The organism is Desulfoprunum benzoelyticum (genome assembly GCF_014201505.1).
GTDB classification, from domain to species: domain Bacteria; phylum Desulfobacterota; class Desulfobulbia; order Desulfobulbales; family Desulfocapsaceae; genus Desulfoprunum; species Desulfoprunum benzoelyticum.
In genome coordinates this window covers 1-55831 of the sequence record NZ_JACHEO010000019.1, presented here as the reverse complement: position 1 = coordinate 55831, position 55831 = coordinate 1, and the positions used below count along the sequence as shown (strand labels likewise).

The 55831-nt window shown below is 63.5% G+C and carries 53 protein-coding genes, 1 pseudogene and 1 riboswitch (1 of these 55 cut by a window edge); of the genes and pseudogenes, 26 read left to right on the top strand and 28 right to left on the bottom strand.

Annotation, left to right across the window (positions count from 1 at the left end):
• A protein-coding gene (locus HNQ81_RS14055) for a Dabb family protein (RefSeq protein ID WP_183351939.1) crosses the window boundary here: on the top strand, nucleotides 1–284 show its 3' portion. The gene continues 19 nt to the left of window position 1, outside the view; only the last 284 of its 303 coding nucleotides appear in the window; its start codon lies beyond the left edge, outside the window; it ends in the stop codon at nucleotides 282–284.
• A gap of 33 nt (nucleotides 285–317) precedes the next feature.
• Here the strand turns inward: HNQ81_RS14055 and HNQ81_RS14050 are convergent, their stop codons facing one another.
• Together HNQ81_RS14050 and HNQ81_RS14045 are read right to left on the bottom strand one after the other, a co-directional pair.
• On the bottom strand, nucleotides 318–2681 hold the full coding sequence (locus HNQ81_RS14050) for a fatty acid cis/trans isomerase (protein ID WP_183351938.1): 2364 nt from the start codon (nucleotides 2679–2681) through the stop codon (nucleotides 318–320).
• Between the two features lie 153 nt (nucleotides 2682–2834).
• Nucleotides 2835–3443: a hypothetical protein gene (locus tag HNQ81_RS14045; RefSeq protein WP_183351937.1), complete on the bottom strand. Its 609-nt coding sequence runs from the start codon at nucleotides 3441–3443 to the stop codon at nucleotides 2835–2837.
• A 186-nt stretch (nucleotides 3444–3629) separates the two neighbouring features.
• On the opposite strand from HNQ81_RS14045, the gene HNQ81_RS14040 reads away from it, so the two are divergent.
• Nucleotides 3630–4076 carry an Hsp20/alpha crystallin family protein gene (locus tag HNQ81_RS14040; RefSeq protein WP_183351936.1) on the top strand — a complete coding sequence of 149 codons (447 nt, stop codon included), beginning with the start codon at nucleotides 3630–3632 and terminating at the stop codon, nucleotides 4074–4076.
• A 58-nt stretch (nucleotides 4077–4134) separates the two neighbouring features.
• On the opposite strand, the gene HNQ81_RS14035 is transcribed toward HNQ81_RS14040, so the two are convergent.
• From HNQ81_RS14035 to HNQ81_RS14020, 4 genes are all read right to left on the bottom strand, one after another.
• Nucleotides 4135–5346, bottom strand: coding sequence for an AI-2E family transporter (locus tag HNQ81_RS14035; RefSeq protein WP_183351935.1), 1212 nt, complete (start codon nucleotides 5344–5346; stop codon nucleotides 4135–4137).
• Between the two features lie 189 nt (nucleotides 5347–5535).
• The gene (locus HNQ81_RS14030; RefSeq protein WP_183351934.1) at nucleotides 5536–6333 is read right to left on the bottom strand and encodes a 4Fe-4S dicluster domain-containing protein; all 798 of its coding nucleotides are present in this window, start codon (nucleotides 6331–6333) and stop codon (nucleotides 5536–5538) included.
• A 142-nt stretch (nucleotides 6334–6475) separates the two neighbouring features.
• The gene (locus HNQ81_RS14025) at nucleotides 6476–6739 is read right to left on the bottom strand and encodes a hypothetical protein (RefSeq protein WP_183351933.1); all 264 of its coding nucleotides are present in this window, start codon (nucleotides 6737–6739) and stop codon (nucleotides 6476–6478) included.
• 210 nt (nucleotides 6740–6949) lie between these two features.
• Nucleotides 6950–7372: a periplasmic heavy metal sensor gene (locus HNQ81_RS14020; protein WP_183351932.1), complete on the bottom strand. Its 423-nt coding sequence runs from the start codon at nucleotides 7370–7372 to the stop codon at nucleotides 6950–6952.
• 448 nt (nucleotides 7373–7820) lie between these two features.
• On the opposite strand from HNQ81_RS14020, the gene HNQ81_RS14015 reads away from it, so the two are divergent.
• Complete coding sequence (locus tag HNQ81_RS14015) at nucleotides 7821–8681, top strand: GGDEF domain-containing protein (RefSeq protein WP_183351931.1); 861 nt, start codon at nucleotides 7821–7823, stop codon at nucleotides 8679–8681.
• On the opposite strand, the gene HNQ81_RS14010 is transcribed toward HNQ81_RS14015, so the two are convergent.
• Entirely contained in the window at nucleotides 8669–9076 is a 408-nt protein-coding gene (locus HNQ81_RS14010) for a RapZ C-terminal domain-containing protein (RefSeq protein ID WP_183351930.1), read from the bottom strand. The two genes, HNQ81_RS14015 and HNQ81_RS14010, sit on opposite strands and share 13 nt — an antisense overlap.
• A gap of 156 nt (nucleotides 9077–9232) precedes the next feature.
• Here HNQ81_RS14010 and HNQ81_RS14005 point away from each other — a divergent pair, with 156 nt between their 5' ends.
• Nucleotides 9233–10627 carry an MATE family efflux transporter gene (locus tag HNQ81_RS14005; protein WP_183351929.1) on the top strand — a complete coding sequence of 465 codons (1395 nt, stop codon included), beginning with the start codon at nucleotides 9233–9235 and terminating at the stop codon, nucleotides 10625–10627.
• Between the two features lie 22 nt (nucleotides 10628–10649).
• Here HNQ81_RS14005 and HNQ81_RS14000 read toward each other — a convergent pair whose 3' ends face one another.
• Together HNQ81_RS14000 and HNQ81_RS13995 are read right to left on the bottom strand one after the other, a co-directional pair.
• Nucleotides 10650–11801, bottom strand: a complete 1152-nt coding sequence (locus tag HNQ81_RS14000) for an MFS transporter (RefSeq protein WP_240191740.1) — start codon at nucleotides 11799–11801, stop codon at nucleotides 10650–10652.
• 181 nt (nucleotides 11802–11982) lie between these two features.
• Nucleotides 11983–12372 carry a response regulator gene (locus HNQ81_RS13995; RefSeq protein ID WP_183351927.1) on the bottom strand — a complete coding sequence of 130 codons (390 nt, stop codon included), beginning with the start codon at nucleotides 12370–12372 and terminating at the stop codon, nucleotides 11983–11985.
• 180 nt (nucleotides 12373–12552) lie between these two features.
• Here HNQ81_RS13995 and HNQ81_RS13990 point away from each other — a divergent pair, with 180 nt between their 5' ends.
• On the top strand, nucleotides 12553–13359 hold the full coding sequence (locus HNQ81_RS13990; protein WP_183351926.1) for a spermine/spermidine synthase domain-containing protein: 807 nt from the start codon (nucleotides 12553–12555) through the stop codon (nucleotides 13357–13359).
• Nucleotides 13360–13383: 24 nt separating this feature from the next.
• Here HNQ81_RS13990 and HNQ81_RS13985 read toward each other — a convergent pair whose 3' ends face one another.
• Nucleotides 13384–14391: a serine/threonine protein kinase gene (locus HNQ81_RS13985; RefSeq protein ID WP_183351925.1), complete on the bottom strand. Its 1008-nt coding sequence runs from the start codon at nucleotides 14389–14391 to the stop codon at nucleotides 13384–13386.
• 86 nt (nucleotides 14392–14477) lie between these two features.
• Between HNQ81_RS13985 and HNQ81_RS13980 the strand changes: the two genes are divergently transcribed.
• The 4 genes from HNQ81_RS13980 (at nucleotide 14478) to HNQ81_RS13965 (ending at nucleotide 19363) form a co-directional block, all read left to right on the top strand.
• Complete coding sequence (locus HNQ81_RS13980; protein WP_221270882.1) at nucleotides 14478–15323, top strand: hypothetical protein; 846 nt, start codon at nucleotides 14478–14480, stop codon at nucleotides 15321–15323.
• Nucleotides 15304–15951 (top strand): RluA family pseudouridine synthase, encoded by a 648-nt coding sequence (locus HNQ81_RS13975; protein ID WP_183351924.1) that lies wholly within the window; start codon nucleotides 15304–15306, stop codon nucleotides 15949–15951. Before HNQ81_RS13980 ends, HNQ81_RS13975 begins: the two co-directional genes overlap by 20 nt.
• 73 nt (nucleotides 15952–16024) lie before the next feature.
• Complete coding sequence (locus HNQ81_RS13970; RefSeq protein WP_183351923.1) at nucleotides 16025–17659, top strand: ABC-F family ATP-binding cassette domain-containing protein; 1635 nt, start codon at nucleotides 16025–16027, stop codon at nucleotides 17657–17659.
• Between the two features lie 75 nt (nucleotides 17660–17734).
• Nucleotides 17735–19363, top strand: coding sequence for an ABC-F family ATP-binding cassette domain-containing protein (locus HNQ81_RS13965; protein ID WP_183351922.1), 1629 nt, complete (start codon nucleotides 17735–17737; stop codon nucleotides 19361–19363).
• Between the two features lie 54 nt (nucleotides 19364–19417).
• Here the strand turns inward: HNQ81_RS13965 and HNQ81_RS13960 are convergent.
• The 10 genes and pseudogenes from HNQ81_RS13960 to HNQ81_RS13915 all read right to left on the bottom strand — a co-directional run.
• Nucleotides 19418–19645 (bottom strand): annotated as a pseudogene (locus HNQ81_RS13960) (hemerythrin domain-containing protein); the annotation flags it as partial.
• A 20-nt stretch (nucleotides 19646–19665) separates the two neighbouring features.
• Entirely contained in the window at nucleotides 19666–19857 is a 192-nt protein-coding gene (locus tag HNQ81_RS13955; RefSeq protein ID WP_183351920.1) for a ferredoxin, read from the bottom strand.
• 163 nt (nucleotides 19858–20020) lie between these two features.
• On the bottom strand, nucleotides 20021–21682 hold the full coding sequence (gene hcp / locus HNQ81_RS13950; protein ID WP_183351919.1) for a hydroxylamine reductase: 1662 nt from the start codon (nucleotides 21680–21682) through the stop codon (nucleotides 20021–20023).
• Between the two features lie 106 nt (nucleotides 21683–21788).
• Nucleotides 21789–22517, bottom strand: a complete 729-nt coding sequence (locus HNQ81_RS13945; RefSeq protein ID WP_183351918.1) for a type 1 glutamine amidotransferase — start codon at nucleotides 22515–22517, stop codon at nucleotides 21789–21791.
• A 194-nt stretch (nucleotides 22518–22711) separates the two neighbouring features.
• Entirely contained in the window at nucleotides 22712–24283 is a 1572-nt protein-coding gene (locus HNQ81_RS13940; protein ID WP_183351917.1) for an ammonia-forming cytochrome c nitrite reductase subunit c552, read from the bottom strand.
• Nucleotides 24276–24752: a cytochrome c3 family protein gene (locus HNQ81_RS13935; protein WP_183351916.1), complete on the bottom strand. Its 477-nt coding sequence runs from the start codon at nucleotides 24750–24752 to the stop codon at nucleotides 24276–24278. The genes HNQ81_RS13940 and HNQ81_RS13935 overlap by 8 nt, the downstream gene beginning before the upstream one ends.
• Before the next feature lie 309 nt (nucleotides 24753–25061).
• Nucleotides 25062–25631, bottom strand: a complete 570-nt coding sequence (locus tag HNQ81_RS13930; protein WP_183351915.1) for a TorD/DmsD family molecular chaperone — start codon at nucleotides 25629–25631, stop codon at nucleotides 25062–25064.
• Complete coding sequence (gene nrfD / locus HNQ81_RS13925) at nucleotides 25628–26857, bottom strand: NrfD/PsrC family molybdoenzyme membrane anchor subunit (protein WP_183351914.1); 1230 nt, start codon at nucleotides 26855–26857, stop codon at nucleotides 25628–25630. Before nrfD ends, HNQ81_RS13930 begins: the two co-directional genes overlap by 4 nt.
• Before the next feature lie 2 nt (nucleotides 26858–26859).
• Nucleotides 26860–27534, bottom strand: a complete 675-nt coding sequence (locus tag HNQ81_RS13920) for a 4Fe-4S dicluster domain-containing protein (RefSeq protein WP_183351913.1) — start codon at nucleotides 27532–27534, stop codon at nucleotides 26860–26862.
• Nucleotides 27531–30068 carry a molybdopterin-dependent oxidoreductase gene (locus HNQ81_RS13915; RefSeq protein WP_183351912.1) on the bottom strand — a complete coding sequence of 846 codons (2538 nt, stop codon included), beginning with the start codon at nucleotides 30066–30068 and terminating at the stop codon, nucleotides 27531–27533. The genes HNQ81_RS13920 and HNQ81_RS13915 overlap by 4 nt, the downstream gene beginning before the upstream one ends.
• A gap of 248 nt (nucleotides 30069–30316) precedes the next feature.
• Here HNQ81_RS13915 and HNQ81_RS13910 point away from each other — a divergent pair, with 248 nt between their 5' ends.
• The 8 genes from HNQ81_RS13910 (at nucleotide 30317) to thiC (ending at nucleotide 36422) form a co-directional block, all read left to right on the top strand.
• Nucleotides 30317–30919, top strand: coding sequence for a CBS domain-containing protein (locus HNQ81_RS13910; protein ID WP_183351911.1), 603 nt, complete (start codon nucleotides 30317–30319; stop codon nucleotides 30917–30919).
• A gap of 11 nt (nucleotides 30920–30930) precedes the next feature.
• Complete coding sequence (locus tag HNQ81_RS13905; protein ID WP_183351910.1) at nucleotides 30931–31467, top strand: HPP family protein; 537 nt, start codon at nucleotides 30931–30933, stop codon at nucleotides 31465–31467.
• Between the two features lie 132 nt (nucleotides 31468–31599).
• Nucleotides 31600–31696: riboswitch (TPP riboswitch) on the top strand.
• An 80-nt stretch (nucleotides 31697–31776) separates the two neighbouring features.
• The gene (gene thiS / locus HNQ81_RS13900) at nucleotides 31777–31974 is read left to right on the top strand and encodes a sulfur carrier protein ThiS (RefSeq protein WP_183351909.1); all 198 of its coding nucleotides are present in this window, start codon (nucleotides 31777–31779) and stop codon (nucleotides 31972–31974) included.
• A gap of 2 nt (nucleotides 31975–31976) precedes the next feature.
• Nucleotides 31977–32747 (top strand): thiazole synthase, encoded by a 771-nt coding sequence (locus HNQ81_RS13895; protein ID WP_221270884.1) that lies wholly within the window; start codon nucleotides 31977–31979, stop codon nucleotides 32745–32747.
• A gap of 43 nt (nucleotides 32748–32790) precedes the next feature.
• Nucleotides 32791–33900 carry a 2-iminoacetate synthase ThiH gene (thiH, locus tag HNQ81_RS13890; RefSeq protein WP_183351908.1) on the top strand — a complete coding sequence of 370 codons (1110 nt, stop codon included), beginning with the start codon at nucleotides 32791–32793 and terminating at the stop codon, nucleotides 33898–33900.
• Complete coding sequence (gene thiF / locus HNQ81_RS13885; RefSeq protein ID WP_183351907.1) at nucleotides 33897–34439, top strand: sulfur carrier protein ThiS adenylyltransferase ThiF; 543 nt, start codon at nucleotides 33897–33899, stop codon at nucleotides 34437–34439. The genes thiH and thiF overlap by 4 nt, the downstream gene beginning before the upstream one ends.
• A complete protein-coding gene (gene thiE / locus HNQ81_RS13880) occupies nucleotides 34426–35100 on the top strand; it encodes a thiamine phosphate synthase (RefSeq protein WP_183351906.1) in 675 nt (224 codons plus the stop codon). Before thiF ends, thiE begins: the two co-directional genes overlap by 14 nt.
• A gap of 35 nt (nucleotides 35101–35135) precedes the next feature.
• A complete protein-coding gene (gene thiC, locus HNQ81_RS13875) occupies nucleotides 35136–36422 on the top strand; it encodes a phosphomethylpyrimidine synthase ThiC (RefSeq protein ID WP_183351905.1) in 1287 nt (428 codons plus the stop codon).
• A gap of 70 nt (nucleotides 36423–36492) precedes the next feature.
• On the opposite strand, the gene HNQ81_RS13870 is transcribed toward thiC, so the two are convergent.
• Complete coding sequence (locus tag HNQ81_RS13870) at nucleotides 36493–37479, bottom strand: PA2778 family cysteine peptidase (RefSeq protein WP_183351904.1); 987 nt, start codon at nucleotides 37477–37479, stop codon at nucleotides 36493–36495.
• Entirely contained in the window at nucleotides 37480–37860 is a 381-nt protein-coding gene (locus HNQ81_RS13865) for a PA2779 family protein (RefSeq protein ID WP_183351903.1), read from the bottom strand. It lies immediately after the preceding gene.
• A 221-nt stretch (nucleotides 37861–38081) separates the two neighbouring features.
• On the opposite strand from HNQ81_RS13865, the gene HNQ81_RS13860 reads away from it, so the two are divergent.
• The 3 genes from HNQ81_RS13860 to HNQ81_RS13850 are packed head-to-tail and all read left to right on the top strand — an operon-like array spanning nucleotide 38082 to nucleotide 42343.
• Nucleotides 38082–39722: a DUF2868 domain-containing protein gene (locus tag HNQ81_RS13860; RefSeq protein ID WP_183351902.1), complete on the top strand. Its 1641-nt coding sequence runs from the start codon at nucleotides 38082–38084 to the stop codon at nucleotides 39720–39722.
• Entirely contained in the window at nucleotides 39712–41121 is a 1410-nt protein-coding gene (locus HNQ81_RS13855) for a GTPase/DUF3482 domain-containing protein (RefSeq protein ID WP_183351901.1), read from the top strand. Before HNQ81_RS13860 ends, HNQ81_RS13855 begins: the two co-directional genes overlap by 11 nt.
• 52 nt (nucleotides 41122–41173) lie before the next feature.
• Complete coding sequence (locus HNQ81_RS13850) at nucleotides 41174–42343, top strand: RtcB family protein (RefSeq protein ID WP_183351900.1); 1170 nt, start codon at nucleotides 41174–41176, stop codon at nucleotides 42341–42343.
• A 13-nt stretch (nucleotides 42344–42356) separates the two neighbouring features.
• Here HNQ81_RS13850 and pdxH read toward each other — a convergent pair whose 3' ends face one another.
• Nucleotides 42357–42998: a pyridoxamine 5'-phosphate oxidase gene (pdxH, locus tag HNQ81_RS13845; RefSeq protein ID WP_183351899.1), complete on the bottom strand. Its 642-nt coding sequence runs from the start codon at nucleotides 42996–42998 to the stop codon at nucleotides 42357–42359.
• A 58-nt stretch (nucleotides 42999–43056) separates the two neighbouring features.
• Nucleotides 43057–43971, bottom strand: coding sequence for a Tim44 domain-containing protein (locus HNQ81_RS13840; protein ID WP_183351898.1), 915 nt, complete (start codon nucleotides 43969–43971; stop codon nucleotides 43057–43059).
• Between the two features lie 366 nt (nucleotides 43972–44337).
• On the opposite strand from HNQ81_RS13840, the gene HNQ81_RS13835 reads away from it, so the two are divergent.
• A complete protein-coding gene (locus HNQ81_RS13835; RefSeq protein WP_183351897.1) occupies nucleotides 44338–45867 on the top strand; it encodes a B12-binding domain-containing radical SAM protein in 1530 nt (509 codons plus the stop codon).
• Here the strand turns inward: HNQ81_RS13835 and HNQ81_RS13830 are convergent.
• Complete coding sequence (locus HNQ81_RS13830; RefSeq protein ID WP_183351896.1) at nucleotides 45864–46292, bottom strand: FKBP-type peptidyl-prolyl cis-trans isomerase; 429 nt, start codon at nucleotides 46290–46292, stop codon at nucleotides 45864–45866. The genes HNQ81_RS13835 and HNQ81_RS13830 overlap by 4 nt on opposite strands.
• Nucleotides 46293–46591: 299 nt before the next feature.
• Here HNQ81_RS13830 and pyk point away from each other — a divergent pair, with 299 nt between their 5' ends.
• The gene (gene pyk / locus HNQ81_RS13825) at nucleotides 46592–48334 is read left to right on the top strand and encodes a pyruvate kinase (RefSeq protein ID WP_183351895.1); all 1743 of its coding nucleotides are present in this window, start codon (nucleotides 46592–46594) and stop codon (nucleotides 48332–48334) included.
• Complete coding sequence (locus HNQ81_RS13820) at nucleotides 48331–49566, top strand: BaiN/RdsA family NAD(P)/FAD-dependent oxidoreductase (RefSeq protein WP_183351894.1); 1236 nt, start codon at nucleotides 48331–48333, stop codon at nucleotides 49564–49566. The genes pyk and HNQ81_RS13820 overlap by 4 nt, the downstream gene beginning before the upstream one ends.
• A gap of 38 nt (nucleotides 49567–49604) precedes the next feature.
• On the opposite strand, the gene HNQ81_RS13815 is transcribed toward HNQ81_RS13820, so the two are convergent.
• On the bottom strand, nucleotides 49605–50744 hold the full coding sequence (locus HNQ81_RS13815) for a trypsin-like peptidase domain-containing protein (RefSeq protein ID WP_183351893.1): 1140 nt from the start codon (nucleotides 50742–50744) through the stop codon (nucleotides 49605–49607).
• A 42-nt stretch (nucleotides 50745–50786) separates the two neighbouring features.
• A complete protein-coding gene (locus tag HNQ81_RS13810; RefSeq protein ID WP_183351892.1) occupies nucleotides 50787–51278 on the bottom strand; it encodes a YbaK/EbsC family protein in 492 nt (163 codons plus the stop codon).
• 136 nt (nucleotides 51279–51414) lie between these two features.
• Here HNQ81_RS13810 and arfB point away from each other — a divergent pair, with 136 nt between their 5' ends.
• From arfB to HNQ81_RS13795, 3 genes are all read left to right on the top strand, one after another.
• Complete coding sequence (gene arfB / locus HNQ81_RS13805) at nucleotides 51415–51831, top strand: alternative ribosome rescue aminoacyl-tRNA hydrolase ArfB (RefSeq protein ID WP_183351891.1); 417 nt, start codon at nucleotides 51415–51417, stop codon at nucleotides 51829–51831.
• A gap of 466 nt (nucleotides 51832–52297) precedes the next feature.
• Nucleotides 52298–54094 carry a DEAD/DEAH box helicase gene (locus tag HNQ81_RS13800; protein ID WP_183351890.1) on the top strand — a complete coding sequence of 599 codons (1797 nt, stop codon included), beginning with the start codon at nucleotides 52298–52300 and terminating at the stop codon, nucleotides 54092–54094.
• A gap of 17 nt (nucleotides 54095–54111) precedes the next feature.
• Nucleotides 54112–54948: a ribonuclease H-like domain-containing protein gene (locus HNQ81_RS13795; protein ID WP_183351889.1), complete on the top strand. Its 837-nt coding sequence runs from the start codon at nucleotides 54112–54114 to the stop codon at nucleotides 54946–54948.
• On the opposite strand, the gene hisA is transcribed toward HNQ81_RS13795, so the two are convergent.
• On the bottom strand, nucleotides 54937–55710 hold the full coding sequence (hisA, locus tag HNQ81_RS13790; RefSeq protein ID WP_183351888.1) for a phosphoribosylformimino-5-aminoimidazole carboxamide ribotide isomerase: 774 nt from the start codon (nucleotides 55708–55710) through the stop codon (nucleotides 54937–54939). The genes HNQ81_RS13795 and hisA overlap by 12 nt on opposite strands.
• Nucleotides 55711–55831 lie beyond the last annotated feature (121 nt).

Genomic DNA, 55831 nt, shown 5'->3' with positions numbered 1-55831 from the left:
GCTGGAAACTTCTCGACCGCACGGTCCCGCTGGAAAAAAATCATGACGCCCTGGCGATCCGCGAGGCGCTGCATGGGCTGCGGGGCCGGATTCCGGGTCTGCTCCACCTCGAGGTCGGGTTCGATTTCAGTGCCGATCAATCGTCGGGGGATATCATCCTCTACTCGGAGTTCGCCAACAGAACGGACCTGGCCGGCTACCAGCACCATCCCCTTCATGTCGAGGCCGGAAAGATCGTCCGGCCGCGCACCTGTGATCGACGGATGATCGATTACGAGGTCTGAACGCCCTGCCGCCGCTGACCGGGGCAATCCCGGTCAGATGGCGGGGCGGGCGTAGCTGCCCAGATCGATGGCGCCGACGCGGTCGCCGCCGTCTTCGGCAAATCGTTGCTGAAACCAGTCGTAGATCTCCCAGAACCGTTCGTCACCGCCATCGACCCTGTACTTCGCCAGGCGTTCGTCCGCCTCCGGCGTGGTCTGATAGGCGCGGAGGAGCTCGACGAATGCCGGAAGCTCATCGGCATCGACTGTGTAGAAATGATTCGGCGCGGCGCCGATGAAGCCGGCAAAGAACCCGACCCGGTTGCGGGAAGGATTGAGGCGCTGGTATTGACGCAGGACCGTGACGTCATCGTGCCAGCGATGGAGCACCAGGGAAACGACGGCATCACCCCTTTCCGTCCCGTTAATCCTGATATAGGCCAGGCTGTCCTGGCGGTCGTCACCTGCGGTGAAATATGACGTTTCCGGTGCCGCCGCCGCCCGCAGGCCCTGCAGAACGTCGTCGATGTTCCGGTATTCCGGCAGCAGGTCCGGATACTGCTCGCCATCCTCGAGATAGTTGCCATCGAAATCGATCCCGGTATCGACCAGAAAATGGTGATGCACCAGGTACTCGACAAACTCCCGTTTGGCATCGTCGGTGGCAAATTGAATCCGGGCCGGCAGGGACGAGGGGGAGGCCTCCAGTTCCTGCAGGTCCATGCCGCCGTACCAGTACTGCAGTGAATCACGCCGCTGCGCCTGCGGCAGGAAATCGAGGAACTGGGTCTCCGCCTCCTGGCGCAACCCGTCCATCCGCACCCGTGCCGCCATCCGCCGCTCCGCCGATCCGTAAGGAGAATACCCGGCCACCATCGTCGCATAGATCCTCTCGAGGAGGGGATAATCGAGGACCCACATGGTCTTCGGCAGGTCCCCGAGACCGCCCTTGTGCACCGACGCAGTGGCGGCATGGCGGAGAACCGTCAGCAACGGCGCGTCTTCCGCCCGATTTCCCCGCCAGATTTTTTCATAACCCCGCCCCTGATAACGGAAGAAGATGTCGTACAACCGGCTGCGCTGGCGGGCAAAGACAACCGTCTCCCGCCGCAGCTGCCTGATGGAGTCCAGCGGCACCGTCTCCCCGACCGGCCGGGCAGACCTCTGGACCCCCAGCAGCCCCTCGTCGTTCATCAAAAAACCTGGCAGCCGGACGCTGAGATCGTATTCCGGAGACAGGAACATGACCCAGAACTGGTCGTCAAGGACATCGAGGGCCGCCGCTGCAGAGGCGGATGGTCCCTCGAAACAGCTCTGCAGAATCGGCAGGGCGTTGTCGAGCAGGAAGCGGTAGCGCGCTTCCGGGGGGATCTGTTCGAAGGTGCTGAACGGATTGGCGGCGAACCGCGGGGCATACCCGACCCGATGCGGCGGCATCAGCCATTCGGGACGGATGAAGAGATCATGGACCCGCTTCAACTGCTCCCCGCCGAGATTGAAGACGACGCTGGCGCTGGCACCGGCATCGGCATATATCCGCCGGAAACGATAGAAAAACAGCCCTCCTGGGTCATCATAGGGGAGAAGCGTCGGCACCGGCACGACCGGCTCTCCCGGGGCGGTGCGCGAACGGATCAGCTCGTAGAGGGCCCCCGTCCCGCTGGCGAAACTGATCTGGGCGGCAAAGATATGCTCATAGATGTAGCGGGACGTCATCACATGCTTGGGATCCTGGCGATTGAGGAAATCCTCCCAGTTCCCGACGCTCGACAGGTCCCTGGCCGGAATGGCGGTCAGCCTGGCGAGCTCCTCCGGACCAGGGCCCCTGGCCCCGGCTGCCAGCCAGGCGACGATGACGCGCTGTTCTTCCGCCGTGACCGGAGGCAACCCCGGGGGCATGCGATGTTCGGGATGGGCGGCAAGGAAGGTCGCCATCTCCCCGGCCCCGAGGGGGCAGGCATTTCCGTCCGTCGCCGGCGATTCCACTCCAGCTGCGGCCGATCCGTGCGGCCGGCGGGTAAGGAGCTGTCCCAGAATTGTCCCATCCGCTCCGGCCTCGGTCTCGCCGTCGATGATCGGGGCGAAGCCCTTTTTCTGCCATCCTTCGGCCGTCCGGGCATCGACCATGATTCTGGCCGGTTCGATTGCCGCCAGACGCCGGCGATCGAGGACCGTCCGGGGACTGCCGCCCCGCTCCAGCCCGGCGAACGATCCCAGATCGATCTGGCAGGGAGCGGAATAGCCGCTGTGGCAGGCAACGCAGCGGCGGCTCAGAATGGGCTGCACCTCCGTCAGATAATCGATCTCTGTCGCCGTTGACGACACGGCCACCTGACCCGGACGGATCGCCCCGGGTCCGTCGGTACAGCCGGAGAGCGCGAGACCGACCAACAGCAACAGGCTGCAAAGACAGCGCATGAAAGCCTCCGCGACAAAAAGACGGGATGCACGGCAATCCGGAACACGCATTTGGTGCCGCCATGACAACATGGCCGCATGTATACGCAATAGCGGTCGCTTTTCAACGGCTTTTCGGCAGGGAAAAGCGAACGTTTGCTTCCCGCCTTTGCCTTAGCCATTCTCCTCCTGACTGGCGAAATCCTCCATCCTGCGTCCCCGGTCGACACACCCTTCGACCGCAGCACAGCAGGTATCGACGGCCTTCACCATCGCCAGCAGCTGCCGGAACACCGGATCGTCCCGACCGAGGTCGCTCTCCGCCCTCCGCACCATCTCCGCGCTCCGCGCCAGATGCTCGTTCAATTCGGAGAGAAAGTGCTTGCGGCGTTCGTGCTTTTCCCGTTCCCGGCGGAGCAGCGGCAGAATCCGTTCGATCGAGACCTCCACCAGCACATCCCGGGGCGTGTTGTAGCTGGTCGAGATGCGTTCGAGATTCTCCAGGGTCCGGCGGGAGATGACATAGGTCTTGGCCACCCGCGGTTCCGCCGTTCCCGACAGGCCGCCCCCCTCGGCGATGACCCGGAGGGTCTGGACATCGTCGACCAGATAATCGAACAGCGATTTCTGGCGGATACCCAGCTGGGTGGCAAGGATGCTCAAGGCGTCGATCGACCGCGGCGACAGCTTGAAGGTCGTCCTGACCGATTGCCGCCCCTGGAGATCGCGCACGCTGTCTTCACGTATTTCCAGATGGATCAATGAGTTGATCTGATCTCCCATAACGCCCTCCCGTGACTCCTGCTGCGCAGTTAAATTACTTTTTCATTAAATGCGAAAAAGTAATATTCCTTATATTGACTTTGACACATCAATTATTACCATTCCTAGTAAAGAGATAAAGAGCGAAAGCCGCTCGAGGGAAAATAACCGCAGTATCCAGCACCATCATGCAAAGGAGGAACGACCATGGAACTTGCACGCTACATGCCACGCCAATCACTGATCAATCGACCGGATACGTTCTCCAGTCTCGTCGATGAGTTCTTCACCCCGTTCTTCAATTTCGAACGGCGCCCCGCCATCGTCGACAGCGGCAACCTGCGGGTCGACATCTACGAGAAGGACAATCGGATCATGGTCGACGCCGAACTTCCCGGCATCGACAAAAAGGACATCAAGGTCGACGTCAAGGGCAGAATGCTGACCATCGGCGGTGAGCGCCGGGTGGACGAGGAGGTCAAGGAGGAAAACAGCTATCGCCGCGAATGCCGCTACGGCAAGGTCGAAAGGACGTTCAGCCTGCCCTTCGAGATCGATACGGAGAACGTCGTCGCCAAACACGAAAACGGCATCCTCCATCTGGAGATCGCCAGACCGGCGGAACTGACGCCGAAGCAGATCGAAATTCAGTAACCACAGTCAGTGGCCGGTCGTTTTCGCACCGGCGGCAAAGGAAAGGGACGGGGCGGCCTCAGGCCGTCCCGTTTTTTTGTTCCGGGGCGGCAGACGTTTCCGCCCCGGTCCCGGCCGGCGGCTCCGGCGCACAAAGGTCTTGATCTGCATGCACCAGCAGTCCCTCCTCGTCGCAGCCGGCGACCGGCTCCTCCTTCATCCGCCGCAGCACGACCCCGACATCGGGCAGATGATCGCGGAAGGCGTCTCCGTAGATTTCCCACACGGTGATAAAGAGGGCGGCGACGATCGGACCGATGATGATGCCGAGCAGGCCGAACATCGCAATCCCGCCGAGGGTGCCGAAGAGGACGAAGAGATCGTGCATCTCGGTGTCCTTGCCCACCAGCCTCGGCCGGATCAGGTTGTCGAGGTTGCCGGCGATGGCGCCGCAGACCACGCCGAGGATCACCGCCCCGGCGAATTGCCCCTTGAGGAGCAGGATGATCAGCGCCGGCACCCACACGATCGCCGTACCGAAGGCGGGGATGATCGACATCACCGCCATGACCGTGCCCCAGAAGACCGGCCCCTCGATGCCGGCCAGCGCGAAGGCGAGGCCGCAGATCGCCCCCTGGATGATGCCGATGATCAAAGTGCCCTTGATCGTCGCCCGCGCTACCGAGGTGAAGCGGCGGAGCAGCAGCTGTTCGTCGCGGTCGTGCAGGGGAAGGAAGTAGAGGATCTTCATCAGCAGCTTGTCGCCCATGGTGAGGAAATAGAACATGACGTAGAGCATGATGATCGAGCCGAACACCGCCTGCATCGTCATCTTGGTGACCGAGGACAGGGAGTCGATGAGGAAGGTCGAGATCGAACCGACGATCTGGCCGATCTTCTCGAGGATGACGTCGCGGTAGGGCAGGATCTGGTCGTAATAGGGGACCTTCTCGAGATAGCGGGTCATCTCGGTCGGTTGACTGACAAATTCCTGGATCCAGGGCGTCACCGACTGGCCGACATGGATAGCCTGGGCGACCACGACCCCGACCAAAATCGACAACGGCCCGAGAACGAGGACGACGATGCCGATGACGGTCAGGATCGAGGCGATATTCTCCCGGCCGCCGAGCCTGCGGGTGAGCCAGTGGTGGGCCGGAGCGACCATCGCCGAGAACAGCCCGGCCATGAACAGCGGCATCAGAAACTGGTGGATCATCACCAGGAAGACCGTTGAGATGCAGCCGACGATCACCAGCAGAACGGCCTTGTTGACGGTACCGCGTTTCATGCTCCCTCCCCGGGACAGACTTCAAGCAATCGGCTCACCCTGTCGGTGACGCCGGGGGCCGAACACACCGCTTGCCATTTCTCTATTTCTTATCAGCCGCGATCACTGCCGACAGCCGCTCGCACCCATCGACTGGTTATCGGGCGGCCCGCCTCCGGTATCGATACTTCCGGCCGCTCTTGCCGATTGTCAGACAAACAGTTCCGGTTCCTGCCGTGCCGCGCAGTGCTCATGGAGCCACTGCCGTATCTGCCGGATGGGAGCGGCATCGATGACCAGCGCACTCTCCGGGCAGATTTTGATGCAGGCGCAGCAGAACATGCAGCGCTCAACGTCGATTTCTATCTTGTCTTGCAAAGCGATCGCCCCGTTTGGGCAGGCGGTGAGGCAGGTTCCGCATTGGGTGCAGGCCGCTTCGAGCAGCAGCGGCGTGAACGGCAGCGGCGTTCCCCCCTCCCTGTAGGGGACATTGCCCGGCAGCGCCGGGCAGCAGGCGGGATCCGGCCCGGCCAGCGATGCCAGTTTGGCGCCGATCCTGGTGCCGAACTCCGCTGCAGTGGCCAGGTCCGGGCCATCCGGCCTGCCTGGAGCAATCGGGGTCTCCGGTCCGGAAAAGGAATGTTCGCCGATGAACGTGCCGGCGGCCAGCGGTACGAAGGAAGCCTGGCGGGCGATATCCCGCAGTTCGACCAGGGCGTCTTCGAAATCGCGGTTGCCGTAGGTGGCAACGATGACCGCCGGAGTGTGGTCGCCCTGCAGGGCCGAGAGTCGGCTGACGGCCAGCGGCGCCACCCTGCCGGCATACACCGGAACCCCGATGATGACCACCTCGTCCGGCCCGAATCGCACCGTCCCGGCCGCGGCGGTATATGTCAGGTCAAGCTCTTCAACTGGAATCCCCGCCATCCCCGATGCGATTGCGGCGATGACCTTTTTCGAAGTCCCGGTCGGAGAGAAAGGGACCAGCCATATTTTTTTTATTTTCATTGGATTCAATCAGTTCCGTTTTGATTTTGTCTTCCGCCAGCCCCATCGTCAACCAAGCCGGGTCTGGCCGTCTCTCCACACATTCGCCGCCCTCCCCGGCCACACGCAAACGGCCGGGACGGCACCTTTCCGCCACACAGCCTCAGCTCAGCCCCCAGATGCCGTAATTGGGACCGAAGAGCTCCCAGTTTTTCGTGTTCCGGGCCATGAACCATTCCCCGAACCGAAGATCGGTGCGAACGCCATGGTAGGGGAAACACAGATAAAACCGGGCATTGCCGTGCCGGTCCGGTTTACGGCTGAGGCGCATGTCCGGATACGTGGCCCGGGCTTCGTCGAGGACCAGCATCGCCGCATCAAGGTCCGCGAGCGGTAACGTCAGGTTGAAATTATACTCCTCTTTCATTTCGCCCTCCCCGGCAAAAAAGAAGACAATTTCGGGCATCCGGCTTGGCTGTATTAATTTTCCGGCGCAGGCCCCTGCTCCGGTAGTAGGTCTAGCCCACTTTTCCCTTTTTATCAACGGTGCGCCAACAAAAAAACCCTCCGAACGGCAGGGCCGTCCGGAGGGTCCGGGGTGGGGAGGAGGTACCCCGAAATGGAGGTCGAATCGTTGTTACATCCTGCCGCCCTTCATGCCGCGACCGCCACGGGGTCCAATGCCCATGGCCCCGCCCATGCCGCATCCACCGACGTACTGGGAAATCCCGGCGGCCTTGGCCTTTTCCTGCATCGTTGCCTGGAGGTCGAACAGCTCGCCGCTCAGTTTCGAGGCGGCGGCAGGATCGGCATTCTGGCTGGTCATCAGGGCCCGCATCGCCGCATGTTTCATGACGATCTGCTTGCGGAGATCCTGGTTGTCACGCTGGAAAGCATCGATCTTGGTCCTGGTGGCCTCGTCGAGCTGCTGGTACTGCGCAATCCCCTGGGGGCAGCCCATGCCGGCCCCTGGGCCCATTCCCATACCGCCCCGGGCCAACGCGACACCGGAAGTAGCCAAACCTAAGACGAGAACGACTGCTGCGATTTTCTTTTTCATGGTGTTTCTCCTTGTTTCATTGTTGTTGAAGACCCGAAACCGTCATACCCGGGCTTCTTTGCGTCTTCCTGACAGATGATGGCGACTGCCGCCATCGCTCCAAGTACCTTGTGCCAATGATAATGCAACAAGGATGCCAACGATGAATGAATTGTCTATCTATCTGTATTTTCATATCTTAATAAATTACTGCCTGTTCCCATCCTCCACCGACAGAAAAAATGTGGGTAAAAAATACCCATCCCTCAGGGGAAAGTGACACCCTTTTTCCTACCTGCCGGCGGCCCGGCTTCGTCGCCGCACCGCCCGCGCAGGGTAAAGCACTTGTCTATTGCAATCGGAATTGCTATCATTTCAACAACTGTGGATACCATGCCGATCGCTTCAGCCCATCCGTTCACCGACGGCAAACGCAGATTCCGGCCATCCCGATGCCCCAGGACGCCTCATGCCACAATCGATCCGGACACAGATCAAGGAATTCTGCACAGCGGCGAGCCTGCCCTTCAGCTACGATATACTCCATAATATTTATATCTGGTTCGGCATCCTCTGGGGCCTGCCCATTCCCCTGGTGACGATCAGCATGCATTACGCCTTTCTCGGCTCCCACAGCATCCCTGCACCGCTGGCCACGGTCCTGACGACGCCGATCCAGTGGTTCTTCATGATCCATCCGCTGCTGTTCGGCACTCTGTTCGGGATCCTGGGCTGCGTCAGAAGGGAGAAGGACCGCCAGGTCTCGGCACTGATCAACGAGTTGCAGCAGCTGTCGACCCACGATCCCCTGACCGGTCTCAGCAACCGCCGCAGCTTCATCCGGATTTTTGCCGACGAACTGGCCCGCATCAGCAGGAGGAACACCGACCTGTCGCTGATCTTCGCCGATCTCGATCACTTCAAGGTCATCAACGATACCCACGGCCATCATGTCGGCGATCAGGTGCTGAAGGCCACCGCCGCCCACCTGCGGTCCTGCTGCCGTCCCTATGACACCCCGGCCCGGTGGGGCGGGGAGGAATTCGTCATCCTGTTGCCCGATACCGACGAACAGGCCGCCGCGCTCTTCGCCGAGCGCATCCGTACCAGTTTCCAGACCGGCCTCAGTCCGACCATAACCTTTCCCATCACCATCTCGATCGGGGTCGCCCAGTACCTTCAGGGGGAAACCCTGGATGCGCTGATCGAACGGGCCGACCAGGCCCTGTACCACGCCAAGCAGCAGGGCAGGAACAGGGTGCGGCGCTGGCAGTCCATTTCCCCGCCTCCCGCTGAGGCGCAGCGACACGACAACGATTATCGTCCCTGAACCAGGCGCTCTTCGCTGCGAGGGCAGTCACGGTGGCTGACCGCCAGATCGATCGGCAGGCTGCGCAGATCCCGCCCCAGGGCTTCGACCACCGCCACCGACCGGTGCTGGCCGCCGGTACAGCCGATCGCCAGCCACATGTCGGGCCGGCCGGCGGCAAGGTTCTGCTCCACCAGGTAGACCAGGAGGGGCCGGGTCAGCCGGAGAAACTCGCGGCCGGCCGGATTGTCGAGGACATAGGCGGCAACGCAGGGATCGAGGCCGGTCAAATCCCGCATCTCCTCGACCCAATAGGGATTGGGGAGAAAACGGACGTCCCAGAGATGGGTCGCCGTAAGCGGCGGACCGTATTTGAATCCAAACGAGGAAAGGGTAAACTGCAGTCTGTCGTCCATCGCCACCTCTCTTTCATTGTCGCCGATAGCCCCATCGCGCCGTCGGCGACCGAAGGAGTAAAGAAGTGCTACCCAAACGCCCGGTCTTCGGGTAAGAGGACATTCCGACCCTCCACCCATCCCGACCGCAACCCTTCCCGAGACCAGACCGACCGCATGCTCCAAACGATCAGCAACTGGCGCCGTCGCAGCCGCTATCATGACGTCGTCCGGGTCTGCCTGCCGCTGGTGGCGAGCATGTCGGCAACCACGGTGATGGAATTCACCGACCGCGCCTTTCTCGCCAACTACAGCCTGGAGGCGATCTCCGCCGCTGCCCCGGCCGGCATCACCGCCTTCCTGTTCATGGCCTTCTTCGGCGGGGTCGGCAGCTATGTCGGGGTCTTCATCGCCCAGTACAGCGGCAGCGGCGCCCATCGCCAGATCGGCCGGGTGCTGTGGCAGGGCCTCTATTTCACCCTGTTCTCCGGCCTTATCTTCTGGCTCCTGTCCCTGTTCGCCGCCGAGCCCCTGTTCCGCCTCGCCGGGCACAGCCCGGAGGTCCAGGCCCTGGAGCGGATCTATTTCGATATCCTCTGCCGCGGCGCCGTCCTCCATGTCGCCGTCGCCACGCTGTCGACCTTCTTCGCCGGGCGGGGGATGACCCGCCCGGTGATGCTCAGCACCCTCCTCGGCATGGCCGTCAACATCCCGCTCGATTACGCCCTGATCTTCGGCCGCTGGGGCCTGCCGGAAATGGGGATCGCCGGAGCGGCGGTCGCCACGGTCTGCGCCTGGGCGATCAGTTTCCTGCTGCTGAGTCTTTTGATCTTCACCCCCGAGCACGACCGCCGTTTCGCCGTTCTCAGCAACCGCGCCTTCAGCGGCGAGATCTTCTCCCGCCTGATGCGCTACGGCGTCCCCGGTTCGCTGCAGTTCAGCATCGACATCCTTGCCTTCACCTTCTTCCTCCTCCTGGTCGGCCGGATCGGCACCATCGAACTGGCCGCCACCAACATCGTCATGTCGATCAACGCCCTGGCCTTCATGCCGTCGATGGGCGTCTCCCAGGGCATCAGCGTCCTCGTCGGCCAGGCCTTAGGCGCCAGGCAGCCGCAGCAGGCCCGGGCGGCGGTGTGGAGCGGCATCCATCTGCTGCTGGTCTATATCGCCGTCGTCGACCTGCTGTTCATCCTCTTTCCCCGGGCTATCCTCTCCCCCTTCCTCGCCACCGGCAGCGATCCCGCCGCCGCCGGCGCGGTTCTCGCCACGGCGATGCCTATCCTCCGCATCGTCTCCGCTTACCTCTTCTTCGACGCCCTGTACATGGTATTCAGCGGGGTGCTCAGGGGGGCCGGCGACACCCGCTTCATCATGGTCAGCATCGGGCTCGCCTCCGTGCTCTGCCTCATCCTGCCGGTGTCGGCGGGAATCCTGGCGTTCGACATGGGCATCATCGGCGCCTGGCTGTGCGTTTTAATCTTCGTCTTCGCCCTTTTCCTGTTGTCGGCCGGCCGCTATCGCCATGGCCGCTGGCAGCAGATGCTGGTGATCAAGGAATCGGCACGTTAGCCGCCACCTCAGTCCCTGCCGCTCAGGCCAGGGTTTTGACCGCGTGGCGGAGCCGGTGGACGAACAGCAGGGCCAGGATCAGCACACAGAGCAGCGAGGCGAGAAAGACCTGCCAGCCGAACCGCTCGAATAAATAACCCGGCAGAAACGACCCCATCGTCCCTCCCATATAGTAGAAGGAGATATAGACGCCGTTGGCGATCGCCTTGTTGTCCTGCGCCATTTTATTGACGAAGCCGGAAAGCAGGGAATGGGCGAGGAAAGAACCGGTACAGAAGACGAACATGGCGAGGAACATCACACTGTAGCGTTCGACCATGAAGATCATCGTACCGATGAAGAAGATGACGATGCCGGCGCTGATGGCGGTAGTCTCGCTGCCGAACAGACGGATGATCCGGCGGCTGTTGAAAGAGACAATGACGCCCATGCTGTAGCCGAGATACAGCAGGCCGACCCCGGCCTCGCCGAACAGGGTTCCGACCTTGCGCAGTTCGAAGGGGAGGATGTTCATCAGGGCGGAGAAGACGAAAAACAGGCAGAAGATCGCGAGATAGAGCCACAGGAACTGGCCCTGCCGCAGCAGGCCGGCAATGTCGGCGAGCCGGGGGCGGGCGTAGGCCATCTTGACATCACGCTCGAGGCAGGACAGGAGATAGCTGGCGAGGAGCAGCAGCAGGCCGAGAACGAAGAAGAAGACTCGCCAGCCGAACAGTTCGGTGAACAGACCGGAGAAAAAGCGGCCGAGGAAGCCGCCCATGATGGTCGCCCCGACATACATGGCGATGGAATGCTGTACATCCTCCCGCGCCGAGGAGTAGGAGATATAGCTCATCAGCGAGGTGAGAATGGCCGGGATGATCAGCCCCTGGACCGCCCGCAGGAACAGGAGGGTGAAGTAATCGTTGGTCAGGGCGAACATGAATTCGAGGATGCCGAGCAGGGCCAGGGACCAGCGTACCAGGAGCTTGGCCGAGAAGGCTTCGAGCAGATAGCCGTAAAACAGGGGGGCGCAGCCCAGCGGCGCCATCATCAGGGTGGTGAACAGGATCGCCTGAAGGCTGCTGAGCTCGAATTCCCTCTGGAACACCGGTTGAATGGGCTGAGCGGCGTAGAGAGAGCAGATTGTGACGATGGTGGCGAAATAGATGAGACGGATCGGCGTAACTGACAAGAACGTTCTCCCCCGGCTGGAAAATGGAATCGCAAAACGGAGGCTCACCATACCAGATCTTTGTCGAAATGCCACTCACGCAGACGCCTGATGCATCTGTCCGGCGCAGTTCATCGTTGTTGCCGGCGGTGATGACAGCCGGGTCTGGAGAAGGAATCGCCGGTCGGATGCCGGCTGGGAATCAAAGGACAGCCTCGATCGCTGCCTTGAGGGACATCAGATCGAAAGGTTTTTCGATATGACCGCAGAACCCATACCTGCTGAAGTTGGTCATGCTGGGATCGTTGGAATAGCCGCTTGAGACCAGGACCCTGGCCTGCGGATCAAGGGCCAGCAGTTCGATCACGGCCTCTTTGCCGCCCATGCCCCGCGGGATCGTCAGGTCCATGATGACCGCCGCGAAGGCGTCGCCCGCCTCGAGATGCTGCCTGTAGAGCGAGATCGCCTCCTTCCCGTCGAAAACATGCCTGCCCTCGTACCCCAGCAAGGTCAGCATCTGACAGGCAACCTCGCCGATCATCTCCTCGTCGTCCATAATCAGGATTTTCTTTCTGCCTGCTGCTGCATCCACCCCAACCTCCTGTTTGATCGCGACAGCCACGAACCCCGTCTAAATTGAAATTATGCCAGAACGGGTCTGTCGTCGTCAAGGCAATTGACCCAGAAAATCACTGTTTTTTTGACATGATAGTCAATCCGGGTATAATGGCGGAAGCACGATTCATTTTCATTTCCCAAAAGAATCCGTCCCATGGACACGGCAAACGGCGAACTCCTCCACCGCGAAGAATGGAATGATCATCTGATCGAAATCATCGCCAGCGACGGCCTCCGCTCTCTCTTCTTCGCCTCCCGTTTCCTCCAGAGCTGCATGTCTGTCAACCACCCGGAACGGCTCCAGCTCTCCTATACCCGCTACATGCTGCTCGGTCTGCCGGCCCTGGAATCGGTGCAGCACATCCTGATCATCGGCATCGGCGCCGGATCACTGATCCACTACTGCCACCACCACTACCCGGAAAGTGTCATCGATGCGGTCGACAGTTCGCCCCGGATCATCACCCTTGCCCGCCAGTATTTCATGCTGCCGGAAGACGATCGCATCCGCATCCACTGCGCCGATGGCCTCGCCTTCCTCGAGGAGGCCGCCGCCGGCCGACACTACGACCTGATTCTGGTGGATGCCTTCGATCACGAGGGAATGGCGGAAAACATCTATTCATCCCCTTTTTTCAGGCGGTGTTCGACGATGCTGGCAGACCAGGGCATGCTGAGCTGCAACCTGTGGAGCGGTGACGACCACCTCCTCGGCACGATCAGACAGAGCATCGCTGCGTACCTGGACGGCCACATCTTCGTGTCGGTTCCGGACCGCGACAATGCCGTCATCCTTGCCTTCCGGCAACCGGTGCCCTGGGACCGCTTCATCCGCAGCCGGGAGGAGTGGCTGGAACTGGAGGCAAGGTTCGACCTCGATTTCCGTACCATGCTGAAGGTGGCGAGGAACGAAAGCCGCAGTCTGCTGCAGCGTCTCTTTCCCGTTTTTCCCTGGAGTTAAGGCCACCAGGCAGAAAAGGCCGACTCAGAGGAGGTTGCCCCCTGCAGACGGGACGCGCCGGATCTCCTCCAGCTGGTCATGCAAGTCCTTGATCTCCCGCTGCCAGTATTCGACCGAACCGAAGTCATCGATGGCCCGGGTGTTGCCGTCATCGCAGACCTGGTGCGCGCACCAGGCCATGTAATGGATATAGCGCATCGCCCGCAGCGGCTCGATGAGCCTGAGGCTGCGCCGGTCGAAGCGGCGGAAGGTTTCGTAGCCCTGGAGGAAGAGGTCGACCTCGGCCAGCGAATCGGCCAATCGGCCCGGCAGCAGCATCCACAGGTCCTGGACCGGCGGCCCCATCGCCATGTCGTCGAAGTCGATCAGGTACAGCGGTTCGCCGGGCCGCTGCAGCAGATTGGCGAAGTGGCAGTCGCCATGGATCCGGATCCGCTCGCTGCCGACGAAGAGCGGGCGGATCTCGTCGAGGATCGCGGTGCAGATCTCCTGCAGGCTCTGTTTCAGGTCGTCGGGGAGGATATCGCCATGAAGCAGGGTCCGCAGGTGTCGGGCAGTGGAGTGATCGGGGGCCATGACCACCCGGTGGCGGGCGCTCCGCACCTCCCCGACACTGTGGATACGGCCGAGCAGACGGCCGATCTCGAGCCACTGGTCGTCGCTGTACTCGTCGTGGCTCCGCCCGCCGCGCTTGACGAAGATGGCATAGCGCAGCCCTTTGGCGGTTCCCAGCGTCGCCCCCGACTTGAGCTTCAACGGCGGCACCACCGGAATCTCCCGCTCGACGAGTTCATGGAGGAAGGCGTGCTCGTCGAGCAACGCCTTGTCGGTCCACCGTCCGGGCCGGTAGAATTTGATGATCAGGCCCCCGCCCCGCCGCCGTTCGAGCTCATAGACCTTGTTGATATAACTGGTCATCGGCCGGAACAGGTTGGTCAGCGGCAGGCCGAGCTCCTCTTCCACCAGTCCGAGCACCAGTTCGGGTTCCAGTTGATGAAAAAGGTGCGATTTTTTTTTGGTCGATTTGTTCATGGGTCGGGGATATCCTCGCCTCCTGCCGGTGGGCTGTCGTCACGTCGTTGTTTCTTCTTTTTAGCCGATCGGGTAAAAAATCGCTCATGATTATCCGTACCCCCGACCTCACCGGTCAAAATGACCCGTCCGGACAGAAATCAAATTCTCCCTGCGCCACCCGCCGACCCGACGACCAGACGATCGCCTGCCGCGGTTTCTGCCGGGCCTGCGGCCGGGAGCACCGTCTCCATGTCAACGGCGCCCTGAGGCACGGCCTTCAGCTGATGGAGCTGCTCAGGACCCGCCGCTCCCTCGATCTCGACGGTGCCGCCACGGCCCCCGATCGCCGGCTGTCGACCGACTGGCTCTACGGCGAGGCCCGGGGCAAGATGTTCGGCGTCCTGGAATGCCTGGCTCCGGACGGCTCGACCCGGATCCTGCGGGCATTTTCCGGCCAGTACAACGGCCTCTGGGAGATCGACGGCTGGGCCCCGCCGCTGTTCGACAGCCGGCAGCTGGCGGCGATCAGCGCCGAAGTCGAACGGGAAATCAAGGAGTTGGGGGCCGAGCTGGCGCACATCGACGACCCGGACCTGCGGAGGACCCTGCGGCGCCGCCGCCGCCAGCTGTCGCAGGATCTGATGCGGCGGATCCATGGCCTCTATCGCCTGACCAACTTCCACGGCCGCGAGGCCTCGCTGTTCGCCGCCTGCGGCGGCCACGCCATCCCCACCGGCACCGGCGACTGCTGCGCCCCGAAGCTGCTCGGCCTCGCCGCCCGCTCCAACCTGGCACCGCTCGGCCTCGCCGAATTCTTCTGGGGCCGGAGCAACCGCTCCGGGACCAGGGAGGAGGGCCGGTTCTACCCCTCGTGCGAAGAAAAATGTGCGCCGATCCTCGGCTTTCTGCTCTGCGGCCTGGAGGCCCGTCATGCCGGTCCCGCTGCCTGACCCCGTCATCATCTATCGGGATGCGGTGCTGCTGGTGGTGGGTAAGCCGGCCGGCCTGCTCGCCGTCCCCGGCCGCGGCCCCGACAAGCAGGACTGCGTGGTCGCCCGGCTCCGACCTCTGGCGCCGGCGATGATCGCCCAGCCGGCGGTGCATCGGCTCGACATGGCCACCTCCGGCCTGATGATTCTCGCCATTACCGCCGAGGCCCACCGCCGTCTCAGCCGCCAGTTCGAGACCCGCCAAGTGCGGAAACGCTACACCGCCATCCTCGACGGCATCGTCGCGGCGAGGGAAGGCGAGATCCGCCTGCCCTTCCGGCTCGACCCCGCCAACCGCCCCTATCAGATCCATGACCCGATCGCCGGCAAAATGGGCATCACCACCTGGCGCCGTCTCGCGCTCGAGGGCAACCGGACCCGGGTCGAATTCACCCCCCTCACCGGCCGCACCCACCAGCTCCGGGTCCATGCCGCCCACCGGCTCGGCCTCGGCATCCCCATCGTCGGCGACCGGCTCTACGGCCGGGGCGACGGGGAAGAGAGGATGCTGCTCCACGCCTCCTTCCTCGCCCTTTCCCATCCGGTCAGCGGCACCCCGCTGGCCTTCGCATCGCCGGCGCCCTTCTGAAGACCGGCGACATCGGGCTTGCGCCGCCTCCCCCGATGTAGTATATTGCTGATTTTTTCGCCGCAACCACGCCATGATCCACCTCACCAGCATCAGCAAACAGCACGGGACCCAGGTCCTGTTCCAGGACGCCAGCCTGCAGATCCTGCCGGGCAGCCGCACCGGTCTAGTCGGCCCCAACGGCGCCGGCAAGACCACGATCTTCCGCCTGATCGTCGGCGAGGAGGAGGCCGACCGCGGTGAGATCAGCTGCGCCAAAAGGACCGTGATCGGTTATTTTTCACAGGATGTCGGCGAGATGGCCGGCCGTTCGGTGCTGGCCGAAGTCATGTCGGCCGCCGGCGAGATCGTGGCGATGGGTGAACAGATGCGGGTGATGGAGGCGCAGATGGCCGAGCCTATGTGCGACGCCGAAATGGCCGACCTGCTGGCCCGCTACGGTGACATCGTCGAGGTCTTCGAGCACCGCGGCGGCTACGACCTCGACGCCCGGGCCAAGGCGGTGCTGTCCGGCCTCGGTTTCGCCCCGGACGATTTCGCCCGGCCGGTGGAGCACTTCTCCGGCGGCTGGAAGATGCGCATTGCCCTGGCCCGGATCCTGACGATCAACCCCGACGTGCTGCTGCTCGACGAGCCGACCAACCATCTCGACCTCGAATCGATCGTCTGGCTCGAGGAATGGCTGGCGAGCGATTTCAAGGGCGCTCTGCTGATGACCTGCCACGACCGCGACTTCATGAACCGCATCGTCACCCGGATCATCGAGGTCGCCAACCGCGGGATCACCACCTACAGCGGCAACTACGATTTCTATCTGCAGGAACGGGAGATCCGCCGCAACCAGCTGTTGGCCAGCTACCGCCGGCAGCAGGAGATGCTGGCCAAGGAGGAGGAGTTCATCGCCCGCTTCGCCGCCCGCGCCTCCCACGCCGCCCAGGTCCAGTCGCGGGTCAAGAAGCTGGAGAAAATCGAACGGATCGAGGTGCCGCCGGAGCAGCGGAGCATCCGCTTCGAATTCCCGACCCCACCCCGCAGCGGCGATGACGTGCTGCACCTGCATGAACTCGGCAAGGTCTGGCGGCTGCCGGACGGCGGCGAAAAGCCGGTGTTCAGCGGCCTCACCGGCACGATCCGGCGGCAGCAGAAGATCGCCGTCGTCGGGGTCAACGGCGCCGGCAAGTCGACCCTGCTCAAGATCATCAGCGGCATCACCGAGCCGACGAGCGGCCATCTCAGCCTCGGCGCCGGTGTCGCCGGCGGCTATTTCAGCCAGCATGCGATGGACGGCCTCCACCCCCGGCAGACGGTGTTCGAGGCGATTCAGGAAGCGGCGCCGCTCGAGAACATCGGCGTCCTCCGCAACCTCTGTGCCGCCTTCCTGTTCCGCGGCGACGACATCGACAAGCGGGTCGGCCAGCTCTCCGGCGGCGAGAAAAGCCGGGTGGCCCTGGCCCGCCTGCTGATCCAGCCGCTCAACCTGCTGGTGCTCGACGAGCCGACCAACCACCTCGACATCCAGTCGCGCGAGGTCCTGCTCGAGGCCCTGCAAAAGTACGACGGCACGGTGATCCTGGTCAGCCACGATCGCCACTTCCTCCGCCATCTGATAAACCGGGTGTTCGAGATCGACCACGGCGCGATGCGGATCTACGACGGCCACTACGACGACTACCTGCGCACATCCCGGCAGACCGACGCCACCCACTGAAACCGGCCGGTCGCCGGTCAAACCCCACTCCGCCCTCCCCGCATCGGGCCGGCGGAACTACCCCATGGAAACCCAATGATCCACGCCTCCAACATCGCCCTGGCCTACGGCAAACGCGTCATCTTCAAGGACGTCAACATCAAGTTCACCCCCGGCAACTGCTACGGCCTGATTGGCGCCAACGGCGCCGGCAAGTCGACCTTTCTCAAAATCCTGGCCGGCATGCGCGAGCCGGATAAGGGAGAGATCTTCGTCGGCTCCGGCCTGCGCATCGCCTATCTCAACCAGGACCAGTTCGCCTTCGACGACCAGACCGTCGCCCGTACCGTGCTGATGGGCCATCCCCGCCTGTGCGAGCTGATGGCCGAACGCGAGGCCCTTTACGCCAAGAGCGAATTTACCGAGGCCGACGGCATCAGAAGCGGCGACCTGGAGGCCGAATTCGCCGAGATGAACGGCTACGAGGCCGAGTCGGAGGCGGCGGTGCTGCTCAGCGGCCTCGGCATCCATGAGGAACTGCGGGAGCGGAAGATGAAGGAACTCGACGGCGGCGACAAGGTCCGGGTGCTGCTGGCCCAGGCCCTGTTCGGCAATCCCGACATCCTGCTGCTCGACGAGCCGACCAACAACCTCGATGTCCGCTCGATCGCCTGGCTCGAGGGCTTTCTCGAACGCTTCGCCAACACCGTCATCATCGTCTCGCACGACCGTCATTTCCTCAACCAGGTCTGCACCCACATGGCCGATATCGACTTCGGCCGGATCCAGATCTACGTCGGCAACTACGACTTCTGGTACCAGGCCAGCCAGCTCGCCCAGCAGCAGCGCCAGGACGCCAACAAGAAGGCCGAGGCCAAGGCGAAGGACCTCAAGGAGTTTATCCAGCGCTTCTCCTCCAACGCCTCCAAGGCCCGTCAGGCCACGGCCCGCAAGAAGCTGCTCGACAAGCTCGAACTCGACGACCTGCCGGCCTCGTCGCGCAAGTACCCCTTCATCCTGTTCAAGCCCGGCCGTCCCTGCGGCGACGTGATCCTCGAGGTCGACGGGATCGACAAGAGCATCGAGGGGGTGCAGCTGCTGCACAACTTCACCCTGACCGTCAACCGCGGCGAGAAGATCGCCTTCGTCGGCACGGGCGCCCCGGCGATCACCGCCCTGTTCCAGATCCTGGCCGGGAAGGACGCGCCGGATGCCGGCACCCTCCGCTGGGGCCAGACGATGAGCACCGCCTACTTCCCGAAGGAGAACAGCGCCTTTTTCACCAGCGACCTGACCCTGGTCGACTGGCTGCGCCAGTACACCCCGGTGACCGAGGGCGAGAGCTTCGCCCGCGGTTTCCTCGGCAAGATGCTGTTCTCCGGCGACGAGGCGCTGAAGAAGACCTCGGTGCTGTCCGGCGGCGAACGGGTCCGCTGCCTGCTGGCGAAGATGATGCTGAGCGACGCCAACGCCCTGATCCTCGACGAACCGACCAACCACCTCGACCTCGAATCGATCACCGCCCTCAACCAGGGGCTGCAGAACTTCAGCGAGATCATCCTGTTCTCCTCCCACGACCACACCCTGGTCCAGACCGTCGCCAACCGGATCATCGAGATCCTCCCCGGCGGGATCGTCGACAAGATGATGCCCTACGACGACTACCTCGCCGACCCGGAGGTCCAGGCCCAGCGCGAGGCCTTCGGGGCGCTGCGGCAGGGATGAGCGGCAGCGCGGTCCAAGCAGAGGTCCGGCGTACGGCAGAGCTGTCGGCAGAGCCTACAGCCGCGCCGCCTTGGGGAAAAGTATGTTGTTTTCGAGGTGGACGTGGTGATGGAGATCTTCCTCGACCTCCTGAAGTTTGCAACAGGTCAGCATGAAGGTGTTGCAGGCGTCGGCCGGCAGGGCATAGCCGTTGGCGAGACCACGGATCGTGTGGACTGCGTCACCGATCTCCTCAGGCTCGCCCCCCAGCCCGGCCCTGGTTGCCGGAAATATCGACATTTCCGGCATGAAGGACGACAACCTCACTCGGTCGTGATGCAGCTGACCGGGCACGAATCGACCGCCTCGTCGATGCACGATTCGGAACCGGTCATTGTCTCGCGCACCTCGGCCTTTTCCGTCTCGTCATTGAAGCTGAACACCTCGGGACACAGTTCGACGCAGGTCTGGCAGCCGATACACTCTTCGGCATCGATGATGACTTTTTTCGCCATGGTATTTCTCCGTTAGAGTTTTTTGCCTTGCCGGCAGTCCAATCCCGCAACCGCCCCGGAAATCAATCCTGCAGAATTGAAGCGGCGCCGGCGACGGCTGCCGGGTCTTCAGCCGGCAGCCGCCATTACCCCGCCTCCGGCGACAGGGAGAGGGATCGGGGACCTAGCGACCGGCCATCATCGCCGCGATATCCTCCTCCACCGTGCCGATCGGTTTGATGTCGAAGTTTTCCACCAGCACTTTGGCCACCCCCGGCGACAGAAACCCGGGCAGGGTCGGACCGAGGCGCATCCCCTTGAAGCCGAGATAGAGAAGGGCCAGCAGCACCGCCACCGCCTTCTGCTCATACCAGGCGATATCAAACGACAACGGCAGCTTGTTGATGTCGTCGAGGCCGAAGACCTCCTTCAGTTTCAGGGCGATGACCGCCAGCGAATAGGAGTCGTTGCACTGGCCGGCGTCGAGTACCCGCGGGATGCCGCCGATGTCGCCGAGCTGGAGCTTGTTGTAGCGGAACTTGGCGCAACCGGCGGTGAGGATGACCGTGTCCTGCGGCAGGTTGGCGGCGACATCGGTAAAATACTGGCGGGAGTTGTGGCGGCCGTCACAGCCGGCCATGACGACGAAGCGCTTGATCGCCCCGGACTTGACCGCCTCCACCACCTTGTCGGCCAGGGCCAGCACCTGGTTGTGGGCGAAGCCGCCGACGATGGCGCCCTTCTCGAGCTCGGTCGGCGGTTTGCAGCCCTTGGCCTGGGTGATCAGCGCCGAAAAGTCCTTGGCGCCGCCGGCCGGCCTGTCGGCAATATACTTCGAGCCGTCGTAGCCGACCACGCCGGTGGTATACAGCCGGTCGAGGTAGGTACTGCTCTTGCGCAGCGGCACCAGGCAGTTGGTGGTCAGCAGCACCGGACCGTTGAACGACTCGAACTCGTCCAGCTGGTGCCACCACGAGCCGCCGTAATTGCCGACGAAGTGCGGATATTTCTTGAACGCCGGATAGTAGTTGGCCGGCAGCATCTCGCCATGGGTGTAAACATCGACCCCGGTGCCCTCGGTCTGGCGGAGCAACTCTTCCATGTCCTTGAGGTCGTGGCCGCTGATCAGGATGCCGGGATTGCCCCGCACTCCGATATTGACTTCGGTGATCTCCGGATGCCCGTAGGTCGAGGTGTTGGCCTCGTCGAGCAGGGCCATCGTCGTCACCGAGGTCTGGCCGGCCTTCAGCACCAGGGCGATCATCTCGTCAACCGGCAGCTCCTTCGTCACCGAGGCCATCGCCTCGTACATGAAATCACCGATCTCATCCCTGCGGTAACCCAGTACCGCCGCATGCTCGGCATAGGCGGCAATGCCCTTGAGGCCGATGATCAGCATCTCCCTCAGCGAGCGCACATCCTCGTTGGCGGTGCGCTGGACACCGACCGTTCCGGCCTTGGCGGCGAAATCGGCGGCAGCGCCGGTCCAGGTCGCCTCATCGGGAAGAGCATCATTGAAATCCTGGCCGTTTTTCGCCTTGAAGGCAGCGAGAAAGGCGGCCCGCAGGCCGTCGCGCCGCTTGAGTCCGTCCTCTATCATCGCCACGAACCGGCTGTCGGCCCAATTGGCGTTGGTAATGGTGGCGAACAGCCCTTTCAGCACAAATTCATCGTGGCTGTGATCGGGTTGACCGAGCTGCCGCAGCCCGTCGCCGTAGACTGCCATGCCGCGCAGGACGAAGAGCAGCATGTCCTGCAGGTTGGCGGTTTCCTCCGGTTTACCGCACACCCCCTTGATCGTGCAGCCGGTGTTCTTGGCCGTTTCCTGACATTGAAAGCAAAACATCGGACACCTCCCTTGGTTCATTTACGTGTTTGAATGTCTTCATTCCCCAGCCATCCCGCCGCCTGCAATGACTGACGGCAGGGCCACTGGAATGGTTGTCCGGGGCCTAGCGCACCGGAAGATCGGATTCGGTTCTTGCCCCTATCCCAGAGGCGATATTGTCGAGGAGGCCATACATGAGGCCGTTGATCCGGGCGAAGCGCCAGGGATCGGCGGTCATGGCCGCGGCGCTCTGGATACACGGTCCCGGCACGATCTCGCCGCCGCACCTCGAGATCAACTGCCGGGCGCTGTCGCCGGTCGTCTCGAGATGGAACTGCAGACCGACGACCCGCTCCCGGTAGACAAAGGCCTGATGGGCGCAGGCGGCGCTGCGGGCGATATGGTCGGCCCCCGGCGGCAGCTCGAAGGTGTCGCCATGCCAGTGGAAGACCTCGACCTCAGCGGGAAAGTCCCGAAAAAGCGGGCTGTCGGCAGCGGCGGGCAGCAGGTGCAGCGGCCACCAGCCTATTTCCCTTACCGGGTTGGCATACACCCGGGCCCCGAGGACCGCGGCGATGATCTGGGCCCCGAGGCAGATGCCGAGAACCGCCAGTCCGCGATCAATACAGTCGCCGACAAACCGTTTCTCCGCCGCCAGCCAGGGGCAGCTCCCCTCGTCATCAACCCCCATCGGCCCGCCGAGGACGATCACCAGATCGATGCCGGCGATCTCAGGCAGGACCGGCGACGCATAGAATCTGGTATGGGAGACCTCGGCCCGGCGATCAGCCAGCCACCGTTCGATACTGCCGAGCCCCTCAAATGGGACATGCTGTACGACGTGAACCTTCATCACTCTCCTTGACTTCCCCGCCGCAACCCCGGCAAACAGCGACAAGCGGGGCAACCGCCATCACGGCGCCCCGCTGCGAAAAGACAGGCGGACAGCAAGTTCCCTTCATTCCGCCTTCCTGGAGTGTGGCTGATACTGCTGCACCGGAGTCCTGTCAGAACAGGACTCCGGTAGAGGCCCGGCAATGACTGCCGTCAGTTGGATGCGGCCGCCGGCACCAGGCGCCGGTTCTCATCCCACACCTTCTCGGCCTTGGGCAGCAGCGGCAGGTACTTGAACCAGGGATGGCTGGCCAGATGCGCTGGGTCCATCTGCAGCTCGCGGCTGTGCTTCATGATCGGCGGCACAATCTTCTTGATGTCGCCGGCCAGGGCCTGACCGGTGGTGAACGCTGCCGCCTCGACGGCAATGTCGACCGCCTGCTGGCTGTAACGCTGGGACTGGGCCAGGGTGTTGAGGGCCTTGGTCGGGTTGTGGAAGCCGACGGAGTTCTCAGCCGAGATCAGATCCCAGAAAAACTGGCCCTTGCGGCACATCTCCCGGGCGTCGATCATCAGCTGGTCGTAATTGGCCGGTTTATCCCCGGCAAACTCGGCGGCCAGCCGGATCGCCTCGTGGGCCTTGACCGAGATCTCCTGGGCGATCAGCAGCTGCTCCCACACCTTGTCCTGGGTGAACAGCACCCGCTCCCGCAGATAGTCAGGCGACTTGTCGGTGTGACACTGCCGGCAGGCCCTCAGCTCCGGGTCCTTCAGCGGCGAGGTCCAATGATGGTTGGACATCTTTTTCTTGCCGTCCAGTCGGGTGTAACTCATGTGGCAGTCGGCGCAGGTGACGCCGGCGGCACCATGGATGCCGTTCTGCCACGTCTCGTATTCGGGATGCTGGGCCTTGAGCATCGGGGTCTGCGACACCGGATGGACCCAATCGACGAAATTGCCCTCGAAACCGGGAATCGTCGTGTCGCCCTTGGTCTTGTAGTAGGTGTAGACCTGCTCCGGGTCCATGCCCTCGGTCCAGGGGAAGACCGGCTTCTTGGCCGGGCCGAAGCTCTTGTCCTGAAAATAGTACTCGACATGGCACTGGCCGCAGACCAGGGCCCGCTGGTCGTTGCGCGGCAGGGTCTTGAAGTCCTTGCCGGAGGCCTTCAGGTAATCCTGCAGCGGCACCGAGTAGAGGCGCAGCTCCATGTTCGACGGATCATGGCAGTTGGCACAGCCGATCGTATCATCGGCCAGGTCGACCTGATCGCGAAACTGGTTGAAGTCCTTGGCCCAGAAGCCATCGCCTTCGGCCTTGAGCCACACGTTCATCTTCGCCGTCTTGCAGTTCCAGCAGGTCGCCGGCAGCCCGGCCTTCTCGCCATAACGGTTGAGCCGGTCGATGTTGAGGATATCCTTCATCGCGTGGGTGTGACCGCGTGCCGCCCGATACTCGTAGCTGAACGGGTAGCCGAGCCAGAGATTCTTCAGGTAGGGCTGGGCATGTTTGTATCCTTCCGGCAGCGGATTGACATTGTCATGCTTGTTGTAAGGCACGGAACCGCCATACTCGGTCATGATCTCCGATTCGTTGTTACGCTCGTACGTCTCGTAGTGCAGCGGGAACTCGGCCTTGAAGGCGGAGTTGCGGATCTCGTCGGTGGCCAGCTTGGTCTTGAACTGCGGGGTCTGCGGCTCCGCCGGTTCACTGGAACAGCCGGCCAGGGCAAGGACAAGGGCAAGACTCATCGTCACAATCGCGGTCATAGTTCGTTGGTTACGCATCGGCGGCACTCCTCATGGCAATGGGCAGTTTGGGGGAATGGGGGACATGACGGTGGCAATCGGTGCAGTACTGCTTGCTCTGCATCACGACCGTGGCGGTCGTGGCGCTGTGGCAGCGCTGGCAGTTGGCCTGGACCACCCCCAATGTCTCCTTCCCCGGATGGATGAGATCGGGAATGGAGCTGGTGACCGTGGCGAAGGCATCACGCGCCCCTTCCTTGGCCTTGAACGGCAGCTTGGCCATCAGGTTGTGCGGCGCATGGCACTCGTTGCACGCCAGCGCCGCATGAACCGACTGCTTGTGCGTCAGTTCGGCTTCATCCATAGAGTGGCAACTGCCGCAAAACATTGCCTGGTCGGTCGTGGTCATACCAATGGCCGCCCCGACGGTCAGCACGACCCCGGCGAGAACCGGGAGCACGATTGACCTCTTCCCCCCTCGACCCGGATCATCATTTCTCAGACGCATCCCTCCCTCCTTTCAAAGATGGTTCCGCACTCATCCCGCCCGACAAAGGCAATCCCTTTCTTTCTTCGATTTCAGAAGAGTGCACGACAAATGAGCCATTCATGTTCCGCCTCCAGTGTATAAAAAAGAGGCGCCACAAGTCAATCCATAAAACTCATCGACCTGCGTTCCGGGCGGATGGTATTCGGAAGGGAACAACCCCGTGGAGGCCGGGCAGCCGTGCTGCCGCTTGCAACAGTGGACCGCCCTGAGGGGAACCGCCGCCGGGGATCAAAGCGGCGATGGAGGAGATCAATGCCGATATCACCGTCATTGCAGGGAAGGGTCCGCCGTCTCGAATCGGTCCGCCCCACCGCCGGCGGCGGCGACGACGGATCGGCCGAAGGCGGCGGCTTCACGGTAGATGCCGAGGGTATCATGGCGGTCGACGAGGTCGAAGAAGGTGTCGGCCCAGCTCTGCAGGTGATCAGCGAGGAGGCGGCAGTCCGCTGCGGTCTCGGCATCACGGTCGGCGCAGCGGTGGAGCAGGGCGAGAAATTCACACTCGACGGCGATATGATCGGCCGCCTCCTCGCAGACCAGACCGTACTTGCGATAACAGGCGGCGACTTCCACCGTCGTCCGGCCCATGACCGAGCCCTCGAGGTGCACCGAGCCATAAGGTGGGCAGGGCAGAGTCGGCATGGCGTTGATATAGAGACGAACATATTCGCTCTGCAGGACGATCGAATCGACGGCGCGCATCCGGGCCAGCAGCGCCGCGGCCCGGACGCCGCTGGCCGCCGGCGCCGGCTGCAATGCCCAGCCGGCGTCGGGGTAGCTGAACAGCAGCGACAGGCAGCGGAGATCGGCGGCAATCGTTGACGGGTTGGCTCTCATATCCGCTCCTTGGAGAGAATCGGCAGCCGGGCGATCGCCAGCAGGATCAGGAAGACCGCATAGGCCATGATGCCGAGGAGGATGACGATTTCAACCAGCGAGGGAAAGTATCCATACTGATCGATGAAGGTGCTCATTCCCGGCAGGAACCGGCCGGAGGCAATGGGCAGAGACCAGTGGCTGTCCGGCAGGCCGAACGGGGTCATCGTCATCGGGATATTGTTGTAGGCTGCCGGCATGATCAGGAACCGATGCACGAATACACCCGCGATCAGCAGACCCGAACTCAGCAGCAGTCGCGGCAGCGAACTCAGGACCTGCGGCCGCATCAGCAACCAGGCGCCAAACAGGGGGGCGGCGACCTCGAAGAGATGGGCGAGACCGAAATTGCCCCAGGCGATCTCCATGATCCGATGGGCCTCGGTATTGCCGTACCAGGCATGGATGACCAGGTCGTTGGCCATCAGGAAGATATGGACGCAGGTCGCCATGAAGATGATCAGGCCGAGGGTGCGATAGGCCTCCTGGTAGCTGTCGCCGGTGCCGTAGGCCAGGGCCGCGGCCAGCAGGACGACGGTCGTGCCGACCGCGATGGCGACCGAGACGAAGTCCGGGGCCATCACCGGCGAAAACCACCAGTCTCTGGCGCCCTGGGTGGAGAAGATCCAGGAAGTGACGACATGGATGCCGATGGCGAACACCAGGGCCACCGGCGCGAACCGTTTGGCCCAGCGTTCGGAGAAAGCCTGGGGGTCGTCGACCTTGATCGCCAGCCAGGCCAGCCGACCGGTCAGTTCCGGCAGCAACAGGATATAGAGGTAGAGTGCCGAGGCCAGAGCATAGAGGTTGAGGACGATGACGTCCCAGACTAGCGGCGACATCCAGTTGGGATGGAGAAGCATATTGTACAGCCGGATCGGCTTGCCGATGTCCGGCAGGACGATCAGCATCGCCGCGGTGACATTGGCGAAGGCGGTCAGGGCGCCAAGCTTGGCCAGCGGCTTGAGCTTCTTCACCCCGAACAGGTAGATCGACGAGGTCAGGACCAGGCCGCCGGCGGCATTGCCGACAAAGAAGGCCAGGCCGGAAATATACAGCCCCCAGCTGTAGGAGTTCTGCAGGTTGGTGAGGATCAGGCCCTCCTGCAGCTGATAGATCCAGGCCGCGATGGCGACGAGAAAGAGGGCGCCGCTGAACAGCAGGCCAATTCGCATTTTCACAGACATGGTCACACCTCCTTGGCCTTGGGCGGCAGGTAGAAGACGGTTGGTTTGGTGCCCTTTTCCGGCAGCAGGGTAAAGGCGTTGCGGCCCTTCATCATCGTGCTGACTTCGCTGGCGGGATCATCGAGATCGCCGACGAACCGGGCCTTACCGGGACAACCGCGGACACAGGCCGGCAGTTCGCCCTTGTCGCGGTACTGGGCGCAGAAGGTGCACTTTTCGACGATACCCTTCGGCCGCAGCGGCATGTAGACCAGGCGGCCTTCGTGACGGTGGTCCTCAGGGTAGCCGTAATGGTACTGTTCCTGGTATTCCGAGCGCTGGTGGGCCTTGGCCGGATCTTCCCAGTTGAACTGGCGGACGCCGTAGGGACAGGCCGACATGCAGTAACGGCAGCCGATGCAGCGCTCGTAGTCGATCAGCACCGCCCCGTCTTCGGCGTGGTAGGTGGCCCCGACCGGGCAGACCTTTTCGCAGGGGGCGTTCTCGCAGTGCTGACAGTGCACCGGCAGGAAAAACTCGACCCCCTTCGCCGGCGGCGTCAGGTGGCGGTGGCTGCCGGGGGTGAAGACCCGGTTCCACCAGGTCTGCGGCGGCTGGGCGTTGTGCTGCTTGCAGGCCACCATGCACGAGCGGCAGCCGATACACTTTTCCAGATCGATGACCATTCCCATTTTCATGCGCTCATCCTCCTCACGTCCACCAGGCACTCGTTCCATACCGTGGTCGGTGACCACATGCCGGGGACGAAATAGATTTCATGCAGCGGCTTGATCCACGGGAAGGTCAGTGAATTGTACCCTTCCCCGCCCAGATAGCGGGACCACCAGCCCTCCTCGAAGATCGCCGTGCCGGCGCTGCAGCCGGGATCGAGGACGGCATAGGCCCTGGTCCTGCCGCGATCGTTGTGGATCTGCACCAGGTCGCCGCTGACGATGCCGCGGGCCGCGGCCTCGGCGGGGTTGAGAAAGACCTTGGCCTTGTTGTCCTGCAGCTCGAGGAGGATGCTGTTGTTGGAGTGGGTGGAATGAACCCGGTACAGGGAGTTCTTGGTAACGAAGCGCAGGGTGTATCTGCCACGGTTCTGCGGGTTGACCTTGTATTCGGTGTCGGCATAGGTTTCCTTGTGCACCGGCAACTGCTCGCCCTCGGTGATGAACAGGTCCTCATCCTTGTAGAACTCGATCCGGCCGCTGCGCAGAAACTGGCCGGTGGCCTTGATCGGGGCCGGATAACTCAACGGCGGAAAGGGTTTGCGGTGGGCAACCTGTTCGTAGAACGGCACCTGACGGTCGCCCGGGGCCGGCGAATGCAGCCGCACCGGTCCCTTCTGGAGCATCGCCAGGGTTATGCCTGCGGTTTCCATGCCGCCGTTCGCCAGCAGCATCTCGATGACCTCGAGCGCCGCCTCGTTGTCGTCGAGTTCCGGAAAGAAGTGCTGTTCAAACTCCGGATTGAGGCGTTTGGCCAGTTCACGGAAGATCCACAGTTCCGACCGGCTCTCGAACAGCGGTTTGATCGCCGGCTGCTGCAGCTGCAGGTAGGGGTGGAGGATGGTGGCGGTGAGATCGTGTTTTTCGTACCACGACGGGGCGGGGAAGACCACATCGGACCACAGGCAGCTGGTGGTCATCTGGAAATCGGTCGTCATGATGAACTCCAGCTCGCCGGAGGCCGCCCGATCCTTGAGGATATTGCTCATGTTGTGCTGGTCGAAGGGGTTGCCCCAGGCCCCGACCATCGCCTTGATGCCGTGCTGCGGATAGTTCGGCCCCTTGCCCTGGAGGAAATGGAGGTAGGCCACCCAGTTGAGCTGCGATCCTTCCGGGAACCACCAGCTCTTGAGGTCGAAGCGGATACGGTACTGGCCGGCGTAGGTCGAGATCCCGGCCCCGCTCTTGCCGATGCTGCCGGTCAGCACCGGCAGTAAGGAAAGGGCCCGGCCCTTGAGATCGCCGTTGTACCACTGGTAGTTACTGGCCCCGTAGATGATATGGATCGGGGTGTTGGTCGCGGCGTCGACGGCGACCCGTTCGATCTGCCCGGCCTCCAGTCCGGTGATCGTCGCCACCGTGTCGAGATCGTAGTCGGCCAGCACTTTTTTGAGGGCGGTGAGAACCGTATGAACCTTGACGGAGCTGCCGTCTGCCAGTCTCACCTCAAACTCACCCTCGAGCTCGGCCCCGGTCGCCGCCAGGTTCTCGGGATCAAGGATGCGCAGAACGCCGCCGCTGCTGATCACGAAGAGCCGGCGGTATTCGGGAACGTTCCTGGTTGAAGCCTCCATTGCCAGGTCAGCGACCTCGCCGGCCAGCAGCCGCTTGCCGTTGTCCTGGCGGACCAGGATGGGAAAGTCGGTGAAGTCGCGGAGAAATTCCGCATCGTAGAGTTTGCGCTCGATGATGATTCGTGCCATGCCGAGCGCCAGGGCGGCGTCGGTGTCGGCCTTGATCGGCAGCCATTCGTCGGCCTTGGCGGCGGTGCTGCAGAAATCGGGATCGACGACCACCACCCGGCCCCGGCGCTTGGCCTCGAGCAGGTGATGGGCATCGGGCAGCCGGGTCTGGATGACGTTGGAGCCGAAGATCATCGTGGTGCGGGCGTTGATCCATTCCAGCGACTCCAGTTCCTCGCTCTGGACCCCGAAGGTCATCGGCCAGAACATCGGCAGATCGCCGTTCTGGTCGTAGCCGTGGTGCATGGTCCAGCGGGCCAGGCCGGCCAGGGCCACCAGCGCCCCCTTCTGGACATAACCGGTGCCGGGAACCTGGATGGTGGCGCCGATCGCCTCCGGGCCATATTTTCCGGTAATCTCTTTCAATCTGCCGGCCGCGTAGTCGAGGGCCTCGTCCCAGGAAGCCCGCCGGAACTCGCCGCTGCCGCGCTCGCCGGTGCGGATCAACGGATACTTGAGCCGGTCCCGGCCATATATCAGGTCGGTCATCGACAGACCGCGCAGACAGCCGCGCGGGTTGTAGGAATCTTCGGGATAATCGGCGGCCTGGATCAGGGTGCTGATCCGGCCGTTCGTGACCCGGGCCTTGAAGCCGCAGGCCCCGGTGCAGTTCGGCGAACAGGTGGAACGCACCAGACGCTCGACCTCGGCGGCATAGACTTCCCCCCCACCGATGAAGCGAAAGAAACTCAACTCCAGGGCCAGGACACAACCTGTCCCCGCAGCCCCTCGTAAAAATTCTCTTCTGTCGATGTGCATGACAATCTTCCTCCCGTGAAGTGGTGGCCGTTGCCGGACCTTTTCCCCGCGACCAGCAGGCAACGTTGACCGCATGATCTCTTCCCGGCCTCGACGCTGACGACTGGGTGCCGATAACCGCATGTGCCCTTTTTTTGTTCTATCGGAGAAAATCGACAAAAAGATTGACCTAAGTCAAACCATAAAACTATTTTCATGATTGAATGAAACCATATGACAGATTGATATCTCCAACCAACGGAGGAACCATGACGAAACCAGAAGCGACCCACCCCCCGATCGAGATCGCCGAACCCGATGTCATTGCGGCAATGCGCAAAATCGAGGGCTACATCGACATCAGCCCTGGAGATTTCAAGGAGATCTATCAGCTCGCCTTCGACTACGCGGTACGGCGACTGCGGGATTCGATCACCGCCCGGGACATCATGACCGCGCCGGTGCAGTGCATCGACGCCGATATGGATCTGCAGCAGGCGGCCCAGAAACTGGCGGACAAGGTGTATTCCGGGGCCCCGGTCGTTGACGGCGACGGCAAAATCGTCGGGGTGATCTCGGAAAAGGATTTCCTCGCCCGGATGGGGCTGGTACAGCCGGCCACCTTCCTGAGCATCATCGCCCATTGCCTCTCCAATAAGGGCTGCATGGCCATCGCCCTGCGCAACCACCAGGTGCGGGAACTGATGACGGCGCCGGCCGTCACCGCCGGGCCGGAGATCACCATCGGCGAGATCTCCCGGCTGTTCATCGACCGGAAGATCAATCGCCTGCCGATCGTCGACCCGGACGGCCGCCCTTTAGGCATCGTCACCCGGACCGATCTGGTGCAATCGTACGGCATAATCCGTTAGAGGAACGAACCATGGGATATTTCGCCAAGATGCGGGGAAACGGCCAGGCCCCGCCCCGAGTCAGCCTGGCCGAGGTGTGGTGGTCCTGGATCGGCAGTTTCGCCGGGATCACCGCCGTCGCCCTGCTCCATTACCGGCTGATCGACCCGCAAGGGTTGGTCCTGCTGATCGGCTCGTTCGGGGCCTCGGCGGTGCTGATCTACGGCGCCATCCGCAGTCCCCTGGCCCAGCCGCGCAATCTGATCGGCGGCCATGTCCTCTCCGCCTTCCTCGGGGTGACGGCCTTCCAGTGGTGCGGCGACCAGACCTGGCTGGCGGCGGCGGTCGCCGTCTCCACCTCGATCGCCCTGATGCACCTAACCCGGACCCTCCATCCGCCGGGCGGCGCCACCGCCCTGATCGCGGTCATCGGCGGCGACAGCGTCCACCGGCTCGGCTACCTCTACGTACTGATGCCGGCCGCCTCCGGCGCCGTGGTGATGCTGCTCGTCGCCCTGGCCATCAACAACATCCCGAAAAACCGGCGCTACCCCGAATTCTGGTTCTAGCCGAACCGGCTCCATGGAGCCGGGATCGTCCCATCCAAGCCCCCGTTCATCCTGAGAGCCGGGACCGGCGGGATGAAATCGCCATGCCCTCGGCATCCGCTTGACAAAAGCTACCGTCGCGTCTTACAATAGTGCCATCGCTAGGGGTGCACTCCGCTGAGAGGAATTCTTCCAACCCTATGAACCTGATCCGGGTAATACCGGCGAAGGGAAGCGGCCAGAAAAGGGATTGCCACATTGATCCTCAGGTTTTTCGAGCCGTTTACCCCGCGCCGGGTGAACGGCTTTTTTTTTGATGGGAGCGGCAATATGGACATTGTGGTCAACGGCAGGCCGGAAAACAGCGGCCCTGCCAGCGTCGCCGATCTGGTGGCGGCCAGGGGGCTGGCGCCGGAAGCATTGATCGTCGAGCTGAACGGGGAGATCATCCGCCAGGAACAGTGGCCGCAGGTCCAACTCGGTGATGGCGACCGCCTCGAACTGCTGAGTTTCGTCGGGGGAGGCTGATGATGAGCGACGATATCCTCCACCTCGGCTCCAGGGGCTTCACCAACCGCCTGTTCACCGGCACCGGCAAATTCGCTGCCAACACCCTGATCGCGCCGATGCTGGCGGCCAGCGGCAGCCAGATGATCACCGTCGCCCTGCGGCGGATCGACGCCAGCGGCCGCTCGGAAAACATTCTGCACCACATCCCGCCGGAGATCACCCTGCTGCCCAACACCTCGGGGGCCCGGACCGCCGAGGAGGCGGTGCGGATCGCCCGAATCGCCCGGGCGGCCGGCTGCGGCGACTACATCAAGATCGAAATCATCACCGACATGAAGTACCTGATGCCCGACGCCATCGAGACCCTGAAGGCGACCGAGATCCTCGCCGGCGACGGCTTCGTCGTCCTGCCCTACATCCTTCCCGACCTGACCCTGGCCCGGCGACTCGAATCGGCCGGGGCGGCGGCGGTCATGCCGCTGGGGGCGCCGATCGGCTCCAATCTCGGCCTCGAGACGAAGGCGTTGATCGCCCAGCTGATCGAGACCTGCCGGGTGCCGGTAATCGTCGACGCCGGCATCGGCCTGCCGTCGCAGGCGGCGGCGGCAATGGAGGTGGGGGCGGCGGCGGTGCTGGTCAACACCGCGATCGCCACCGCCGCCGATCCGGTGGCCATGGGCCGGGCCTTCGACCTTGCCGTCCGCGCCGGCCGCAGCGCCTGGCTCGCCGGACCGGCGGGGACATCGAATACCGCCAGGGCCTCGTCGCCACTGACCGGCTTTCTCGAATAGCCGCCCGCACGGGCCGCGGCAATCATCGGAGGGAATAGGAACCATGTCGTTTTATTCGTTCATCGAGCGCTTTCGCGACTTCGACTTCACCGGCTTTTTCACGTCGGTCGACGAACAGGCGGTGCAGCGCACGCTCGACCGCGAGCACCTCGACGAACTCGATCTGCTGATCCTGCTCAGTCCCGCTGCCGGCGGCTGCCTCGAGGCGATGGCGCAGAAGGCCCATCGCCTGACGGTGCAGCATTTCGGCCATACCATCCAGCTGTTCATCCCCCTCTACGTCTCCAATTTCTGCGCCAACCACTGCGCCTACTGCGGCTTCAACCGGACCAACGCCATCCACCGCCGCACTCTCAGCCTGGCGGAGATCGAGGCCGAGGCCAGGGCCATCGCCGCCACCGGGATGCAGCACATCCTCTTTCTCACCGGCGAGTCGCCGGCGGCGACGCCGATGGCCTACCTGCTCGATGTCGCCGCCTGCCTGAAGAGGCATTTCGCCTCGGTATCGATCGAGATCTTCCCGCTGGCGGAGGAGGCCTACCGCCAGCTGCGGCAGCACGGGGTGGACGGCATGACCCTGTTCCAGGAGACTTACGATGAGGCGGTCTACCGCCGGGTCCATCTCGCCGGCCGCAAGACCGATTTCCGCTGGCGCCTCGACGCCCCGGAGCGGGGGGCGCGGGCCGGATTCCGGGCGGTCAACATCGGCGCCCTGCTCGGCCTGGCCGAGCCGCGGCGCGACATCTTCTTCACCGCCCTCCACGGCCGCTGGCTGGCCGACACCTTCCTCGACACCGAGGTATCGATCTCGCTGCCCCGATTCAATCGCACCGGCACCGCCTTCCAGCCGACATGCGTCGTCGACGACCGGACCTTCGTCCAGTTCCTGACCGCCCTGCGGCTGTTCCTGCCACGGGCCGGGATCACGATCTCGACCCGCGAGAGCGCCTCGTTCCGGGACCGGCTGCTGCATCTCGGCGCCACCCGCTATTCGGCCTACTCCCGGACCGGAGTCGGCGGCTACGCCGCGGCCGAGGATCCGGACAGCCGCCAGTTCGAGATCACCGACACCCGAACGGTGAACGAGGTCATCGCGGCGATCGTCGCCGGCGGCTGCCAGCCGGTATTCAAGGATTGGGACATCATCGGATGAGAATCGCCATCGCCGGGGCCGGCGGCATCGGCTCCAACGTCGCCGTCAACCTGGTGCGGAGTGGGGTGGCATCCCTCCGGCTCGTCGATTTCGACCGGGTCGAGGCCGGCAATCTCAACCGCCAGTTCTATTTTCACGATCAGATCGGCCAACTGAAGGTCGAGGCCCTGGCGGCCAACCTCCGCCGCATCCGCCCCGACATCGATATCGAGACCGCGGCGATCCGGCTGGATAAGGGCAACTGCCTGTCGCTCCTCGGCGACTGCCCGCTGGTGGTGGAAGGACTCGATCGGGCCGGGGCCAAGAAGATGCTGCTCGAGACCCTGACCGGGAGCGTCCGGGCCGTCGTTGCGGCCTGCGGCATCGCCGGCAGCGACACCACCGGCATCCGGGTGCGCCGGCTCGGCACCTGCCATATCGTCGGCGATTTTGTCTCCGACTGCGCCGGGCAGCCTCTCTTTGCCCACAAGGTGGCGGCAGTGGCCTGCCGTATGACCGAAATCATTCTCCATGAAGGTAAATTCCATGCACAGCGATAACCCCCGCCGGGCCCTGCCGCCCGGCATCTACGGCATCACCGCCGAGAAGTACTCCCGCGGCCGCACCAATGTCGAGGTGGCGGCAGCGATGATCGCAGGCGGCATCGCCGTCCTCCAGTACCGCGAGAAACGGCCGGCCAAGAGTCACGCGGCGATGCTCGACGAATGCCGACAGATCCGCGAACTGACCCGGGAGGCCGGGATCCCCTTCATCGTCAACGACCATGTCGATCTGGCGCTGCTGGTTGATGCCGACGGCGTCCATGTCGGCCAGGACGATCTGCCGGTGGCCGAGGTCCGCCGCCTGCTCGGCCCCGACAGAATCATCGGCCTCTCGACCCACAACCCGTCCCAGGCCGCGGCTGCGGTCGAAGCCGGGGCGGATTACATCGGCGTCGGCCCGATCTTCGCCACCGCCACCAAGGAGGATGTCTGCGCCCCGGTCGGTCTGACCTACCTCGACCACATCGTCCGCTCCTGTCCCCTGCCCTTCGTCGCCATCGGCGGGATCAAGGAGCACAACCTGGCCGAGGTCGCGGCCCACGGGGCACGAACCGTGTGCCTGGTTACGGCCATCGTCGAGGCCGATGACATCGCCGCCACGATTCGCGGCCTGCGCGCCATCCTGGAGCAGGCCGGCCACCCCGTCAACTCTCACTGATCACCGATCATTCTCACCCTACAGGAGATTTTTCAATGACCACCCCCACCCAGATGGCCGCCGCCCGCCAGGGCCTTGTCACCAACGAGATGCGGCAGGTGCTGGCCGACGAACCGATCGGCGAGGCCGAACTGCTCGCCCGGGTCGCCGCCGGGATCATCGCCATCCCCGCCAACCGCAACCATACCAACCTGCGGGCCAGGGCCATCGGCGCCGGCCTGTCGACCAAGGTCAACGTCAACCTCGGGGTATCCGAGGACTGCTGCAACATCGAGGCGGAGATGGCCAAGGTCCGCCTCGCCCTCGACCTCAAGACCGACGCCCTGATGGATCTCAGCACCTGCGGCGACACCCGGGGCTTCCGGCGGCGGCTGATCGCCGCCAGCCCGATGATGGTCGGCACGGTCCCGGTCTACGACGCGGTGGCCCGCTACGGCAAGGATGTCGGCCGGATCTCGGTCGACGACTTCTTCGACGTGGTCCGCATTCACGCCGAGGACGGGGTCGATTTCATGACCATCCACGCCGGGCTGACCCGGGCGGCGGTCGAACGTCTGCGCCGCAATCCCCGCTTGACCCACGTCGTCAGCCGCGGCGGCTCACTGCTGCTGCAGTGGATGACCGAAAACGATCAGGAGAACCCGTTTTTGACCCATTACGACCGGTTGCTCGAACTGTGCCGCGAGTTCGACGTCACCTTGAGCCTCGGTGACGGCCTGCGCCCCGGCAGCCTCCACGACGCCACCGACGCCGCCCAGATCCAGGAACTGATCGTCCTCGGCGAGCTGACCCGGCAGGCCTGGCAGGCCGAGGTCCAGGTCATGGTCGAGGGGCCGGGCCATGTGCCGCTGGGCGAGGTCATCACCAACATGCAGTTGCAGAAGAAGCTGTGTCACGGCGCCCCGTTCTACGTCCTCGGGCCGCTGGTGACTGACGTCGCCCCCGGCTACGACCACATCACCTCGGCCATCGGCGGGGCCCTGGCCGCGGCCCACGGCGCCGATTTCCTCTGCTACGTCACCCCGGCCGAGCACCTGCGACTGCCGGACATGGACGACATGAAGGAGGGGATCATCGCCGCGCGGATCGCCGCCCACGCCGCCGACGTCGCCAAGGGTCTGCCCGGCGCCATCGCCTGGGACCACGAGATGAGCCGGGCCCGCAAGGACCTCGACTGGCAGCGGATGTTCGAGCTCGCCATCGATCCCGACAAGGCGCGGGCCTACCGGGCCTCGTCGCAGCCCGGCGACCAGGAGGTCTGCACCATGTGCGGCGACCTCTGCGCGGTCAGGAAGAGCCGGATGATCCTCGAAGGAAAGTAGGCAGTCGCTCAGGAAGGGGTCAATCGGTACAGCGGGGGGGGCCGACGCCGGGCGACCGGCGGCCGCCGGATCACGGCGAATCCGGGGTTGGAGGACAGCCACCGTCGTCGCCTTCCTGCTGCAGCCGGGCCGCGATCTCGTCCCGGGTCTGCTGCAGCGTCGGCCGGAACGACCCGCCGCCGTCGCTCGAGGCCAGGGTCCGGTCGAGCAGCACCAGGGCCTGACGGCGGCAGCCGCGCCGGGACAGGGCCTCCGCCAGGTTGTTGACCGCAGCGGCATGCTCCGGCTCGATCGCCAGCAGCCGCCGGTACACCATCGCCGCCTGATCCTCGTCTCCGGCAGCCAGCAGGCAGTTGCCGAGACCGAACAGGGCCACCGGCTGCCGCGGCCAGCGTGCCAGGGCAGCCTCATAGCCGCGGCGGGCGATCTGGTGTTGACCGGTGGTCTCGAAGGCGGCCACGGCCTGAAGATAGCCGATCGGCTCGTCCACCGCCGGCAGTTCACCGGGACGCAGCAGGACCATGCCCCAGTTGTCCGCCCGCCCCCAGGTTGCCAGAAACCGGCGGCCATCCATCACCAGCCGCGGCTGTTCTCCGGAGCGCAGCACCACCCGATCGCCGGGCAGAAGCCCGACCACCACCGCATAATGATAGGCCGGCAGCCACGTCATCCCGAGGTTCTGCAGCACCAGGACCGGTCTGCCGGCAGCCAGTTCCGCGGCGATGGCGGCGGCTTCCGGCTTGATGGGGTAGGGAATGCGCCCCGACCTTCTCGCCGCGGCGATCATCTCCAGCTGCAGGCTGCCCCGACGGCCGGGGACAAAGAGCAGCGGGGTGAGATCATCGGGCTGGACCTTCTCTCCCGAGTGATGCAGAACCATGGCCAGGGCCGCCGGTCCGCACTGAAAATCCCGCTGCCCGAAAAAAACGACCTCCTCCAGCTCGATGCCCGGCGAACCGGAATGAAGGGAGAAGGAGGCCTGCCTGGAGCCGGCGCAGGCCGACAGGAGAAGACAGGACAACAGCAGCGGAACGACCGATCGATACCGTTGCGTCACCTAGATCTTGTGGAAAATATTGATGATCCCGGTCAGTTCGAGAATGAGCAGGATGAGAAAGACGATGCCGATGACCTCGAGGGCGCCGGCGCCGGCCGGCAAGGCATCGATCCGGTTCTGCAGTTGCAGCGCCTCGGCCGGTGTCAGGGCGGCCACCCGCGCCCGGGCCTGATCCGGATCGACGCCGAGGCTGACGAGCCTGGCCCTGACATCGTCACGGTCGAGTACCGTCTGCAACTGTTCCTTGGCGGTCGGCGTTTGCGCGGTGAGGTAGGTGTCGGTGCCGATGACGGCGGCCCTGGCGGCAGGAAGCAGGCTCATCGTCACCAGCAGCACCGTGACGAGCGAAATGACCGCACCTTTCCAGATTCCGGTAAGCATGGTGGTCCTCCAGATGGAATTGGTGGAATGCCCGGCAGTATGATCCCGTATTCCAGACCTCGCCGGATCCTTTTCACTCTGCAGGCTAGCCGAAAGAAATGCCTGAGGCAAGCGGTTTCTCCGGCGATTCCGGCCGGACAGTGGCCGGAGAAAGGGCGGAAAATCCCCCCACCGATGAATAACAGGGGAAAGGGTGAGTTCCATTTGGTATAGTTCCAATCATGAAACCCCTATGGAACTACAAGGATATCTTCGATCTCGAGTTTTTTTTCCACAAAGACTCGACCATGCGGAACGAATCTTTGGTTCAACGGGATCGTGATGTCTATCTCCACCATATTGAACCGACCCTGGCGACGCCGGCCACCGCCCAGGACCCCGGCCTGCTCCTCCATCGCTGGCTCGAGCACCGGCGGCAGACGGAATTCGGCGCCAGGGGCAGCCTGAGCCCCGGCACTCTGTTCATCGAGTCCCGCCGGACCTTGAGACTGGTCATTCTGGTCTTCGGCCTCTTTTCCGGCTCGATCGTCGGCCTCGGCTTCTTCAACTACGCCGGCACGACCCCGGTCAACATCTTTTCCTTCCTCGTTTTCTTCATCTTCACCCAGGTCCTCGCCCTCATCGCCCTTCTGATGTCGGCGGCTCTGCGGTCACTGCTACGGCGCCGCACGATCCCGCCGCCGCTGGCGGTTCGACTGATTGCCGACCTCATCACCAGGACCATCCTCTGGGGCCACCGCAACCTTCTCGGCAGGATGTGGGCGGATTCGCGAGACAGTCTCGCCGCCTCCATCGGGCTGCTCAAGAGTACGCAGAAGATCTACGGCTCGCTCTTCTTCTGGCCGCTGTTCGCCCTGCTGCAGGTCTTCGCCATCGCCATGAACGCCGGGCTGCTGGCGGCGACGCTGTTCCGGATCCTGACCAGCGACATCGCCTTCGGCTGGCAGTCCACCGTCCAGTTCAGCGCCCAGGCCCTGCACCGGCTCGTCGCCCTGATTGCCCTGCCCTGGTCATGGTGCTTTCCCGAGGGCGTCGGCTACCCGACACTGACCGCCATACAGGGCAGCCGGATCATTCTCAAGGATGGCATTTCGACGCTTGCCACCGGCGATCTGGTCTCCTGGTGGCCCTTTCTCGTCCTCTGCCTGCTCGTTTACGGCCTGCTCCCCCGCATCATTCTTCACGTCGTCGCCCTGATCATGCAGCGCCGCTGCCTCAACCGTCTCAACCTCCGCCACCCGCCGTGCCTCAACCTGCTGCAGCGGATGCAGACCCCGATGGTCTCGACCCAGGCCGCCCCGGAGCCGCGGCCGCCGGCCACGGAACTCGTATCGGAAACGGTCGCCGCCGGCGACAAGGTTACGCCGCCGATGCGGCGCCGGACGATGCTGGCGCTTATTCCCGACGACATCTACCCCGCGTTCACGGAGGACGAAATCCCCGACCTTCTCGACAACCGCGGTTACAGCCACTCCGGTACCGTCAGGTTCATGGAAAATTACGAAAAAGACCGGGAAGTCCTGGACGTCCTCCGCCGGCATGACTGGACAGGCGACTGCGGCATACTCATCTTCATGGAATCCTGGATGCCGCCGCTGATCGCCTTCCTCTCCTATCTCGGCGAGATCCGGCAGAGCGTCGGAGCGGATATCCCGATTGTCATCGAACTCCTCGGCCGGTCGACCCCGGCTGTTTCCGCTCTCGAGATCTCAGAGGGAGACTGGCTGATCTGGCACCGGAAAATCACCGCCCTCGGCGACCCATTCACAAACCTCGCCCCCAGGCAGGTCCAGCCGGCGGTCGAGGCCGCCCCGGCGCCGCCTCCAACCTTCATCCTCGGAACCGGAACCGATGACACCTGAAATCGCCATCATGGGCCATCCCAACGAGGGCAAATCCTCAGTCCTCTCGACACTCGCCGAGGATGATTCGGTGCGGGTCAGCCCAACACCCGGCGAGACCACCCGCTGCCGGACCTTCCCGGTCGTCATCGACGGCCGCGAGGTCCTGCGCTTCACCGACACCCCCGGTTTTCAGAACCCCGGTCGGGTCCTCACCATGCTCAACAGACTCTCCGGCGACAGCGGCGACATCATCAGGCAGTTCCGGGAACAGGCCAGGACCATTCCCGAGCTGAGCGATGACCGCGAACTGCTGCTGCCGGTCGAACGCGGCGCCGGCATCATCTACGTCGTCGACGGTTCGCGCCCGGTCCGCAATGTCGACCGCGAGGAGATGGAGATCCTGCGCCTCACCGGGCGGCCACGGATGGCGATCATCAACTGCAAGGATGAAGATGATGCGTTTCTCCAGTCCTGGAAGGATGAATTCCGCAAAACCTTCAACGCCAACCGGGTATTCAACGCCCATCGGGCCACCTATGCCGAGCGGATCCTGCTGCTGACGGCCCTGCAGTCGATCGACCAGGACTGGCAGCCGGTGATCGGTCAGGTCATCGCCGCCTTTCAGCGCGACTGGACGGCACGCAACCGGGCCACCGCCGACCACATCATCACCATGCTCGGCGACTGCCTCCGTCACCGCCTGACCGTCGAGGCGGGAGAAGAAACTGCCGATCGCGGCCGGGAGGAGGAACTGGTCCGACAGTTCAACCGCAGCCTGGCGGAGATGGAGAGGCGGACCCATGACAAGATCAGGGGCCTGTTCAAGCACCACATCTTCGACTACCGTCTTCCCCCCCGTTCAATCCTGCACGAGGACCTGTTCAACGAACGGACCTGGCAGGTCCTCGGCCTGTCGAAAAAGCAGCTGGCGATCATCGGCGGCCTCAGCGGGGCCGCCGTCGGCGCCGGGCTCGATGCCGCCCATGCCGGACTCAGCATGGGGGTCTACGCCGCCCTGGGCGGGGCCATCGGCGCCCTCGGGGCGATCATCGGCGGCGAGACCGTTTCGGCCAACGCCTCCTTCATGGGAATCAAACTGGGGGGGCAACAACTGCAGATCGGCCCGGTCAACTCGATCAACCTGCTCCTCGTCCTGCTCAACCGGGCCCTGCTGTTCTATTCCCATACCATCAACTGGGCCCATGGCCGCCGGGATTATGACAAGGCGGGAGCCCCGGCGGGACCGGCGCCGGACCAGATGGGTTTCACCAGGAACTGGTCCCCAGCCCGAATCAGGATCTGCAACGCCTTTTTCAAGGCCCTGCAGCAGGAAGGGGGAGGCGACGCGCTGCAGGCGGAAAGTGATCTGCGCCACCTGCTGGAAGAGGTGTTGCTGGAGATATCGCAGCAGGAGTAGCCGCTCGCGGCGCCCGCCCGCCCGGCGGCAGGCCGCCATTGGGGGTGTGACCATGGAACACTGCATCACCACCGAAAGACACCCGATCAAACTGTGGCTGCGGGATATCGACGAGGACACCCTGACCCAGGCCAGAAATCTCGCTTCCCTGCCCTTCATCCACAGTCATATCGCGATCATGGCCGACGCCCATGTCGGCTTCGGCATGCCGATCGGCGGCGTTGCCGCGACCCGGGACGTCGTGATCCCGAACGCCGTCGGCGTCGATATCGGCTGCGGGGTCTGTGCCGTCCGAACCTCGCTGACCGCGATGAACCGGGAGACCCTCAAGTCCGTCCTCGGCGCCATCCGCCTGGCGATCCCGGTCGGCTTCGCCCATCACCGGCAGAAACAGGATGCCAGGCAGATGCCGACGCCGGGGATCGATATCGCGGCCCTGCCGGTCGTCAGCCGCGAATACGACAGCGCCCTGACCCAGATCGGCACCCTCGGCGGCGGCAACCACTTCATCGAGATCCAACAGGCCGACGACCGCCATATCTGGATCATGATCCATTCCGGCAGTCGCAACCTCGGCTTCCGGGTGGCCAACCACTACAACGACCTGGCGATCGAACTGGACCGCAGGAAGGGCAGCGGTTTCGGCGCCGACCGGCAGCTGGCCTTCCTGCCGCTCGATCTGCCCGCGGCCCTGCAATACCTCCAGGAGATGCGGTACTGCGTCGAATTCGCCCGGGCCAACCGACGGTTGATGATGATGCGGGTCGAAGATATCCTGCAGCACTACTGCGCCCCGGTTTCCTTCGCCCCGCCGATCGACGTGGCCCATAACTACGCCGCCCTCGAGACCCATTTCGGCCGCGAGGTCCTCGTTCACCGCAAAGGGGCGACCAGGGCCGGCCGCGGGGAGACCGGGATCGTCCCCGGCTCCCAGGGAACGGCCAGCTATATCGTCAGGGGACTGGGCAACAGCGAAAGTTTCTCTTCCTGTTCGCACGGCGCCGGCCGCCGGCTCGGCCGTCGTCAGGCGCAGCGGCAGCTCGATCTCAGGGCGGAAATTCAACGACTGGAAGAGCGGCAGATCCTGCACGCCATCCGGGGTCGGAGGGACCTGGAGGAGGCAGCCGGGGCCTACAAGGATATAGAGATGGTGATGGCCAATCAGCGGGACCTGGTGGAGATCGAGACCAGGCTGCAGCCGCTGGCGGTCATCAAGGGATAGGACTCGGGGCAGGTTACGGGGCGAGGCGTTCGATTTTCCAGTCGCCGCCGCCATCCCTGCGGGTATAGAGGAAGCGGTCGTGGAGGCGGTTCTTGCGGCCCTGCCAGAACTCGACCTCCTCCGGCCGCACCCGGTATCCGCCCCAGAAGGAGGGGAGGGGCACCTTGCCCTCGCCGATCTTGCGCTTCATCTCCTGGAACTTCTGCAGCAGCATCCGCCGCGACGACAGGGCATGGCTCTGGCTCGACACCCAGGCCGCGACCTGGCTGTCCTTGGGCCGGGTCATGAAATAGCGGGCCGATTCGACGGCCGAGATCCGGCTGGCGATGCCGCTGATCCGGACCTGGCGCTCCAGCTCGAGCCAGAGGAAGAGGAGGCTGACCCGGGGATTGACCGCCATTTCCCGGGCCTTCCGGCTTTCATAATTGGTGAAGAAGACCAGCCCGCTGTCGTCGTAGTATTTCAGCAGCACCGCCCGCTGACTCGGCTGGCCGTTGGCATCGACGGTCGCCAGGACCATGGCCGTGGGTTCGGCGATCTCGGCGGCCCGGGCCTGTTCGAACCAGGTCGTAAACTGCCGGACCGGTTCGGGGGCGAGGCTCGACCGCGACAGCCCGCCCTTCAGGTAATCACGGCGAAAACGGCTCAGATCCACGTCTCACCCAACTCGTGCCGCTCTGTCCCGCCATTCCCGCCAGGCAATCCATTGGAGTTCAACCGTTGACGACCTTGATCCCTTCGAGCCGCCAGTCCTGAGTACCGGTAGGGCGCGCCCACGTCCACTCCTCCTCGAATTTCACCGGCGTGGTCATGCTGCCGGCAACGACTTCGCTGGTCTTCTCATCGACCGTGTAATCGAGGAGGTTGGCAAGGAAATGGACGGTGACGAAATCCTCCCGGCCGTCGCTGCCGGCGGCGGTAATCTCCACCCGGCGGATGGCGATGCTCTCGAGCTTGTTGATATGCCCGAGACGGCGCATCTCCGCGAATTCCTGCTCGTACTCTTCTGCCAGCTGGGTCCCGAGGAGATGGCGATAGGAATCGAGATCGCGCCGCATCCAGCCGGCCTGGACCTGAAAGAAGACATCCGAGGCGACCTCGGTGAAATATTTCGGGTCAAAGGTGCGGTCGGTCCGCTGGAGCTCGGCCAGGCCGTCATCAAGAGAGGCCACCGATCCCGACGGCGGTGGGGGGGAAGCGGACGGCATCGGAAAGCCGCCACCGCCAACCGGGCCGCGCTGACTGCCCGGGAAAGCGCCCGACGGCGACGAACCGGAACGCGATGCCGACATCTTACGATAGAGGAAATAGGCGACACCGGCCAACAGCAGAATCGGCAGAATGCCCATGCCGCTGCCCGGCGCCCCGAACATCGAGCCGAACAGCAGGCCGCCCAGGGCCCCGCCGACCAGGCCGCCCATCAGGCCCCGGCTGAAACTGCCGCTCCGGTTGGTCGTCGCCCCCGGCTGGGTATTCTGGACCGGGGCCTTTTTCGGGGCCGTACTGAACGATCTGCCGCCGCCCCTGGAGCGGGCGTCAGCCGTGTCAGGCACAAATCCCGTCTCGATCAGCGACACGGCAAAGAACACAAGCAGCAGCGGCAGCATTTTTGTCCATATGGAATACATAGCAATATCCTTCAATTCAGGTTGGCTGGATGTCGCAGGAGGCGACCTTCAGTACGAGGTCAGCAGTGTAACAGGAGGCCGCCGATTTGTCATGCGAAAACGGGGATGGCAGACTGGGTGGGCGATACCGGGTGAAGCCGAAGAAGATGACAATGGCTGGTCCTGGTTGCGGCGATCATCCTCGGGGCAGACCTCGGCAGCACAGGACGCTGGCCATTTACCCGGGCCCGGTTTATAGTGACCACCATTTCACGGCGCCCTCTGCTATCCAGGATATCGAAACACGCCGGCCGTCTCATCGCCATGGCCGGAATCAACGCCGGGCATGGGTCCGGCCGCGCCCTTCGCCCCGACAGGTCAACGACAATGCTGCTCCTTCATCCCCCCACCGCCAAACCCGGCGAACCGCCGGCCGCCCTTGCCCACCTGGCCGCGGCGCTGCGCGGCAGCAACCACCGCTGCCGGGTCTGCGACATGAATCTCGAAGGGATGCTCCATGTCCTCGGCTCCGCCCCGCCGGCCACCGACACCTGGAGCCGACGGGCCGGCCGGGACCTTGCCGCCAATATCGCCGCCCTGCAGGGCCCTGAACTCTACCGCATCCCGGCCCGTTACCAGCGGGCGGTCAGGGACTGCAACCGGGTCCTGGAGGCCGCCGGCAGAACACATGGATTGCTGCTGTCGTTCGCCAACTACCAGGACGAGACCCTCTCGCCGACCGTCAGCGACGACCTGATCACGGCAGCCCATCGCTTCCGGCAGAATATTTTCTACCCGTACTTTTCCAGACGCCTGACACAATTGCTGGAGGACGAAACCCCGACGTTGATCGGCCTGTCGCTGCAGTATCTCGGTCAGGCCCTCACCACCTTCGCCATCATCGGTTTTCTCCGGGCACAGGCCCCGACGATTCCGATCGTCCTCGGCGGCGGTCTGGTGACGACCTGGCTGCGCAACCCATCCTGGCGCAACCCGTTCACCGGCCTGGTCGATCATCTCGTCGCCGGGCCCGGGGAGGGGCCGCTTCTCGCCCTGCTCGGGCCGCCCCAACCTTGTCGCCTGGAGATTCCCGATTACACCGGGCTCGGAGACCTCCCCTATTTCGCCCCCGGCTTCATCCTGCCCTACGCCGCCTCATCCGGGTGCTATTGGCGGAAATGCTCCTTCTGCCCCGAAACCAGCGAGGCAAACCCCTATCTCCCTCTCACCCCGCCGACAGTCATGGATCAGCTCGACAGCCTGGTGACGGCCTGGCGGCCCCGGCTCCTGCACTTTCTCGACAACGCCGTCAACCCGGCGGTCATGCGGGCCCTGACCGACCGGCCGCCGGGGATTCCATGGTACGGCTTCGCCCGTCTCGACGACCGCCTGACCGATCGCGAGTACTGCCGGCAGCTGCGGCAGGCCGGGTGCGTCATGCTCAAGCTCGGCATCGAGTCGGGATCGCAGCAGGTGCTGGACGGCATGAACAAGGGGATCGACATCAAAAAGGTTGCAACGGCGCTGGAGGCGCTGGCCGCAGCCGGTATTGCGACCTATGTCTACCTGCTGTTCGGCACTCCCGGCGAATCGATGGATGAGGCCAGGGAAACACTGGCCTTCGTCGCCGACCACCACCGGCTGATAACCTTCCTCAACCTCGCGATCTTCAATCTGCCGGTCGGCAGCCGGGAGGCCGCCGGCCTGGAGATCACCACCAGGCACCAGGGCGACCTCACGCTCTACCATGACTTTCGTCACCCACGAGGGTGGGGACGACGGGAGATCCGCCGTTTCCTCGACCGTGAGTTCAAGAACCGGCCGGCCATCCGGACCGTCCTCCAGCGCGACCCGCCCTTCTTCACCTCCAACCACGCCCCGTTCTTCGCCGGTCCGGCCGGCAGGCCCGGAATTTAACCGATCGCCACCAGCTCGATTTCGAAGATCAAGTCCTTGCCGGCAAGCGGAGGATTGGCGTCGAGGGTGATATGGCTGTCGGTGATCTCGGTGACGACCACCCGGATCACTTCGCCGTTGGCGCCGCCCATCTCCAGGCGCATGCCCAGTTCCGGATCCAGTCCCGGCGGCACGTGTTCGAGCGGCGTGGTGATCACCATCTGATCGTTGCGGGCGCCATAGGCCTTATCGACCGGAATATGGACGGTCTTCGTTTGGCCGGTCGCCATGCCGACGACCGCCTCGTCGAAGCCGGGAATGACCTGGCCGCTGCCGACGGTGAATTCGAGCGGATTCTTGCCGGCGGAGCTGTCGAAGACCGTCCCGTCCTCCAGCCTGCCGGTGTAATGGACCTTCACATTGTCGCCTTTTCTTGCTTCCGTCATTTCTATACCCCTCAGTTCTTCAGGTTATGCAACTGTTCCTACAGGTTGTTGCCGAATGAAAGGGACCAAATATAGCACAGCAACGGAGTGAAAGATACCTCTAACGTTTTTGCCGCTCCCCCGCCACCGTCGTACGGCAGCGCCCCTCGCCAATCCTCCACCGCTGTTTTTGTTCTTTTTCTTTCCGGCCGGTTGTAGTAATTTTTACCCGGAACAGTGCTTCCCTGCCCCCGGCCGGCAACCATCCGGATCAGCTTTGCCCGCCCGATCCCTCCCGTCACCAGGAATATACAGAGGCCATGAACAAGACCAAGATCATCGCCACCCTCGGTCCCCGCAGCCAGACGGAGGACGAGGTCTTCGCCTTCATCAATGCCGGCATGAATGTCGCCAGGATCAATCTCTCCCACGGCGACCGCCAGACCCACGAGCGGCTCATCGACCTGGTGAAGAAGGCCAGACGCCGGGCCGGTACCGACACCGCCATTCTGCTCGACACCCGCGGTCCGGAGATACGGGTCGGCGACCTGAAGGCCGATATGATCCTGGAAGACGGCCAGGAGCTGACCATCACCTCGGCCCCCGCCACCTGCTCTGGGCCCCGTATCAGTGTCAATTATCCGGAATTCGCCGCCCAGATCCAGGAAGGGCACACGATTCTCCTCGACGACGGCAAGCTCGCTCTCACCGTCATCCGGATCGAGGGCGGCGACGTCATCACCCGGGTGGTCGCCGGCGGCCGTCTGATGAGCCGCAAACGGGTCAGTCTGCCCGACACCGTCGTCAATCTGCCGTCTCTCACCACCGAGGATATCGACGATATCATCTTCGGGATCGCCAGGAATGTCGATTTCATTGCCGCCTCGTTCGTGCGCAGCGCCGACGATGTCTGGGAAGTTCGCCGGATCATCGAGGAACACGGCGGTCGGCAGGCGATCATCGCCAAGATTGAAAACCGCCAGGGTGTCGACAACCTCGACGAAATTCTCGAAGCGGCGGAGGGGTTGATGGTCGCCCGCGGCGACCTGGGGGTCGAGATGCCGGCGGAAGAGGTGCCGATCATCCAGAAACGGATCATCCACCGTGCCAATCTCGCCGGCAAACCGGTGATCACCGCCACCCAGATGCTGGAGTCGATGATCACCAGCCCAACCCCGACCAGGGCCGAGGCCAACGATGTGACGAACGCGATTTTCGACGGCACCGACGCGGTGATGCTCTCGGCCGAAACGGCGACCGGACGCTACCCCGTCGAGGCCATCCGTTTCCTCACCCGCTGCGCCAGGATCTCGGAACAGAACCTCGATTACGACGCCATTCTCGCGGCCGGCCTGCGCCACCGCCGCCAGGTCGTCACCGACTCGATATCCTACGCCTGCTGCGCCACTGCCGCCGATCTCGACGCCGCGGCAATCATCACCGCCACCTCCTCCGGGTCCACCGCCAGGATGGTCGCCCGGCACCGGCCCAAGGCCCCGATCATCGCCGTCAGCCCGCAACTGGAAACGATCCGCCAACTCCAATTGATCCGGGGGGTGGCGCCGCTGTACTGCGCTTCGGCCTCGACGATGGACGAACAGCTCGATCGGGCCATCCACATCGCCACCCAGGCCCAGTTCATCGTCAACGGCGACCTGGTCGTAATCACCGCCGGCATGCCGCTGCAGACGCCGGGCACCACCAACATGCTCAAGGTCCACACCGTCGCCGATATCTGCGTCTCCGGCCAGGGGATCGGCTCGGCCACCGCCCACGGCCTGGTGCGGATCATCGAGACCGACAGCGACTGGGACAACCTGCCGGAGGAGGTCATCGTCGTCGTCTCGTCGACCAAACCGGCAATGCTCGAACACCTCGGCCGGGTCAAGGGGATCATCGCCGAACAGCCGGGCCTGACCTCGCATGCGGCGATCGTCGGCCGGGAACTCGGGATCCCGGTGGTCTGCAACATCCCCGACGCCACCTCGATCTTCGAAAACGGGCAACTGATCACGATCAACGGCACCACCGGCCATATCTGCTATGGATCTTCCTGCTCATGAACCGCAATCGGGTCATCGTCATCGGTGGCGGACCTGCCGGGCTGATGGCTGCCGGCGAGGCCGCCGCAGCCGGAAGAGAGGTGCTGCTCCTCGAAAAGATGGCCAAACCGGGCCGCAAACTCGGCATCACCGGCAAGGGCCGCTGCAACCTCACCAACATTGCCGATCTTTCCGATTTTATAAAACATTTTGGAGACAATGGGCGTTTTCTGCACCAGGCATTCGCCCGTTTTTTCTCGCCGGAGCTGATCGCTTTCTTTGAACGGCAGGGGCTGGCACTGAGCACTGAACGAGGCGGGCGGGTGTTTCCCACCTGCGGCAAGGCCCTCGAGGTGCTGAAGGTTCTGCGGCAATGGGCCGAGCGGCAGGGGGTCGAGATCCGTTGCTCGACCCCGGTCGAGTCGCTGGCCATCGACAACGGCCGCATCCACGGCGTCTACAGCAAGGGGGAACTGATCGAAGGCGGCAAGGTCGTCCTCGCCACCGGCGGCGCCTCGTATCCCCGCACCGGATCGACCGGCGACGGCTATCGGTTGGCGGGACAGGCGGGACACAGCATCGTCGCGATCCGCCCCGCCCTGGTGCCGCTGGAGTCGGAAGGGGCCTTAGTGAAGAGGTTGGCCGGACTCAGCCTCAAAAATATCGAGGCCCGGGTTTTTATCGACGGCAAACGGCAGTACCAGGATTTCGGCGAACTGTGCTTCACCAGCTTCGGGGTGAACGGCCCGCTCGTCCTGTCGTTCAGCCATCTGGCCGTCGACAGTCTGCGACAAGGGAAAAAGGTGGCCCTCGCCATCGACCTCAAACCGGCGTTGTCCGAGGCCAAACTCGACCTGCGGCTGCAAAGGGATTTCACCGGCCGCGGCGGCGAGCCGGCCGCCAGCGTCCTCAGGGCGCTGCTGCCCCGGGAAATGGTACCGATCTGCCTGCAACAAAACGGGATTGATGCGAAAAAAGCTGCCGGCACGATCAGCAACGAAGAACGGAAAAAACTGATCGTCTGGCTGAAGAATTTCCGTCTGCCCATCACCGGCCACCGTTCCTTCGACGAGGCCATCGTCACCGCCGGCGGGGTCGATCTGCGGGAAATCGATCCGCGGACCATGGAATCCCGGTTGACCAAGGGGCTCTTCATCGTCGGCGAACTGCTCGATCTCCATGCCGATACCGGCGGCTACAACCTCCAGGCCGCCTTCTCCACCGGCTGGATGGCCGGCCAGGAAGGTCACTGAAAGGTCATTGTCCGGACGCGTCCGGTTGCCACTCGGGATCAGCGCAGCAGGGAAATGAAATCCTCGAATACCACCCCGATCGGGATGGCGAAGCCGATACCTTCGGTATCCTTGAGGATCATCGTATTGACCCCGAAGACATAGCCCTGCTCATCGATCAACGGTCCGCCGCTGTTGCCCGGATTGATCGCGGCATCGGTCTGCAGCAGAACGCTGCCGTCGTCCGGTCGCTCCCGGTAACCGGAAAAGATCCCCGAGGTCACGGTATGGCGCAGGCCGACGGGGCTGCCGATCGTGTAGACCTTTTCGCCCTGCTGCAGCCGCCGGCCCATCGGGTCTCTCCGCAGATACGGGTTGTCGATGGTGTGCAGGGCCAACAGGGCCAGATCATGGCTGCTGCTGACCTGCAGGAAATCGGCCGTCATCTCCCGGCCGTCGGCGAGAACGATCTTGATATCGGAAGGGTAGATCCCTTTTTCCATCGCCGCGACCTGTGTTTCACCGGCTTCGAGCTGCGGCAGGATCCGGGCCAGTTCACCCTCACGGGTCTCGAGGATCAAAGCCAGCTGTTTGCGTGACGGTCCTTCCGGCAGCCTCCCCATCTCCTGCCGCAGCTGCTCCAGTTTCTCCTTTTCCAGTTCGACGAGCCGGCGGAAGGTTTCCACCTTCGATCTGGCCTCGGTCAGCGCCTCCTGGTCGACCTCGACCACATGGCGGTTGGTGACGATATAGTTTTTATTGACGAAAAATCCCGAACCGGTTCCCCACGGGGTTTCGATCGAAACCGTGGCATTGCGGGCCTCCTCGATCGAACTTCCACGCTCGGCAACCGCCTCGCTGCCGGCCGCAACCGTCGCCGGCGGCGGTGGTTTCTCCTCTGCCGCCGACGGCGCCGGGATCGCGCTCTGCTGCCGGACCGGCGGCACCGGCGATGACTGCTCTTCTGCCGGCCGAACCAGATAATACGTCAACCCGGCGGTCACGAGCATAAGCAGGACAACGCCCCCCAGCTTCAGACCGGTGGCTGACCCCCTGCCGGCGGCGGCCGCCGCCTCCTGCTCCTGCCGCCGGGCCTGGTGTTGCCGATAACGGGCGAAAATCAGCCCGCATCCGGCGCATTCAACCGGGTCAGTCTGCTCATGGGAGCATTTCGGACACCGGATCGTCTTCTTTCCCATCTTTTCCTCTCCATGTGGTGCCGGCCCCCGGATCGCCATCGTTCAGCCACGCGCTTCGGCAAGATCAACCCATTTCCCGCCGGTCATCGCCTCGAGCTGATACGGGTCGACGGCGAAGACGGCAAAAGGGGTCCCGGCCGCCGCCCAGACGACCTCATGGTTCCTCAGATCCGGATCGAGCAGAGTCACCAGAACCGTATCATGGCCGGCCGGAGGGATGCCGCCGATGGCGAAACCGACTTTGGCCTTGACGAATCGAGCGTCAGCCCGTCTGAGCCGCAGACCTGTCGCCCGCTCGATCTTGAGCAGGTCGACGCGATTTTCGCCGGAAGCGACGACGAGGACAGCCTCACCGGAAAAGGCCTCCTCAAACACCAGGGATTTGGCAATCTGGGCGACACGGCAACCGATGGTCGCGGCAGCCTCCTGCGCCGTCCGCGTCGATCCCGGCAGTTCCCTGACATCGCAGGGAAATCCACGGCCGGCAAGAAAGGTCTGGACCCGTTGGGCGCTATCATGGAGCAGTGATGTCATCCGCCCTCCACAGAATTGAGTTTTCCGTCTCCGGAAGACTTTTTCGGAGTATTGGTATAGATTAATGTGACGCAGGCAGTCCGGCAATTTCGTCTGCTATCAAGCCGTTGCAAGCTTACCAGGAGAAGGATATACCATGCAACAGATACAAATTACCGACAGCCTCTTTCTGCCGGAACGGGAAATCGAGTTCACGTCGATCCGGGCCCAGGGGGCCGGCGGCCAGAACGTCAACAAGGTGTCGAACGCGGTGCACCTGCGATTCGACATCCTGCGCTCGTCACTGCCCGATCTCTACAAGCAGCGTCTGCTGGCCATGCGCGACCACCATATCACCGCCGACGGCATGATCATCATCAAGGCCCAGGAATACAGGAGCCTGGAAAAGAATCGCGAGGCGGCGATCACCCGTCTGGCCGAGCTTATACGTCAGGCTGGGACTGTCAGGAAGACCCGTCGCCCGACCCGACCGACGCCGGCGGCGAAACAGCATCGGCTCAAGGCCAAGATCAGGCGGGGATTGACCAAAGCGCTCCGCAAAAAGCCCGAATGATCCTCGAAGAAACGAAAGCCAGGCCCCGGTAGCCAGGCGGTGCATGACACGGGCGTTTTGCTCTTTGCGACAGTCAGGACAGGCGTCAGGGCCAAGGTCTTCCTGGCCTGCGACGGGACGTCGACGACCAGGGTGATTGCGGTTTTCAGGGCAGGGATCGACACTCCCGGCAACGAAGGATAGGGTTGCACGCCTGACGATATTCATTGCCCAATCAATCCAGACCGGGTATATTAAGTGGTTCAACTCATGAGTGTCGGGCCAGAAAGCGATGCACCGCAATAACGGACTTGGAACTGGACAGACACGCACCGGATCAGCGCCGGAGATATCGATTCTCGCGGAGGCCGGCAGCACCACAGGCTGAAACCTCCCTCTTTTTATTCATATCCCGCTCATCCTCACTCCGCAGCGACACGGCAGTTTTTACCGCTGCGGGTCTCCCAGTACCACCGAAGGAACTCGCATGTCCGCAGACAACAACGCCACACCCATGTTCTCCGACCTCCAACTCAGCAGCCCCCTGCTCCAGGCCCTCGAAGATGCCGGCTATGAAAGCCCGACGCCGATCCAGAGCCGGATGATTCCCCACATGCTCGCCGGTCGCGACGTCGTCGGTCAGGCCCAGACAGGCACCGGCAAGACCGCCGCCTTCGCCCTGCCGCTCTTGATGCACCTCAAGACGGAGAAGCAGGTTCGCCCGCAGATCCTCGTCCTCGCCCCGACCCGGGAGCTGGCCCTCCAGGTGTCCGACTCCTTTCAGCAGTATGGCCGCCATCTCGACAACTTCCGTTCCCTGGCGATCTTCGGCGGCCAGGACTACGGGGTCCAGCTGAGCGCGCTCAAGCGCGGCGTCCAGGTCATTGTCGGCACCCCTGGCCGGGTGATGGATCACATCCGCCGCGGCAGCCTCAATCTGCAGCATATCCACGGTCTGGTCCTCGACGAGGCCGACGAGATGCTGAAGATGGGCTTCATCGACGATGTCGAGTGGATCCTCGAACAGATCCCGGCCTCCCGCCAGATCGCCCTCTTTTCCGCTACCATGCCCCAGAGCATCCGGCGGATCGCCCAGAAACATCTGTCGTCGCCGGTTGAGATCACCATCGAGACCACAGCCGTCACCGCCCCGATGATCAACCAGCGCTATATCTCCGCCAACGGCTATGCCAGAAAACTGGAGGCGCTGCAGCGCCTGCTCGAGGTCGAGTCGTTCGATGCCATGCTGGTCTTCGTCAGGACCAAACTGCAGACCATGGAACTGGCGGAGGCCCTGGCCGACAAAGGCTATGCCTGCGCCCCTTTAAGCGGGGATATCCAGCAGGCCAACCGCCTGCGGACCATCGACCAGCTCAAGAGCGGCCGTATCGACATCCTCGTCGCCACCGACGTCGCCGCCCGTGGCCTCGATGTCGAGCGGATCAGCCATGTCGTCAACTTTGACATCCCCTTCGACGCCGAGGCCTACATCCACCGGGTCGGCCGCACCGGCCGGGCCGGCAGGAGCGGCGAGGCCATCCTCTTCGTCCATCCCCGCGAACAGCGGATGCTCGGCGCCATTGAAAAACTGACGCGACAGAAGATCGCGCCGATGGACATGCCCTCGGCCCGTTCGATCAACGAGCAGCGGATCAGAAAATTCAAGAGCCGTATCAGCGGCGCCCTCGAGGCCGACAGCACCATGTTCCAGACGATCATCCGCGATTACCAGCAGGAATACGGCACCGACCCGCTGCTGCTGGCGGCAGCCCTGGCCCGCCTGGTTCACGGCGACCGGCCGTTCTTGATGGACGAGACGGAAACGCGCCGGGAAAGGAAGGCCAAACCGGCCGCCGGTCGCACTGACAGGCCGATGGGCCGCAGGGAGACCGAACGTCCGGGGAAAAGAGCGATCACCCTTCCCGCCGACGAGGCGATGGAACGTTATCGTCTCGAGGTCGGCCTGCGTCACGGAGTCAAGCCCGGCAACATCGTCGGGGCGATCGCCAACGAGGCCGACATCGAGAGCCGCCATATCGGTCAAATCTCGATTTTCGACGACTACAGCACCGTCGAGCTGCCCTACGGCATGCCCGTAGAGGTCTTTCGCCTGCTGCAGAAGGTGCGGATCAACGAACGGCCCATGCACCTCAGCCGGATTGAAGCCTCCGCGCCGGGGGCGAAAAGAGGCGCGAGGCAGGGGCAGCCCGACAGGAAGAACCCGGCGAACAAAACGCCCCGGAACCGCGGCAAGAACCAAAGACCGGGTCAGCAGCCTGCCTGAAAGATCGCCGCCGGCCCATGCTGCAACACACCTTCTGCCATATCCCCGGACTGGGGCCGAAGACGGAACGCCGGCTGTGGCAGTCCGGAATCAACAGCTGGGACGATTGGCGGGATCCGCCACCGGTGGCGATGAAAACCGCCTGCCCGGTCGAGATTCCAGAACTCCTCGCTTCATCCCGCCAGGCCCTGGCCGCCGATCCGTCATTTTTCACCGGCCGGCTGGCGGCAAGCGAGCACTGGCGGATATTTCCCCACTACCGGGATGCCACCGCCTACCTCGATATCGAGACCACCGGCCTGGCCGAGGCAGCCGAGATCACCACGATCGCCGTCTACGACGGCGACGAGGTCACGACCTTCGTCAACGGCGAGGACCTGCACCTCTTCCCGGCGTTCATCGACCGCTTCCAGGTCCTCGTCACCTATAACGGCAAGGGATTCGATGTCCCGTTCCTGGAACGTTTTTTCCGCATCCGGCTGACCCAGGCCCAGATCGATCTGCGCTATGTCCTGGCCCGGCTCGGATTCAAGGGCGGCCTGAAGGGTTGCGAACGGGGGCTGGGAATCAACCGCGGCGCCCTCGACGGGGTCGACGGTTATTTTGCCGTCCTGCTGTGGAATGAGTACCGCCACACGGGTGACCGGCGGGTGCTGGACACCCTGCTCGCCTACAATATCGAGGACACGGTCAACCTCGAACGCCTGGCGGTCGAGGCCTACAACCGGAATGTGGCGGCAACGCCGTTCGCCGCCGAACTGAGTCTCGACTGGCCGGTCCCGCCAATGCTGCCGCACAGCCCCGATCTGGAGGTGATCGACCGGGTGCAGCGGAGATATCGCTCAGGCTGGTGAAGACTGCCCGCCGAAGGCCACCGCCTGGCGATAGGTCATCATCGTCCCGCCGAAGATGTCGAGGGCGCTGCCGATCGTGAAGTCAAGCCGCCCCCGCCCCTTCTCCCGCAGCAGCACCAGATCATCGGTGTGACGGATGCCGCCGGCATAGGTCGTCGGCACCGGACTGAAAGCCCCGAGCAGCTCGATCAGGCCGATCTCGATCCCGCCGCATTTCCCCTCGACATCAGCGGCATGAATCAGAAATTCATCGCAGCTGCGACCGAGGTCGTCGAGCACCGCAGCGGAAATGACAACATCGGTGAACTTCTGCCACCGGTCGGTCACGATGAGATAGTCGTCACCCCGCCGGCGGCAACTGAGATCGAGGACCAGCCGCTCCCTGCCGACCTTGCGCACCAGCGCGGCCAGGCGGTCGCGGTTGATCACCCCGTGGTCGAAGACGTAGGAGGTGACGATGACGTGGGAGGCCCCGTGGTCGAGCCAGGACCCGGCGTTGTCGGCGGTGATCCCGCCGCCGATCTGCATTCCTCCCGGCCAGGCGGCCAGGGCCGACAGCGCCGCCTCATCGTTGCCCGGACCGAGCTTGATGATATGCCCCCCCGCCAGCCGGTCGGCGCGGTACAGGGCGGCAAACCACGCTGCCGGCTTGTCGGCGACGAAGTTGGTCTGCAGGCTGTCGGGATTGCCGTCGTCAAGACTGGAACCGACTATCTGTTTCACCCGGCCCTGGTGCAGATCGATACATGGCCTGAATTTCATTACGGCATCCCCATACGCAAAAAAAAATCTGATTACCACTGAAACTCAGCCTCGACAGATTTATCCGTGATGGGACTCTATCTGTCCTACCAACCATGGTAAGGTACTCTCTCAGAACAAC

Bases quoted from the DNA above. Each gene is read 5' to 3' on its own strand.
- HNQ81_RS14050 (WP_183351938.1), bottom strand. From the start codon at position 2,681: ATGCGCTGTCTTTGCAGCCTGTTGCTGTTGGTCGGTCTCGCGCTCTCC.
- HNQ81_RS14045 (WP_183351937.1), bottom strand. From the start codon at position 3,443: ATGGGAGATCAGATCAACTCATTGATCCATCTGGAAATACGTGAAGAC.
- HNQ81_RS14040 (WP_183351936.1), top strand. From the start codon at position 3,630: ATGGAACTTGCACGCTACATGCCACGCCAATCACTGATCAATCGACCG.
- HNQ81_RS14035 (WP_183351935.1), bottom strand. From the start codon at position 5,346: ATGAAACGCGGTACCGTCAACAAGGCCGTTCTGCTGGTGATCGTCGGC.
- HNQ81_RS14030 (WP_183351934.1), bottom strand. From the start codon at position 6,333: ATGAAAATAAAAAAAATATGGCTGGTCCCTTTCTCTCCGACCGGGACT.
- HNQ81_RS14025 (WP_183351933.1), bottom strand. From the start codon at position 6,739: ATGAAAGAGGAGTATAATTTCAACCTGACGTTACCGCTCGCGGACCTT.
- HNQ81_RS14020 (WP_183351932.1), bottom strand. From the start codon at position 7,372: ATGAAAAAGAAAATCGCAGCAGTCGTTCTCGTCTTAGGTTTGGCTACT.
- HNQ81_RS14015 (WP_183351931.1), top strand. From the start codon at position 7,821: ATGCCACAATCGATCCGGACACAGATCAAGGAATTCTGCACAGCGGCG.
- HNQ81_RS14010 (WP_183351930.1), bottom strand. From the start codon at position 9,076: ATGGACGACAGACTGCAGTTTACCCTTTCCTCGTTTGGATTCAAATAC.
- HNQ81_RS14005 (WP_183351929.1), top strand. From the start codon at position 9,233: ATGCTCCAAACGATCAGCAACTGGCGCCGTCGCAGCCGCTATCATGAC.
- HNQ81_RS13990 (WP_183351926.1), top strand. From the start codon at position 12,553: ATGGACACGGCAAACGGCGAACTCCTCCACCGCGAAGAATGGAATGAT.
- HNQ81_RS13985 (WP_183351925.1), bottom strand. From the start codon at position 14,391: ATGAACAAATCGACCAAAAAAAAATCGCACCTTTTTCATCAACTGGAA.
- HNQ81_RS13980 (WP_221270882.1), top strand. From the start codon at position 14,478: ATGATTATCCGTACCCCCGACCTCACCGGTCAAAATGACCCGTCCGGA.
- HNQ81_RS13975 (WP_183351924.1), top strand. From the start codon at position 15,304: ATGCCGGTCCCGCTGCCTGACCCCGTCATCATCTATCGGGATGCGGTG.
- HNQ81_RS13970 (WP_183351923.1), top strand. From the start codon at position 16,025: ATGATCCACCTCACCAGCATCAGCAAACAGCACGGGACCCAGGTCCTG.
- HNQ81_RS13965 (WP_183351922.1), top strand. From the start codon at position 17,735: ATGATCCACGCCTCCAACATCGCCCTGGCCTACGGCAAACGCGTCATC.
- HNQ81_RS13955 (WP_183351920.1), bottom strand. From the start codon at position 19,857: ATGGCGAAAAAAGTCATCATCGATGCCGAAGAGTGTATCGGCTGCCAG.
- hcp (WP_183351919.1), bottom strand. From the start codon at position 21,682: ATGTTTTGCTTTCAATGTCAGGAAACGGCCAAGAACACCGGCTGCACG.
- HNQ81_RS13945 (WP_183351918.1), bottom strand. From the start codon at position 22,517: ATGAAGGTTCACGTCGTACAGCATGTCCCATTTGAGGGGCTCGGCAGT.
- HNQ81_RS13940 (WP_183351917.1), bottom strand. From the start codon at position 24,283: ATGCGTAACCAACGAACTATGACCGCGATTGTGACGATGAGTCTTGCC.
- HNQ81_RS13935 (WP_183351916.1), bottom strand. From the start codon at position 24,752: ATGCGTCTGAGAAATGATGATCCGGGTCGAGGGGGGAAGAGGTCAATC.
- HNQ81_RS13930 (WP_183351915.1), bottom strand. From the start codon at position 25,631: ATGAGAGCCAACCCGTCAACGATTGCCGCCGATCTCCGCTGCCTGTCG.
- nrfD (WP_183351914.1), bottom strand. From the start codon at position 26,857: ATGTCTGTGAAAATGCGAATTGGCCTGCTGTTCAGCGGCGCCCTCTTT.
- HNQ81_RS13920 (WP_183351913.1), bottom strand. From the start codon at position 27,534: ATGAAAATGGGAATGGTCATCGATCTGGAAAAGTGTATCGGCTGCCGC.
- HNQ81_RS13915 (WP_183351912.1), bottom strand. From the start codon at position 30,068: ATGCACATCGACAGAAGAGAATTTTTACGAGGGGCTGCGGGGACAGGT.
- HNQ81_RS13910 (WP_183351911.1), top strand. From the start codon at position 30,317: ATGACGAAACCAGAAGCGACCCACCCCCCGATCGAGATCGCCGAACCC.
- HNQ81_RS13905 (WP_183351910.1), top strand. From the start codon at position 30,931: ATGGGATATTTCGCCAAGATGCGGGGAAACGGCCAGGCCCCGCCCCGA.
- thiS (WP_183351909.1), top strand. From the start codon at position 31,777: ATGGACATTGTGGTCAACGGCAGGCCGGAAAACAGCGGCCCTGCCAGC.
- HNQ81_RS13895 (WP_221270884.1), top strand. From the start codon at position 31,977: ATGAGCGACGATATCCTCCACCTCGGCTCCAGGGGCTTCACCAACCGC.
- thiH (WP_183351908.1), top strand. From the start codon at position 32,791: ATGTCGTTTTATTCGTTCATCGAGCGCTTTCGCGACTTCGACTTCACC.
- thiF (WP_183351907.1), top strand. From the start codon at position 33,897: ATGAGAATCGCCATCGCCGGGGCCGGCGGCATCGGCTCCAACGTCGCC.
- thiE (WP_183351906.1), top strand. From the start codon at position 34,426: ATGCACAGCGATAACCCCCGCCGGGCCCTGCCGCCCGGCATCTACGGC.
- thiC (WP_183351905.1), top strand. From the start codon at position 35,136: ATGACCACCCCCACCCAGATGGCCGCCGCCCGCCAGGGCCTTGTCACC.
- HNQ81_RS13865 (WP_183351903.1), bottom strand. From the start codon at position 37,860: ATGCTTACCGGAATCTGGAAAGGTGCGGTCATTTCGCTCGTCACGGTG.
- HNQ81_RS13860 (WP_183351902.1), top strand. From the start codon at position 38,082: ATGAAACCCCTATGGAACTACAAGGATATCTTCGATCTCGAGTTTTTT.
- HNQ81_RS13855 (WP_183351901.1), top strand. From the start codon at position 39,712: ATGACACCTGAAATCGCCATCATGGGCCATCCCAACGAGGGCAAATCC.
- HNQ81_RS13850 (WP_183351900.1), top strand. From the start codon at position 41,174: ATGGAACACTGCATCACCACCGAAAGACACCCGATCAAACTGTGGCTG.
- HNQ81_RS13840 (WP_183351898.1), bottom strand. From the start codon at position 43,971: ATGTATTCCATATGGACAAAAATGCTGCCGCTGCTGCTTGTGTTCTTT.
- HNQ81_RS13835 (WP_183351897.1), top strand. From the start codon at position 44,338: ATGCTGCTCCTTCATCCCCCCACCGCCAAACCCGGCGAACCGCCGGCC.
- HNQ81_RS13830 (WP_183351896.1), bottom strand. From the start codon at position 46,292: ATGACGGAAGCAAGAAAAGGCGACAATGTGAAGGTCCATTACACCGGC.
- pyk (WP_183351895.1), top strand. From the start codon at position 46,592: ATGAACAAGACCAAGATCATCGCCACCCTCGGTCCCCGCAGCCAGACG.
- HNQ81_RS13820 (WP_183351894.1), top strand. From the start codon at position 48,331: ATGAACCGCAATCGGGTCATCGTCATCGGTGGCGGACCTGCCGGGCTG.
- HNQ81_RS13815 (WP_183351893.1), bottom strand. From the start codon at position 50,744: ATGGGAAAGAAGACGATCCGGTGTCCGAAATGCTCCCATGAGCAGACT.
- HNQ81_RS13810 (WP_183351892.1), bottom strand. From the start codon at position 51,278: ATGACATCACTGCTCCATGATAGCGCCCAACGGGTCCAGACCTTTCTT.
- arfB (WP_183351891.1), top strand. From the start codon at position 51,415: ATGCAACAGATACAAATTACCGACAGCCTCTTTCTGCCGGAACGGGAA.
- HNQ81_RS13800 (WP_183351890.1), top strand. From the start codon at position 52,298: ATGTCCGCAGACAACAACGCCACACCCATGTTCTCCGACCTCCAACTC.
- HNQ81_RS13795 (WP_183351889.1), top strand. From the start codon at position 54,112: ATGCTGCAACACACCTTCTGCCATATCCCCGGACTGGGGCCGAAGACG.
- hisA (WP_183351888.1), bottom strand. From the start codon at position 55,710: ATGAAATTCAGGCCATGTATCGATCTGCACCAGGGCCGGGTGAAACAG.